The organism is Streptomyces sp. LUP30, assembly GCF_001746365.1.
In the GTDB taxonomy this organism is placed as follows: domain Bacteria; phylum Actinomycetota; class Actinomycetes; order Streptomycetales; family Streptomycetaceae; genus Streptomyces.
In genome coordinates, this window is the sequence record NZ_MJAJ01000053.1 from 1 (window position 1) to 57,671 (window position 57,671).

Below are 57,671 nucleotides of genomic sequence, written 5' to 3' on the forward strand. Positions count from 1 at the left end.
CGGCCCGTTCCCGCTCGCGCCGGGCAGGCCGAGCGCGGCGCCCGGGGCGCCGGACGGCGTCGCCGCGCCCGTCCCGCCGGCGAGAGCGGGAACGGGCCGGGCGGACCGGACGGATCCGTGACCCCCGAACAGGCGACGGGAGTTGGCCTCCACCCGAGCGCCCAGCCGCGAGACCTCTCCGTCCAGCTTGGGGAACAGCTCCGTGTCGGTGACCTTGAGCTCCGGCCCGAACAGCGTCGACAGAGCGGGCCGCGCCCGGCCGCTCTGCAGCGAGACGACCTCGCGCAGCACGCCGGTCAGCTGCTCGGCCATCTCCTGGGCGGAGGCGAACCTGCGCGCCGGGTCGGGGTCGGTGGCGCGGACGAGGAGCCGGTAGAACGACTCGTACTGGCGGAAGACCTCGATGTTGTCGGGGTCGGGCAGGGAGTCGACGAAGACGGTCGTGTAGCCCTGGAAGTCGAAGGTGAGGACGGCGAGCGTACGGCCCACCGTGTACAGGTCGGAGGCGACCGACGGCCCGACCTCCGCGACCTCCGGCCCCTGGTAGCCGATCGTGCCGTAGATGGCCGACGCGTCGTCGTCCATCCGTCTGACCGCGCCCATGTCGATCAGCTTGAGCTCGTCCTCGGTCTGGATCGCGTTGTCGACCTTGAAGTCGCAGTACAGCAGGTTGCGGCTGTGCAGGTGGCCGAGCGCCTCGAGCGCCTCGATGCCGTACGCGCAGGCCTGTTCGACGGGGAGCGGGTCCCGCTTCCCCTGCGGTGTGCGGCGGTCGTTGGCGATCTCCTTGAGGGACTTGCCGCCGACGTACTCCATGACGATGTAGCCGTCGAGGGAGCCGGTGCGCTGGTCGAGGTGCTCGACGAAGTTGTAGATCCGCACGATGTTGGCGTGCTCGATCTCGGAGAGGAAGCGCCGCTCGGAGATGGCCGCGGCCATCGCGTCCTGGTCACCCGTGTCCAGGAGGCCCTTCAGCACCACCCACCGGTCGTGCACCGGACGGTCGATGGCCAGGTAGACCCAGCCGAGCCCGCCGTGCGCCAGGGCGCCCACGACCTCGTACTGGCCGTGCACGATGTCCCCGGCCTTCAGCTTCGGCACGAAGGAGTACGGGTGGCCGCACTTGGTGCAGAAACCCTCCGTGCGCCCCTCCCGCTCCCCGCGCGAACGGCCCACCGGGGCACCGCAGTCGGAGCGCGAGCAGAACCGCTTGCGCTCCGGCACCTCCGGATTCTCCTGCACCATCGCGCGCGGGTCGGGCTTCGGCACCTGCGGCACCGAGACCAGGCCGACGCCGAGCCGGGTCCGGCCGGAGGAGCCGGCCGTCGAGCCGGAGCTGCGCACCGACACCGAACGCCCCGTCGACTTGCCCGACAGCGAGCGCGACAGCCGCCCGGACACCGAGCGGCGCGACTTCGACGACTGCGACGACGTACGGGTGCTGCGGGCGCTGCGCCCGCTGGAGCGTGAACTGGCGCTGCTTGCGCTGTCCTTGCCTCCCCGGGTCACGCCGGTCGGCAGCGAGCCGACCGGATCTCCCCCGGAGTGGCCGCCCCCGGACGAGACGACCGGGGCCAGACCGCAGTTGTCGCAGTACAGCTCGCCGTCGCCCACATCCTCGTACGACCCCTCGCAGCCCGGCCGTTGACATGACTGCCCTGCCTGACTCATGGCTACTGCTCCCCCCTACGGTCCTCAAGGCCGCCCTGCTCGGGCACGCGCGGCGCCGTGAGCATGTCGGCGGCCGCCTGCTGGTAGCGCAGGACGGCCTGTTCGGCGACGCGCAGATCACAGGGCGCGCTCCACAGCATGCGGCGCGCCGCGTCGTAGCGCTCGATGAGGAACGGGTCCTCGGCGAGCCCGTGCCGGGCGATCTTCGCCTTGTACGCGTCCAGACGGCCGCGCAGCTCCGCGCGGACCGCCAGCGGCTGAGTGACCGCGGTCAACGACTCGCGGGCGCGCAGCAGTTCGTCGTCCGCCTTCTGCTCGAGGGACTCCAGGAGCGGGGACAGGCGGTGCCACTGGGCGTGCCGGCGGTACTCGGCGGCCGTCGCGAGCTGCTCCTGCAGCACGGTCGGCGGGCCGCTGACCACCGGCACCTCCGTGGCGGCGATCTTCGCCAGCACCTCGCCGCGCGCGGCGCGCGCCTCGGCGAGGGTGCGGTCGGCGCGGCTGAGGACGTCCCGCAGCCGCATCAGCCGCTGTTCCGCGTCCTGGCGGACCGTCAGCACGGCGTCGATCTCCCGGCGCACGTCGTCCAGGGCGCGCGCCTCACGGTCGTACACCGTGGTGTCCGGACGGCCGCCGCCCGGCGCGGAACTGCCCTGCGCGCGCACCCAGAAGGCCAGCGGGTCCGACACCACCTGCTCGCGCAGGGACGTCAGCGTGCGGGTGATGCGCTCCAGGTCGTCGCCCGCCGGGTGCTCGCCGGGGCGGACGCCGACGGAGTGCGCCAGCCGGCGCGTGCGCTGGAGTTCGGCGGCCAGTAGATCTATCCGCGCGGGCAGCGCCGACCACACCGCGTCGGCGGTGACGACCATGTCGAGCGAGGACGCGTACAGCTCGTTCATACGGTCGACGAGGGTGGTGAGGGAGAAGCTCTGGCTGAGCTTGCCCATGCCCTGCAGCGTCGGGGCCTCGGCAGTGCCGACGGCGGAGCCGACGACCGATCCGGCGACCGTGACGGACTCGCCGCGCAGCAGCTCCGTCAGCTCCAGGAGGTCCTCGCGGCTGGACCAGCGACGGCGTGAGCGGATCTCGCGGGCCCCGCGCAGCGTGGCCGTGTAGGCGTCGAAGTACGCCCACAGCAACGTGATCGACGCCTCCGCGGACGCCCAGCGCTCCTCGGTGACGCCGGTGAGTTCGGCGCCTTCGAGGAGCCTGCGGCCCGCGTGGTCCTGCAGGGCGAGGAGCGAGGTCTCGATCGCCTCGTGCTCCGCGCCGAGCCGCGCCAGCGCACGGTCGACCTCGTCCCGGTCCATCACCGGCCCGGGGGGTCCCGTGACGCCCATCGATCACCTCTCGCTGCTGTGTCGGTTGCCCGCTCGGTAGTTGCCCGCTCGGTGGTTGTCCGCCGGCGGTCGTCCGCCTGCTCCGCCGTCCTGCCCCCCCCGGCGGCCTGTCAGCTCGTGCGCAGGTACTGCGGCGCGGGCGGCCTGGACGTCGCCGCGTCGGCGCCCAGTGTCGCCGACAGCCATCTGTCGTACGACGCCTGCCAGCCGCTCGCGCGGTACTGCACCAGGATCTGGTTGACCCGGCGTACCAGATCGTCGGCGTCCTTCTTCATCGCCACGCCGTAGTACTCGGTCGTGAAGGGGGAGCCCTTGAGTTCGACGGTCGGGTCCTGGGCGGCCTGGCTGGCCGCGAGCGCGCCGTCGGTGACCACCGCGTCGGCCTCGCCGAGTTGCAGGCGCACCAGGCAGTCGAGCTGGTTGGGGACGGTGGTGGCGATGTCGACGCCTGCCCCGAGCCTGCCGGCCTTCTGGTCTTCGGCCAGCTTGGTGTTGGCCGTCGAACCGGCCGCCGTGCAGACCTTGGACTTCGCCAGGGTGCCGTCGTAGCCGGTGATCTTCGAGGACTTGGGGGCGAGGACCTGCTGACCGGTCCTGAAGTAGGGCGCGGAGAACGCCACGTCGTTCAGCCGGGTGCAGGAGATCGTCATCGTGCGCACCACCATGTCGACCCGGCCCTCCTGGATGGCCGGGATGCGCTGGTTGGTCGGGATGGCCTTGAACTGCACCGCGTTCGGGTCGCCGAGGATGTCCTGGGCGATGCGGTGGACCAGGTCGATGTCGAAGCCCTCCAGCGCCGCCCCGGTGTTGTTGGGGTCGCGGTAGCCCCAGCGGTAGCTGTTCTGGTCGACGCCGACGATCAGCTTGCGCTTCTCGCCCTGCCGGGCCTTGATCGCGGCGATCGTCGGGCCGTCCGCGCTCGACGGCGCCAGCGTCTGCTTCTCGGGATCCCTGCAGTCGGCGTCCGCCGCCTGGCTCGCCCGGGCGACCTTGCCGCCGACCCGGCCGGGGCTCGCCGCGCCGTCGGAGCGGGCCCACGGCAGCATCAGCACGAACGCCAGCGCGAGGGCGCAGACGGCCGCCATCGCCCCTACTCCGCCCCAGCCCCGCAGCCGGGCCCGTACACGTCGCGCACGCATCGTCACGCCCCCCATCACCGGTACTCCGACAGTCTGCGGCCGATGCCGAGGACCGCGCCCGCGGCGCCCAGCACGGCGAGCACGGCGGCCCCGATCGACAGACCGGTCATCGCGTCCAGCCCGTCGCCGGCGGCCTGCCTGAACTCGGCCTGTTCGTGCGCCAACGCGATCGCCAGGTTCTTGTCGACGCCGTCGAAGCACGCGCCGGTCGCGTCCTTGCCGCCGATCACCAGGGCGAGCGCCTGCTCGTAGTTGCCGTTGTCGTCCTGGGCGCGGGCCGCGGTGTGGCGCTTCTTCCACTCCGCCATGTTGCTCTCGGCCGTCGCCACCGGCTTCTCGCCCGACCGGTCGTCGGCGAGCTTCGCCGCGAGGGCGAGGCCCTTGTCGAGGGCGCCCATGTCGGTGGTGAACTCGTGGTCGTACTTGTCGAGCGTGATCTCGTCGCCGTCGGCCGTGACCTTCACCGTCTCGGCGCCGCGCGACACCAGCGTCAGGTTCTCGTTGCCGCGTGCCTTGAGGGAGGCGATCCGGGCGTCGTGCAGAACGTTCAGCGAGCGCACGCCGCCGTCGTAGGAGGAGTTCAGGTCCGAGCGGGCCACCGTGTGGCCGATGACCAGCCACAGCAGGACGACCGCGGTGGCCGCCGACGCGGCGACCAGACCATGGTTCAGGACGCGGTTCGTGCGGCGGTAGTTGCGGTGCTGCGCCCAGGCGAGTGCGGCCAGCGCGACGACGCCCAGCGCGATCGCCGCCCACGGGTACGGGGTCGCGTCGCCGTAGTCGTCCTGCAGGCGCCGGTTCTCCAGCTGGTAGAGGTCCTCCGCGGCCGGGAGCATCTCGTCCTGCATCTTCTCGTTGGCGTAGCGCAGATAGGCGCCGCCGACCGGGAAACCCTGCCGGTTGTACGTCCGCGCGCGCTCCACCAGGCCCTTGTACTCGGGCAGCAGCTTGTTCAGCCGGGTGATGAACTCGGTCGAGGGAGAACCGGGATCGGCGTTGCTCGCCGCGGTGACGAGTTCGGCGGCCGCCTTGTCGATGTCGTCCTCGTAGCGCTGCCGGGACGCCGACGTCTCCTGGCCCCCCGCCAGGAAGCCGTTGGAGGCGGCCGTGTTGGCGTCGGCCAGCGAACGGTAGATGTCCGCCGCGGCCGAGCTGAGCGGCTGGCTCTTGTGCAGCACGTCGTCGGCGGCGGCCTCGCGGTCGGTCGTCTGCCAGGCCGTCACCGCACCGAAGGCGACGACGAGCAGCGCGAGCAGGGCGCCGATGATGCGGAGCCGCCCCGGTTCGGTCGTCGCCGCGGCGCGGACCGTGTCGACACCCTCGGCGAACGCCGTACGGCGTGTCGGCGGTGGTGTCGTGTTGGTCGGCGGGCTTGCCAGGTCTGCCACTGCTTGACCTCCCCCATGGTCATCTCCCGCCGGCAAGTATCGCTGGCGGGAGGTGTCGTGCGCACCGGCCTTCACTGGATCTTGATCAGATCGCAGTCACCCCTGTTCATGAATACGTCCGCAGAGGGTGTTCGGTTCCTTCCCGGGGCTCGCGGTGTGAGCGGCGGGCGGACGGGGCCGGCCGCACGCCGGTGGCGGAGCCGCCGCGCCGAAGCGGCTCCGCGCCCCGGGTGCCTGGCACCCGAGCTGCTCGGTCTTCGGGTTCCTGGGTTCCCGGGTTCCCGGGTTCCCGGGTTCCTGGGTTCCTGGGCGTTCTGCGCTCAGGCCTCGAAGAAGTCCCGGGTCGTGCGCTGCGCGTCCGCCGCCGCGCCCACGTGGTCCAGGCCCAGCAGCGCCGCCCCCAGCACCGGCCGCGCGCGCACCACCCGGGCCACCGCCTTGGGGGCCCTGGCCGCCAGCAGTTCGCGCACCCGGTCGTCCAGCTGTCCGTGGCCCGCCGTCAGGACTCCTCCGCCCAGCAGGACCGGCGTCTCCTCCGCCAGCAGTTCCAGGCGGGTCAGGGCCACCGTCGCCATCGTCACCACCTCCTCCGCGAGACGGTCGACGACCGCCCGCGCCACCGCGTCGCCCTGCGTCGCCGTGGCGAAGAGGACGGGGGTCAGTTCATGGCGGCGGGGCGGCGGGACGCGCTCCAGGTGCAGGGCCTCGATCAGCGCGTACATGGTCGGCAGACCGAAGTGGGCCGGGAGGGTGCGGGTGAGGGCCGTCGGCCCGCCTCTGCCGTCCGCCGCCCGTGCCGCGTGCCACAGAGCCTCCTCGGCCAGCCCCCAGCCGCCGCCCCAGTCGCCGGAGAGGCGGCCGAGGGCCGGGAAGCGGGCGGTACGGCCGTCGGGGCGCATGCCGACGCAGTTGATGCCGGCGCCGCAGACCACGGCCACGCCCCGGGGGTCGGCCACGCCCGCCCGCAGGATCGCGAAGGTGTCGTTGCGGACGTCCACGGACCCGCCCCACGCGCGTGCGTGCAGGGCCGCCGCCAACTGCTCCTCCTCCACCGGCAGGTCCGCGTTGGCCAGACAGGCCGAGACATGGGTCGCGGCCGTGACCCCGGCCGCCTCGTACGCGCGCGTGACGGTGTCCGCCAGCGCGTCCACGGCGGCCGCCACGCCCACCGCGGGCGGCCGGAAGCCGCCGCCGCGGGCCGTGGCGAGCACCTCCCCGTCGGCCGCCACTACCGCGACGTCCGTCTTGCTGTTGCCCGCGTCGATGGCGAGCACGCTTGCCGTCAGACCCACGCGAGATGCTCCCGGTTGTGTGCGACCAGTCGGTCGGTCAGCTCTTCGGCGTACTCGTACTGGCCGATCAGGGGGTGGGAGAGGAGCGCCTTGAACACCCGGTCGCGGCCGCCGCGCAGGGCCGCGTCCAGTGCCAGGTCCTCGTACGCGGTCACGTGCGCCATCAGGCCCGTGCAGAGCGGGTCGAGGGACGTGACCGGCAGCGGGGAGGCCCCCTTGGGGCCCACCGCCGCCTGGACCTCGATCACCGCGTCGTCCGGGAGGAAGGGCAGGGTGCCGGCGTTGCGGGTGTTCACCACCTGGTAGGGGCTGCCCGACCCGGTCAGCAGTGCCGCCGCCAGGTCCACCGCGGCCTCCGAGTAGAAGGCCCCGCCGCGCTTGGCCAGCAGCGCGGGCTTCTCGTCGAGCGCCGGGTCGGCGTACAGCGCCAGCAGCTCCTTCTCCATCGCCGCCACTTCCGCCGCCCGCGACGGCTTGGTACGCAGTTCCCGCACGACCTCGTCGTGCGCGTAGTAGTAGCGCAGGTAGTACGACGGGACCACGCCCAGACGGTTCAGCAGGGCACGGGGCAGCCGCAGGTCGGCGGCGATCGCGTCGGCGTGGCCGGCGAGCAGCCGAGGCAGGACGTCCTCGCCCTCGGGTCCGTGCAGCCGCACCCCGGTCTCCCAGGTGAGGTGGTTGAGGCCCACGTGGTCGAGGTGCAGCTCGGCCGGCGCCACGTCGAGCAGGGCAGCGAACTTGCGTTGCAGGCCGATCGCGACGTTGCACAGACCGACCGCCCGGTGACCCGCCTGGAGCAGCGCGCGGGTGACGATGCCGACCGGGTTGGTGAAGTCGATGATCCAGGCGCGCGGGTTGGCCCGGCGGACGCGTTCGGCGATGTCCAGGACCACCGGCACGGTGCGCAGCGCCTTCGCCAGGCCGCCCGCGCCGGTCGTCTCCTGTCCGACGCAGCCGCAGTCCAGGGGCCAGGTCTCGTCCTGCAGGCGTGCGGCCTGTCCGCCGACCCGCAGCTGCAGCAGCACGGCGTCGGCGCCGTCGACGGCCGCGTCCAGGTCGGACGTCGTGACGATCCGGCCCGGGTGGTCCTGCCGGGCGAAGATGCGCCGGGCGAGACCTCCGACGAGCTCCAGGCGGTCCGCCGCCGGGTCGACGAGGACCAGTTCCTCCACGGGAAGGGTGTCCCGCAGGCGCGCGAATCCGTCGACGAGTTCGGGTGTGTAGGTCGAGCCGCCGCCGACCACGGTGAGTTTCATGGCTTGTTAACCCTTTACTCCGGTGAGGGTGACACCTTCGACGAACGCCTTCTGGGCGAAGAAGAACACGAGGATCACGGGGGCCATGACCAGCACGGTGGCCGCCATGGTGAGGTTCCAGTCGGTGTGGTGCGCGCCCTTGAAGGACTCCAGGGCGTAGGAGAGCGTCCACGCGTCCGGGTTCTCCGAGGCGTAGATCTGCGGGCCGAAGTAGTCGTTCCAGGCGGCGAAGAACTGGAAGAGGGCGATGGCGGCGATGCCGGGCTTGGCCATCGGCAGGACGACCTTCAGCAGGGTGCGCAGATCACCGCAGCCGTCCACCTTCGCCGCGTCCACGTACTCGTTGGGGATCGTCATCAGGAACTGACGCAGCAGGAAGATCGAGAACGCGTCGCCGAACGCCAGCGGGATGATCATCGGCCACAGGGTGCCCGACAGGTCCAGCTGCTTGGCCCAGAACAGGTACATCGGGATGACGACCACCTGCGGCGGCAGCATCATCATCGAGATCACCAGCATCAGCGTCAGATTGCGGCCCCGGAAGCGGAACTTGGCCAGCGCGTACGCCACGGGCACCGAGGAGACGACGGTGAGGACGGTGCCCAGGCCCGCGTAGATCAGCGTGTTGCGCCACCAGACGAGGAAGCCGGGGGTGTCGAAGACCTTGCGGTAGTTGCCCCACTCCCAGGTGTGCGGGATCAGGTCCCGGCTGAGCGCCTGCGAGTCGCTCATCAGGGAGGTGAGGAACACGAACACGAAGGGGAGCGTGAAGAAGAGGGCGGCCGCCACGCCCAGGGAGTGGACGGCGATCCATTCCAGCAGCGCCCTGCGACGGGCGGTGCGCTCGGCGGGCGAGGACGGAGCCGTCAACTCGGCCGGACGTTCCAGTACTTGGGTCATTCGGGTCAGTCACCTGCCTGGATGAGACCGCCCCGGCGTCGCATCAGCAGCGCGGTGAACGCCATCGACAGGGCGAACAGGACCAGGGCGACGACACAGGCGGAGCCGTAGTCGAAGCGCTGGAAGCCGAGGTTGTAGACGAGCTGGGGGAGGGTGAGCGTGGAGTGCTCGGGGTAGCCGGGCTCGAACATGGTGCCCGCGCCCTGGATCACGCCCGAGGCGACCTTCCCGGCGACGAGCGGCTGGGTGTAGCACTGCATCGCCGCGATCACGCCGGTGACGACCGCGAACATGATGATCGGCGAGATGTTGGGCAGGGTGACGAACCGGAACCGCTGCCACGCCGACGCGCCGTCGAGTTCGGCCGCCTCGTACTGTTCCTTCGGCACGTCGAGCAGGGCGGCCATGAAGATGACCATCAGGTCGCCGACGCCCCACAGGAACATCAGCGTGAGGGCCGGCTTGGACCAGTCCGGGTCGTTGAACCAGCCCGGGGCGGGGATGCCGATCTTCTCCAGGATGGAGTTGACCGGGCCCGTGCCGGGGTTGAGCAGGAACGCGAACGCCATGGTCGCGGCCACCGGCGGCGCGAGGTAGGGCAGGTAGAAGAGGGTCCGGAAGATCCCCGTGCCCGTCTTGATCTTCGTGATCAGCATGCCGATCCCGAGCCCGAACAGGACCCGCAGCGTCACCATGATCACGACCAGCCAGAGGGTGTTGCGCAGGGCGGGCCAGAAGAACGGGTAGTGCTCGAAGACGTACGTCCAGTTCTTCGTCCCGCTCCAGGTCGGCGGCTTGAAGCCGTCGTAGTGCATGAACGAGAAGTAGACCGTCGAGATCATCGGGTACGCGAAGAAGACCGCGAACCCGATCAACCAGGGCGAGAGGAAGGCGAGCGTCCGCAGGGCCTGCCTGCGCTGCTTCGCGGCGAGGCCGGGCGAACGGCGCCGGGACGTCGACGTGAGGGCGCTCATCGCTACTTCGCCTGCGCGATGTCCGTGTCGATCTGCGAGGCGGCCTTCTGCAGGCCGGTCTGCAGGTCGGTGACCTTGCCGCTCTCGTAGTCGTAGCCGAGTTGCTGGATGGTCGTGAGGTACACGCCGCCGTTGACCGAGGCCGGGGAGGTGGTCGAGTTCGGGTTGGCCGCGATGTCCAGGAACGTCTTGAAGCGCGGGTCGTACTTCAGGTCCGGGGACTTCAGCGCGGCCAGCGTGGACGGCACGTTGTGGATGGCGTTGGAGAAGGCGACGACCGCGCCCGTGTCGGTGGTCATGTACTTCAGCAGTTCCCAGGCGGCGTTCTGCTTCTTGCTGGTGGCGGCGATGCCGGCGATGGTGCCGGTGATGTAGCCCTTGCCGTACTGGGCGGTCTGGTCGTCGGGGACGGGCAGCGGGGCGACGCCGATCTCGAAGTCCGGCTTGGCCTCCAACGCCATGCCCAGGCGCCACTCGCCGTCCAGCTGCATGGCCACCTGGCCCGTCTGGAAGGGGTGCTTGGGGCCCCACTCGTCGCCGAGGCCGGCCCGGAACTTCTCCAGCTTCCTGAAGCCGCCGAGGTCGTCGACGAGCTTCTTCTGCAGGCTGAAGGCGTCGGCGACGGCCGGGTCGGCGGCGATCGTGGACTTGCCGGACTTGTCGAAGTAGGTGGGCGAGAACTGGCCCATGTAGTGCTCGGTCGTCGTCTCCCAGCCGTGGTAGTCCGGCATGAACCCGAGCTGCTTGTACGTGTCGCCCTGGGCGATCGTCAGCTTCTTGGCGTCGGCCTCGAACTCGGACCAGGTCTTCGGCGGGGTCTGGATGCCCGCCTTCGCGAACGCCGTCTTGTTGTAGTAGAGCCCGTAGGCGTCGCCCAGCAGGGGTGCCGCGCAGCGGTTGAGGTCGTACTGGGTGTACTCGTTCATCGCCTTCGGGAAGGTGGCGCCGGGGTCGATGTGCGCCTTCTTGAACAAGGGGTTGAGGTCGACCAGGGCGCCGGAGGAGCAGAACTTGCCGACGTTGTTGGTGGTGAACGACGAGATCACGTCGGGCGCCTTGCTGCCGCCCGCGCGCAGCGCCTGGTTGATCTTGTCGTCGGTCATGTTGCCGACGACGTTCACATGGATGTTGGGATGCGCCTTCTCGAAGCCCGCGACCAGGGACTGCACGGCCTTCACCTCGTTCGGCGCGCTCCAGGCGTGCCAGAAGGTGATGGTCTGCTCCTTGGACGCGTCGTCGCTCGCCTCCGAGGCGGACTGACCGGTGCAGGCGGTGGTGCTCAGCAGAAGGGCCGTGGAGGCGGTGAGGGCGAAAGCCGCCTTTCGGACGACTTCGGGTATGCGTGTGGGCATGGCGGAGCCTTCCAGGGACAGGGCAGGGTGAGGTGAGGTGAAGGGAGTGGAGCGCGGTGGAGGTGAGGAGGGGCTGCTGCGGTGGGGACTAGCGCGAGGTGTCGAAGACCTCGTCGCGGACGGCCGCCAGCGCGCTCTCCAGCGCGCCGCGCAGCACGGGCCGTTCGGTGACGTCGCCCATCACCAGCTTGGGCCGCGAGGCGGCCAGCTCCTCCAGTTCGGCCTGGACGAGAGCGCGCAGCACTTCGCCGCCGGCCGTCAGGGAGGCGCCGCTGAGGACGACGAGTTCGGGGTCGAGCACGGAGACGAGCGAGGCGAGACCGGTCGCGAGCCGGGTCGCGTACGTCTGGAGCAGCAGCCGGTTCAGGACGGTGTCCTCGGCGGCCGCCCGTGCCACGAGTGTCGCGGCCGCCTCGGCGTACGGCCCGGACGGGACCGCGCTCATGCCGATCTCCCGGGCCAGCCGGGGCAGGGCCTGCGAGCCGGCCAGTTCCTGGTAGCCGCCGCTGTTGGCCTTGGTCACCTGCCGGACCAGGGGTGCGCCCGGAACCGGAAGGAAACCCACCTCTCCCGCGCCGCCGGTCCAGCCGCGGTGCAGCCGGCCGCCGAGGACGAGCGCGGCGCCGAGACCGCCCTCGTTCCACAGCAGGACGAAGTCCTCGTGGCCGCGGGCCGCGCCGAGCCGCTGTTCGGCGACGGCGGCGAGATTGACGTCGTTCTCGTACTCGACCGGCATCGGAAGGGCTGCGGCGAGGTCGTCGAGCAGCGTGGGGGAGTGCCAGCCGGGGAGGTGGGAGGCGTAGCGCAGCCGGCCGGTGGTCGGGTCGAAGGCGCCGGGGGTGGCGACGACGAGCCGGCGCACGTCGGCCCGGGTGAGGCCGGCCGCCTTCACCGCGCCGTCGAGGGCGTCGGTGACCTGCCGTACGACCGCCCCGGCGGTCTTCCTGCCGGGCGTGGGCACTTCGTACGTGCCCACGGTCCGGCCGGTGACGTCGGCGACGGCGGCGAGGACGCGCTCGGGGGTGACGTCGAGTCCGGCGGCGTAGGCGGCGGCCGGATTGACCTCGTACAGCTGGGCATTGGGGCCGGGTCGCCCCTCGGTGGTGCCGGTCGCCAGCACCAGCCCGGCCGCCTCCAGGCGGGCCAGGAGCTGAGAGGCGGTGGGCTTGGACAGGCCGGTGAGCTTGCCGATGCGGGTGCGGGACAGAGGGCCGTGCGCCAGCAGCAGGTCGAGGGCCGCCCGGTCGTTCATGGCGCGCAGGACGCGCGGGGTGCCCGGCGTACCGGCGGTTCCTGCCATGGATCGACACCTGCCTTTCTGAACTGCACAGCTTCTCAGTGCCGCCGGACGCACGTCCACATCCGGTCACTGTTAGGAAAGTTTCCTATCGGTGGAAGGGAACGTAAGCCCGGGGCGAAGGGGGCGTCAAGGCGCGAAACGGCAAAACGCCCCCGAGGCAACAGAGTCGTTACCAGGGGAGCGTGTCGGCTCGCGGAACGATGGGGCACCCCGGCGCCGTGTGGCGCCGAAATGCCCCGGCCGTTCACTCGAACGAGTGTGCCGGACCGTTCCGTTACTTCGCGGGGGTCGACGGTGCGGCGGCCACCCGCGGTGGTGCGATCGGCGTCGTCGCCTCCACCTGCGGCGAGTCCGCGTTCGAGAAGACGGACGGCGCCGCGACCGCGGCCGCAGCGTCGGCCGGGTCCGCCGTCACCGGTGCGGTCGCGCCGCCCACGATGCGGATGTCGGCCTCGTCGAAGGCGCGCTTGACGCGCCAGCGCAGCTCGCGCTCGACCGCCAGGGACTTGCCCGGCATCGTCTTGGCGGAGATCCGGACCACCATCGAGTCGAGCAGGACGCTGTCCAGGCCGAGCACCTCGATCGGGCTCCACAGGAGCTCGTTCCAGGGCTCTTCCTTGCTCATCTTCTCGGCGACCTCGTCCAGCGTCGACTTCACGCGGTCGAGGTCCTCGGACGCCTTGACGGTCACGTCGACGCCGGCCGTCGCCCAGCCCTGCGACAGGTTGCCGATCCGCTTGACCTCGCCGTTGCGGACGTACCAGATCTCCCCGTTGGCTCCGCGCAGCTTCGTCACGCGCAGCCCCACCTCTATGACCTCACCGGTGGCCACGCCCGCGTCGATCTGGTCGCCGACGCCGTACTGGTCCTCCAGGATCATGAAGACGCCGGAGAGGAAGTCCGTGACCAGGTTGCGCGCGCCGAAACCGATCGCCACGCCCGCGACGCCCGCGGAGGCCAGCAGCGGGGCCAGATTGATCTCGAAGGTGCCCAGCACCATCAGCGCGGCCGTGCCGAGGATCAGGAAGCTCGCCACCGAGCGCAGCACCGAGCCGATCGCCTGCGAGCGCTGACGCCGCCGTTCGTTGTTGACCAGCAGCCCGCCCAGCGCCGTGCCGTCGACCGAGGAGACGGTGCGGTTCATCCGGTCGATCAGCTTGGTGATCGACCGCTGCACCACCACTCTCAGCACCACCGCGATCACCAGGATCAGCAGCACGCGCAGACCGATCGCCAACCACGTCGACCAGTTCTGCTCGACCCAGCTGGCCGCGTTCGTCGCGCTCTCCTGGGCGTCCTGCAGGGACGGCACGGTCACCGCGCTCGGCGACTCCGAGGGGGTCGGCGTGGGCGACACGTCGGCGGCCGATAGGACGGCGGACAAGGACAAGGCAGGTACCTCCAGGTGCTGCTCTGCGTCCATCCGGTGCGGCGGTCGAGGTCGACGCGCGCTGCGAGGTCACGGGAAGGTCACCGGACAGGCAGAACCACCACACTAACGGGGCATTGTGTGTGGTTCGGCGAGATCCGAGAAGGAGAGACGGTCCTCACCTGTGCTTGAACAGGCCATGATCCCGGGGAGAAACAGGGTGTGGTCGAAAACACTCCCAGCCCGTTACCGGGACATGGTGGCGCGTCTACCAGGCAAGAGGGGAGACTGACTGCAGATCGTCCCGGCGCGAGCCACGCGCCGCCGACGCCCAAGGAGGCATCCGTGCCGCATGTCCTGGTCCTCAACGCGTCGTACGAGCCCCTCGGCGTCGTACCGCTCCGCCGCGCGCTCATCCTCGTCCTGGAGAACAAGGCAGTCTCCCTGGAGGAATCCGGCGCCTTCATGCACAGCGCGACCGTCACAGTCCCCGCACCCAGCGTGGTCCGGCTCAAGCGATTCGTCCGCGTTCCCTACCGTGGGCCCGTTCCCCTGACCCGTCGAGCGCTCTTCGCGCGGGACGGGGGCAGGTGCATGTACTGCGGTGGCGTCGCCACCAGCGTCGACCACGTCATCCCGCGCAGCCGCGGCGGCAAGCACGTGTGGGACAACGTCGTCGCGTCCTGCCGTCGCTGCAACCACGTCAAGGCCGACCGCCATCTCGTCGAGATCGGCTGGCGGCTGCGTCACAAACCCGCTCCTCCCTCCGGCCTGGCCTGGCGCATCATCGGCACGGGCCACAGGGACCCGCGCTGGCTGCCGTACCTGCAACCGTACGGCGCGGACGACGCCCTGGCCCGGATCGACGGCATCTCCGCGTAGCCGATGGATCCGGGCTTCTTCATGCCCCGTGGCACCGAGCCGCCCCCGGCCACGGGGCGCTTCGGGACGTCGGGCGCGCCGGGCGGTGCCGTGCGGGGCGCCCAGCCCCTGGGTCCCGCCCGGATACCGACCGGATGCCGTAACCGCGTGTCGAACCATGTCCGGGGCAGTGTCGCCGGCAGTTGGCCGGGAGCAGCCCGGCGGGTGGCAGGTGAAAGGGCGCGATAGGGGGCGCGCGGAGCCACGGCGACGACACCGCCGATGTCGCAGTCGGTGCCCACGCCGGACTCCGCAGGCTTCTCCCCTGTTCCGCACCGCCCCGGGGGCGGTGCCCTCGCGCGGATCCCTGAGGACGGAGCGTGCCGCCGTCCGTCCCGAACGCTCCACCGCTGTCACGGCCCCACCGCCGGGGTGATGCGGTCCCTCAGAGACGCGGGCCTTCCGGTCGGGAGCCCCGCGCCGCATACAGTGCCGTGCCCAGCACGAACACGGCGCCCGCCGCCAGCCATGCCCCCGCCTCCTGGCCCGGCTGCGCCAGCCACACCCCCACAGTGACCGTGCGGCCACGCATGCGTCCCGATGCCAGGAGGACCGCGCCGACGCAGCACAACGCGGGCAGCCAGCTCAGCCGGGCGCCGACCACCACGGCCGCGATCGCCGCGACGCCGACACAGCCCAGCAGATCGCGGATCACGGCTGCGGCTGCGGGACCGAGGCCGTCGCCGGGCAGGGCGAGCGGCAGCAGTGTGCAGGCGAGGGCGGACAGGGCGAGCAGGTGGACCAGTCTGCGGGGCCACCAGGGGCGTACCGCCGTGCGATCCAGCTCGTCGGACGGGGTGTGGAGGCTCGCGCCGATCAGCATGGCGGCCGGCAGGGGCGCCAGCGCGACGACGGGGGCTGACCAACCCGGATCCGGGTGGGCGTCGTCCGCCCGGTGCGCCGCCCACCCGGCGAACGCGCAGGCTCCGGCGAGCAGGGCGAGGGCGAGGGGAAGGGCGCGGGAGCGGGCGTAGAGGCCCACGCCGGTCAGGGGGAGGCGGCGGGGGATCACAGGGCGGGCACCCCGTTTCGGCGGCAGTCGCCGACCGTCGCGAAGTACGCCGTCAGCCAGGTCCGGCGCTCGTCGGCGCCCATCGAGGCCAGCCGCTCGCGGGCCGCCCGTGTCGCCCTCCCGATGGCCCCCCACGGGGCGGAACAGTCTCACACCTCCTCTATCGACCGGCCGGGGGCAACCGGTTCACGCACACGCACCGACGGCGCCCTCTCGGCCCTCGTCCTGAGCGGACCGCGGAGGGTTGTGGCAGGTTGGGATGCGAAGGAGACGTCTGTCCTCGCGTCGGCTGGGTAGGGCTGCGGTATCCGATGTCGTATCCGATGAGGAGGCCCCCGTGATCGCGCCGACCCGGTCCAAACGCCCGGCGGAGACATCCGCCCCCACCGCCGTGGACCTCGCCGATCCCCATCTGTGCGCCTTCAGCGCCGAGGGGAACCACGCGCAACCCCCGCTGACCAGCGAACCGCCGCTGCCCGACGCCGAGCCCCTGACCAGCGAACCGCCGCTCGCCGCGGACTCCGACTCCACGAGGCCGTAGATGAGCGCACCCCCCGGAGAGGAGCTCGCCCGGCTCGCCGCGCTGCACGGCGTCGCGACCTCCTACCAGCCCTCCCCGGACCGCACGGTCACGGCCTCGGCCGCCGCCGTCGTCCGCGTCCTGGCCGCCCTCGGGGTCGACGCCGGCTCCCCGCCGGCCGTGCGCGCCGCGCTCGCCGCCCGGGAACGGGAACTGCGCGAGCGGCTGCTGCCGCCGACCGTGGTCTGCTGGAGCGACGACCGGGCGGAAGCGCTCGCGGCCCTCCCCGAGGGCACTCGGCTGCGCGTGGAGACGGAGCAGGGCGAGAGCCGCGACTCGGTCGACTCCCTCGCCGGGCTGCCCCTCGGGGTGCACCGGCTGACGGCCGTCACACCCGACGGACGCACCGGCAGCGCCCACCTGGTCGTCGCGCCGCCCCGCCTGACCGCACCGGCGGGCCGGTCGTACGGACTCCTCGTCCAGCTGTACTCCCTGCTGTCCCGCCGCTCCTGGGGCATGGGCGACCTCGGTGACCTCGCCGAGCTGACCGCGTGGGCGGGACGGGTGCTGGGAGCCGGGTTCGTCCAGGTCAATCCGTTGCACGCGGCCGTGCCCGGGACCCCCACCGACCCCTCCCCGTACCGGCCCTCCTCCCGCCGCTTCCCCGACCCGGTGCATCTGCGCGTCGAGGACGTCCCCGAGTACGCCTACGTGCGGGACGACGCCCTGCGGGCCGCGCTCGCGGAGCGCGCGGGGCGCCTGCGCGAGGCCGTCCTGGAGAAGGGCGAGCTGATCGACCGGGACGCCGTGTGGGAGCTCAAGCGGGAGGCGCTGGAGCTCGTCGCCCGTGTGCCGCTCGGGCCCGGCAGGCGCGCCGCCTACTGCGACTTCCTCGCCGAGCAGGGCCAGGCCCTGGAGGACCACGCCACCTGGTGCGCGCTCGCCGAGGTGCACGGCTCCCGGTGGCAGCAGTGGCCTGCCGAACTGCGGGACCCCCGCTCGGCCGGGACCGCCCGCGCCCGGAGCGAGCTGATGGACCGCGTGGACTTCCACTCCCGCCTCGCCTGGCTCACCGACTCCCAGCTCACCGCCGCCCAGCGCGCCGCGCGGGAGGCGGGCATGCCTGTCGGGATCGTGCACGACCTGGCCGTCGGCGTGCACCCCGAGGGCGCCGACGCATGGGCGCAGCAGGAGCACTTCGCGGCCGGGATGTCGGTGGGGGCCCCGCCGGACGCCTTCAACGCCCGTGGTCAGGACTGGGGCCTGCCGCCCTGGCGTCCGGACCGGCTGGCCGCCTCCGGCTACGCGCCCTACCGACGGCTGCTGCGGGCGCTGTTCCGCTACGCGGGCGCCCTGCGCATCGACCACGTCATGGGCCTGTTCCGGCTCTGGTGGGTCCCGCAGGGGGAGCCGCCGACCGAGGGCGCGTACGTCCGCTACGACGCCGAGGCCATGCTCGCCGTGCTGGTGCTGGAGGCCTCCCGTGCCGGGTCGCTGGTGATCGGGGAGGACCTGGGCACCGTCGAGCCGGGTGTGCGGGAGGCGCTGCGCGAGCGTGGCGTGCTCGGTACGTCCGTCCTGTGGTTCGAGCGGGACTGGGAGGGCGACGGGCTCCCCCTGCTGCCCGACCGCTGGCGCGCCGACTGTCTGGCCACCGCCACCACCCACGACCTGCCGTCCACCGCCGCCCGCCTCACCGGCGAGCACGTCGAACTGCGTGACCGGCTCGGCCTGTTGACCCGGCCCCTGGAGGAGGAGCGCGCGGAGGCCGCCAACGACACGGCGGAGTGGCTGGGCCTGCTCAGCCGGCTCGGGCTGCTGGCCGGCGCCGGCGGGGGCGGCGACCGTTCCTCGGAGGAGGCCGAGGTGCAGGCGGTGCACCGCTTCCTGCGGAGCACCCCCGCCCGCATGGTCGGCGTCTGGCTCCCGGACGGCGTCGGCGACCGCCGCCCGCAGAACCTGCCCGGCACCTGGGACCAGTACCCGAACTGGCGGCTGCCGATCGCCGACGCGGAGGGCCGTCCGGTCACTCTGGAGCAGTTGGCCGCCTCGCCGAGGCTGCACGCCCTGATGGACGTCCTCCGGGAGCGGCACGACCCCTCCCCGGGCAGCGCCCTCGGGGACGCCCCCTCCCCGGACGGTCCCTCCGGAGCGGGTCCCGCCGAGGACGCTCCCGCCGAGGACCGCCCTCCCGGGGGCGCCTGACGGCGGGAGGTTCTGGCGGGAGGGTCCGGGCGCCCGGTCCGGGCGCCCGCGCCTCATACGGCACCCCGGACGCGCGCTCCCCGACGCCGTTCGCTAACTTTGCACCGTGGACAAGAAGAACGCCCTGCGCGCCGGCGCCCTGGCCGCCGGTACGACGCTGATGATGCTGCTCATGTCGTCCCCCGCCCTCGCGCTGACCCGCGACGACGGCGACGACCCCGGCGACGGACTGAGCGTCATCGAGACGCTGGGTCTGTATGTCCTGGCTCCGCTCGCGCTGTTCGCGCTGATCGCCGGTCTGGTCTGGGTCCTCGACCGGTCGAAGGACCGCGCCGACTCCACCAGCTCCAACATCGCGGTCAAGGGCAAGGCCCAGGCCTAGGCCTGGACCCGTCCCACGCCCACGCCGCGCCCTCGGGCGCGGCGTCGTCGGATGCCGCCCGGTGCGGGCGACGGCCACGCCACCGTCGCCTCCCCCGAACGCCGCTCCTCGCGACGGCCGGACCTCGGAACGCCGCTCCTCGCGACGGCGGTCCCTGACGCACCCGCGTGGAGCGGGGTGTGCTCGGCGCGCCGGTCCGGTCAGCCGCCCGGCGTCTCCGTGGCCAGCAGCAGTTCTCGCAGCAGGTCGGCCAGCCGGTCGGCCTGTTCGGCGTTCAGGGCCGCGTTCAGGGCCTGCGTCTGGACGGCCAGGCCCGCGCTCACCGCGCGGTCCACCAGCTCCAGCCCCTTCTCCGTCAGCGTCACCTGCAGTCCACGGCGGTCGTGCGGGTCGGGGGAGCGGCGCAGCAGCCCGGCCCGCTCCAGCTTGTCGAGGCGGCCGGTCATGCCGCCGGTGGTGAGCATGAGCGTCGCCGACAGCCCGCGCGGCGAGAGGGTGTAGGGCTCGCCGGAGCGGCGCAGTGTGGCCAGCACGTCGAACTCCCCGCGGGCGACTCCGAGAGCCGAGTACGCCCTGTCCATCCGGTCGCCCATCGCGCGCGTGAGCCGGGAGATCCGGCCGAAGACCTCCATGGCGGCGGTGTCGAGGTCGGGACGGACCGTCGCCCACTGCTCGACGATCGCGTCGACCGGGTCCTTGCGCGGGGGTTGCTGACTGCTCATACGCCGAGTATCCAAGGGCTTTCGATCACGCGCAAGAAAGTGGCTTGACGGTAAGTAGCTTGGCGCTAAGCTACTTACATGAAGAGGTCAGCGATCGTTCTGCTCACCGCCCTCGCCCCGGTCTCCTGGGGCACCACCTACGCCGTCACCACCGAGTTCCTGCCTGCGGACCGTCCTCTGTTCACCGGTCTGATGCGGGCCCTGCCCGCCGGGCTGCTGCTGCTCGCCCTCGGCCGGGTCCTCCCGCGAGGCGTCTGGTGGGGGAAGGCCGCGATACTCGGCGCGCTGAACATCGGCGCCTTCTTCCCGCTGCTCTTCCTCTCGGCCTACCGGCTGCCCGGTGGCATGGCGGCCGTCGTCGGCTCGGTCGGTCCGCTGTTCGTCGTCGGCCTCTCCGCGCTGCTGCTCGGGCAGCGGCCCACCGCTCGGAACCTGGTCACCGGGGTGGTGGCCGCGTTCGGCGTCAGCCTCGTCGTGCTGAAGGCGGCCGGGGCGCTCGACGGGCCGGGCGTGCTCGCGGCGCTCGCGTCCACCGCCTCGATGTCGGCCGGCACGGTCCTGACCAAGAAGTGGGGCCGTCCCGACGGCGTGGGCCCGCTCGCCCTGGCCGGCTGGCAGCTCACCGCGGGCGGCCTGCTGATCGCTCCGCTCGCCCTCCTCCTCGAAGGCCCCCCGCCCGCTCTGGACGGCCGGGCCGTCGGCGGCTACCTCTATCTCGCGCTGGCCAACACGGCCGTCTCGTACTGGCTCTGGTTCCGCGGCATCGGCCGCCTCAGCGCGACCCAGGTCACCTTCCTCGCCCCGCTCTCCCCGCTGACGGCCGCCGTCGTCGGCTGGGCCGCGCTGGGCCAGTCGCTGACGCCGGTGCAGCTGACGGGGATGGCGCTGGCGTTCGGCGCGACGCTCGCCGGACAACTCGGCGCGGACCGGAGCGGGGCGGGCCGGAGCGGGGCGGTTCGGGACCGGCGGCCGCCGGCGGGTCGGCTCGGGGCGGACGGTCCGCTCCAGACGGCTCCCGCCTCGACGATCGACCCTGCTGCCGAGCCCCGTCCGGCCGCCGTGCGGGCCTCGTGACCGATGCCTGTCCCGTCGGCGGTGCGATGGCCGACGGGACGGGTGGGATGACGGCCCCCGCCGAGGGAGGGGGAACGGATCGGCATACGCGAAGGGCGCCCGGTGGGACACCGGGCGCCCTGGTCGCCGTGCGAAGGATGCGAAGGAGCCGTACGAGGCAGTCGTACGGGCGGACTACCGCGCGTCGGCCGCCTGGGCCTTCAGCGCGCGCTCCACACCCGAGCGCGACTCGGAGACGAGGCGGCGCAGGGCCGCGTTCGGCTCGGCCGAGGCCAGCCAGGCGTCCGTCTTGGCCAGGGTCTCCCGGGAGACCTGGACCGCCGGGTAGAGCCCGACCGCGATCTGCTGGGCGATCTCGTGCGAACGGGAGTCCCAGATGTCCTTGACGACCTCGAAGTACTTGTCCGTGTACGGCGCGAGCAGCTCACGCTGGTCGGTCTGCACGAAGCCGCCGATGACGGCCTCCTGTACGGCGTTGGGCAGCTTGTCGGACTCCACGACCGCCGCCCACGCCTCCGCCTTGGCCTCCGGCGTCGGACGCGCCGCGCGCGCGGTCGCCGCGTGCCGCTCGCCCGCGGCCGTCTTGTCCCGCTCGTGCTCGGCGGCGATGTCGGACTCGTCGAACTGCCCCACGGCCACCAGACGCTGCACGAACGCCCAGCGCAGCTCGGTGTCGACGGCCAGGCCCTCGATGGTCTGCCCGCCGTCCAGCAGCGACTCCAGCAGGTCGATCTGGTCCGGCGTGCGGGCCGTCGCCGCGAACGCCCGCGCCCACGCGAGCTGGTGGTCGCTGCCCGCCTCGGCGGACCGCAGGTGCGCGAGCGTGGCGTCCGTCCAGCGGGTCAGCAGGGTCTCGCGGGCGGCCGGGTCGGCGTACAGGTCGATGGCGAGTTTGACCTGGCGCTGCAGCGACTGGACCACACCGATGTCGGACTCCTTGCCGATGCCGGACAGCACCAGGGACAGGTAGTCGCGGGTGGGCAGTTCGCCGTCGCGGGTCATGTCCCAGGCCGACGCCCAGCACAGGGCGCGCGGCAGCGACGACTCGAAGTCGCCGAGGTGCTCGGTCACGAACGCGAGCGACTGCTCGTCCAGGCGGACCTTGGCGTACGACAGGTCGTCGTCGTTGAGCAGGACGACGTCCGGACGGCGCTTGCCCACCAGCTGCGGGACGGCGGTCAGCTCGCCGTCGATGTCCAGCTCCACGCGCTCGTCGCGCAGCAGCTTGCCGCTGCCGCCGTCCAGTTCGTACAGACCGACCGCGATGCGGTGCGGGCGCAGGGTCGGCTCGCCCTTCGCGCCCGCCGGGAGCGCCGGGGCCTCCTGGCGGATGGCGAAGGACGTGATGACGCCCTCGGCGTCCGTCTCGATCTCGGGGCGCAGCACGTTGATGCCGGCGGTCTGCAGCCACTTCTGCGACCAGGTGCCCAGGTCGCGGCCGGAGGTCTCCTCCAGCGCGCCGAGCAGGTCCGACAGACGGGTGTTGCCGAACGCGTGGCGCTTGAAGTAGGCCTGCACGCCCGAGAAGAACTCGTTCATGCCGACGTACGCCACGAGCTGCTTCAGGACGGACGCGCCCTTGGCGTAGGTGATGCCGTCGAAGTTGACGAGGACGTCGTCCAGGTCGCCGATCTCGGCCATGATCGGGTGGGTCGAGGGCAGCTGGTCCTGCCGGTAGGCCCAGGTCTTCATGGAGTTGGCGAACGTGGTCCACGAGTGCGGCCAGCGCGAGTCCGGCGCGTACGCCTGGCAGGCGATCGAGGTGTAGGTGGCGAACGACTCGTTCAGCCAGAGGTCGTTCCACCACTCCATGGTGACCAGGTCGCCGAACCACATGTGGGCCAGCTCGTGCAGGATCGTCTCCGCACGCACCTCGTACGCCGCGTCGGTCACCTTGGACCGGAAGACGTACTGGTCGCGGATGGTGACCGCGCCCGCGTTCTCCATCGCGCCCGCGTTGAACTCGGGTACGAACAGCTGGTCGTACTTCTTGAAGGGGTACGCGTAGTCGAACTTCTCCTGGAACCAGTCGAAGCCCTGCCGCGTGACCTCGAAGATCGCGTCCGAGTCGAGGAACTCGGCGAGGGACGGCCGGCAGTAGATGCCGAGCGGCACCGACTGGCCGTCCTTCTCGTACACGCTGTGGACGCTGTGGTACGGCCCGACGACGAGTGCGGTGATGTAGCTGGAGATCCGCGGGGTCGGCTCGAAGACCCAGACGTCGTCCTTGGGCTCGGGCGTCGGGGAGTTGGAGACGACGGTCCAGCCGGTCGGCGCCTTCACGGTGAACTGGAAGGTGGCCTTCAGGTCCGGCTGCTCGAAGGACGCGAAGACGCGACGGGCGTCCGGGACCTCGAACTGCGTGTACAGGTAGGCCTGTTCGTCGACCGGGTCGACGAACCGGTGCAGGCCTTCACCGGTGTTGGTGTAGGCGCAGTCCGCCACGACCCGCAGGACGTTGCGGCCCTCCAGCAGCCCGGGCAGCGCGATCCGGGAGTCCTCGAACACCTCGGCCGGATCCAGCGCGTCCCCGTTGAGCGTCACCTCGTGGACGGTCGGGGCCACCAGGTCGATGAAGGACTCCGCGCCCGTCTCGGCGACGTCGAAGCGCACCGTGGTCACGGACCGGTAGGTACCGCCCTCCTGCGCCCCGGAGAGGTCGAGATCGATCTCGTACGAGTCAACGGTGAGCAGCTTCGCCCGCTGCCGCGCCTCTTCGCGAGTCAGGTTTGTGCCAGGCACGCGGTCATCTCCTCGATATGTGTCGGTTGCGTCATCCTTCCACGAGGGGACCGTCCGCGGCGACGACGTTCCGGGCGTCCCCCTGTGCGCCCCGCCGTGGCGGTCGGGGCCGGAGCGCGACGTCCGGAATCCGCCGGTGCGGTGGGACGGCGGGCGAGAGGCTGGGCGCATGACGAGTCCGGCACCAACCCGCCCCGGCGTCCGCATCGCACGGCCGATCCCGCCGGACGTCCTCGACGAGCTGCGCTCCACCGACGACGCGGGCCGGCCGACCGCCCCCGGGACCGACGAGGAGGGCGGCGCCCCGCTGCGCTGCTGCCTGCGCCGCAGCGAGCCGGGCGAGTCGATCGCGCTCGTGTCCTACGCGCCCCTGCGCCGCTGGGCGGCCGAGACCGGCGCCGACCCGGGGCCCTACGACGAGCAGGGCCCCGTCTTCATCCACGCGCGCGCGTGCCCGGGCCCGGCCGGGGACGCCCTGCCGTTCACGGACAGCCACCGCACGGTCCGCCGCTACTCCTTCGACGGTCGCATCCTGGGCGGCCGCCTCGTCGAGGACCCGGACGGGTTCGACGCGGCCTTCACCGAGGCGTTCGCGGACCCGGAGGTCGCGTTCGTCCACGTACGGGCCGTCGAGTACGGCTGCTTCCTCTACGAAGTGCGCCGGCGCTGACGCCCCCGCCCCCCTCGAAGACGCCGTGCGTCAGTCCTTCAGCTCGGCCGCCACCAGCTCCGCGATCTGCACCGCGTTCAGCGCCGCGCCCTTGCGCAGGTTGTCGTTGGAGACGAACAGGGCGAGGCCGTGCTCGACGGTCTCGTCCTGCCGGATGCGGCCCACGTACGACGGGTCCTGGCCGGCCGCCTGCAGCGGGGTGGGGATGTCGGAGNCATCCACGCGCGCGCGTGCCCGGGCCCGGCCGGGGACGCCCTGCCGTTCACGGACAGCCACCGCACGGTCCGCCGCTACTCCTTCGACGGTCGCATCCTGGGCGGCCGCCTCGTCGAGGACCCGGACGGGTTCGACGCGGCCTTCACCGAGGCGTTCGCGGACCCGGAGGTCGCGTTCGTCCACGTACGGGCCGTCGAGTACGGCTGCTTCCTCTACGAAGTGCGCCGGCGCTGACGCCCCCGCCCCCCGCCGCAGCTTCCGCCCCGCCGCAGGTTCGGCGGTACGCGGGACGACGAGGGGGGCGGGCGTCCGTACGGACGCCCGCCCCCCTCGAAGACGCCGTGCGTCAGTCCTTCAGCTCGGCCGCCACCAGCTCCGCGATCTGCACCGCGTTCAGCGCCGCGCCCTTGCGCAGGTTGTCGTTGGAGACGAACAGGGCGAGGCCGTGCTCGACGGTCTCGTCCTGCCGGATGCGGCCCACGTACGACGGGTCCTGGCCGGCCGCCTGCAGCGGGGTGGGGATGTCGGAGAGGGCGACGCCCGGGGCGCCGGCCAGCAGCTCCGTCGCGNCCCGCCCCCCTCGAAGACGCCGTGCGTCAGTCCTTCAGCTCGGCCGCCACCAGCTCCGCGATCTGCACCGCGTTCAGCGCCGCGCCCTTGCGCAGGTTGTCGTTGGAGACGAACAGGGCGAGGCCGTGCTCGACGGTCTCGTCCTGCCGGATGCGGCCCACGTACGACGGGTCCTGGCCGGCCGCCTGCAGCGGGGTGGGGATGTCGGAGAGGGCGACGCCCGGGGCGCCGGCCAGCAGCTCCGTCGCGCGCTCCACCGTCAGCGGACGCGCGAAACGGGCGTTGACCTGAAGGGAGTGGCCGGAGAAGACCGGCACGCGCACACAGGTGCCGGAGACCTTCAGCCCCGGGATCTCCAGGATCTTGCGGGACTCGTTGCGGAGCTTCTGCTCCTCGTCGGTCTCGTGCAGACCGTCGTCGACGATCGAGCCCGCGAGCGGGACCACGTTGAAGGCGATCGGGCGCTGGTAGACCTGGGGCTCCGGGAAGTCGACCGCCGCGCCGTCGTGGGTGAGCCGGTCCGCGTCCGCCACGACCTTCTGCGCCTGCCCGTGCAGCTCCGCCACGCCCGCGACGCCCGAGCCGGACACCGCCTGGTAGGTGGCGACGACCAGCGCCTCCAGCCCCGCCTCCTCGTGCAGCGGCTTAAGGACCGGCATCGCGGCCATCGTCGTGCAGTTCGGGTTGGCGATGATGCCCTTGGGGCGGTCCACGATCGCGTGCGGGTTCACCTCGGAGACCACCAGGGGCACCTCCGGGTCCTTGCGCCAGGCCGAGGAGTTGTCGATCACGACGGCGCCCTGCGAGGCCACCTTCTCGGCGAGCGCCTTCGAGGTCGCGCCGCCCGCGGAGAACAGCACGATGTCGAGACCGGTGTAGTCGGCCGTCGCCGCGTCCTCCACCGTCACGCCGTCCAGGACCGTCCCCGCCGAGCGGGCCGAGGCGAACAGACGCAGCTCGGTGACCGGGAAGTTCCGCTCCTTGAGGATGCTGCGCATGACCGTGCCGACCTGACCGGTGGCTCCGACGATTCCGACCCTCACGACGACTCCCTTTGTCTCGTTCTGTCTCGCTGCGTACGCATTGCCTGGCCGTGGCTTTTCCATCATGCGGCCGACACCGGCCTACCTGTCCAATTCTTTGCCCGCCATGCCCGAGGAGTGGGACGCCCCACAGTGATCGACGGTTGCGGAACTCGCTCCCGCACCCCGCTGAGCTGGAGGAATTCCCTTCGGCAGGGCTGCCGGCCGCAAGCTCTGCTGCCCCGCCCGCCGGTGTGACGTACGCCTCCGCGGCCGCGCCCGGAATTTCCTCGCGCCGGGGGCGAACGTTTCCGGGCGCGGCGGCGTCGTAGGAGAAACGCGGCGAGGGAGGGGTGTCTGTGCTGCGCAGAATCACCCGCCGGGTCCAGGGGGACGGGGCGGCCGGGCACGGCGACGACCCGCTGGACCCGGCGCAGGAACGCCGGGTGCGGGCGGTGCTCGCGCTGGGCGGGGTGCCGCAGGCGGACCTGCCGGACGGGGTACAGCAGGTCCGCCTGCGGCTGCTGGAGCGCGCGGCGAAGGGACACGAGGCGCCGCGCGACGTCTCCGCCTGGGCGGCGGTCGTGGCCTCCAACCTCGCCATGGACTGGCACCGGGCCAAACGCCGGCAGGAGCGGCTGGGGGAGCGGCTGGCCTCGCTGCGCCAGCACGAGCACCCCTCCGGCGAGGACACCAGCGTGCTCTCCCTGGCCGTCGCCCGGGGCCTGGACGACCTGCCCGACGCCCAGCGTCAGGTCGTCGTCCTGCGCTTCTACGCCGATCTGCCGGTGCGTTCCATCGCCCGGGAGCTGGGCGTCCCGGAGGGCACGGTCAAGAGCCGCCTGCACACGGCGGTCCGGGCCCTGCGCGCCCGCCTGCACGAGGACGAGGTGGTCTGACATGACCGCGGAACACGACGGCCGTGGCGGGCCGGACGCGCTGATGGCGGCCATCGCCGACGAACCGCTGCCGGACGAGGCCCGTGCGGACGGCGCCTTCATGGCGGAGCACCGCGCGGCGAGCGCCGACGTGGCGTTGCTGCGCGAACAGCTCGGCGTGCTCGCCGACGCCCTGACGGACCCGGTGCGCGAGAGCGCGGCGCAGCCGTCGCCCGCGCCCGTCCGGCGGGCACGCGCTCCGCGCCGGCTGCGTCCCCTGCTCCTGGGAGCCGTCGGGGCGGCGGCCGCGGGCGCGCTGGTCTTCGGGGCAGGCTGGGCGGTCGTGCGGGCCGGGCACGGGGTCTCGGACGACGCGGGGAGCAGGGCCGCGAGCGACGCCGGCCGCGGCGAGTCCGGAGCCAAGGCGTCCGAGGACGCCGGCGCTCTCCTCGGCGACCCCGGCTACCTCGCCTGCACCCGGCTCGTCGTCGAGGGCGACGTGACGGACGTCCGCCGGCTGCCCGGCACGACCCGCGAGCGCGTCAGCCTGCGCGTCACCCACGCCTACCGGCCCGTGAGGAGCGCGCCCGAGGTCGGCTTCGACAGGGAGCAGGGCGCGGGTGCGCCGCTGAACCCCGGCGACCATGTGCTGGTCGCCCTGGCGCAGGGGGCGGGCGTCCCCGACGTCTGGGTGGTCGGCGAGCCCGACATCGCGCCGGAGCGGCAGGAGCTCACAGGAGCCCTCTCCGGGGCGGGGACCGCCGCCTGCGAGTAACCGCGGCGGACCACGGAGGACGCGGCGCCGAGCGGCCTGGGGACGGGCGCCCCCGCCCGCCCGGGGCCGCCGGGGGCGTTGCCCGGAAGTCGTCGTGGCGGTGCGCGGACGGCGAAGGGCGGGCGCCCGTACGGACGCCCGCCCCTCTTGTTGCCCGAGGTGCTACGGAGTGACCTTCTCGATCGTCACGTTGCCGGCGCCCGCGACGGTGCCCCGCGCGTTCACCAGCTGGACCTGACCGAAGAGGACCCGGCCCGCCGGGGCGGTGGCCGCGGCGGTGACGGTGGCGGAGACCGCCGCCGAAGCGCCCGTGGCGAGCTTCACCGGCGCGGCCCCGTCGACCGTGACGGCGCCGAGCGCGGACGACAGGAACGCGTCCACGTAGTCGTACGCCGTCGTGCCGGCCGGGACCGAGTAGCCCGCGACCTGGATGGTGTACGTGCCGGCGGCGGGCGACGGAATGGAGACCGCCTCCTCCGAGTCGCCGTCGGCCTGCTGCGCGACCTGCTTGCCGGCCGCGTCGTAGACCGTCAGGTCCAGGTCGGCGGAGGCGTCGGAGACGTTGCCGATGGAGACGTCGAGCGACTTCGCGCCCGCCGGGACCTCGACCGTGGTGGTCTGGGTGGTGCCGTTGGCGATCGTCGGACGGTCCTTCTTGGACGAGCCGAGCGGGCCGCCGACCAGCTTGCCGTCGATGGCGGCGAACTTGTTCGCCACCGTCCAGGAGGCGGCGGCCGGGACGCCGACCTTCGCCTCGGGCACGGTCACGTTCCCCGGGGCGAAGTCCGCGCCGTAGACCGTGGCCTCCAGCTTGTACGGGTTGTCGAGCAGCGGCGAGGTGCGGCGCGACTCGACCTCGATCTCCCAGACCCCGGCCTGCGGGTTCTGGTACGAACGGGCGTCGGGGCGGCAGCCGTTGGTGTTGGGATAGTTGCTGTAGCAGTAGATCGTGGAGGTGTCCTCGACCGCGACGCCGTAGGGGTGGATCGAGATGAACCGGGTCTGGCTCTTGTCCTTCAGCCCGCCGATCGCGACCTCGAACGCCTTGGCACCCTCGGGCACGGTCAGGAAGTAGGACTGGAAGCTGTTGCGCTGCACGGTGTTCGACACGGAGAACGTGTGGCTCACCGGCGTCGAGACGACGACCGTGTTGAGGATCTGCTTGTCGACGCCCTCGGTCTTCGGGTCGTCGACCTCCAGGATGGCGCTCGCGATGCCGGCGGCCTTCGGCCTGGCCTGGATCTGGACCGTCACCGGCTTGTTCAGCGGGAGCCTGACGTCGCCCTTGCCGAGGATCCGGAAGGCGCCGGCCGCGTTGTTCTCCAGGCGGAGCTCGTGGCGGACCGCCTTGTCGGCGCCGGAGGTGCGGGTGATCGTGACGTCGTACGTCTTCTTCTGCCCGGCCTTCAGACCGCCCTCACGGTCGTAGATCCCGGTGCCGAAGCCCGGCGTCTTCAGGGCCTGGTCGAGCGCGGTGTCGACCGGGGCCTTGACGGTGTAGTCGTGGGCGGTGGCGCCGTGGCGGATGGACTTCCAGGCGTCCACGATGTTGATCGCGCCCGCGCCCTCCTCGTAGGCCTGCAGACCCTTGATGTGGTCCGCGGTCGAGGTCAGAGCCGTGCGCAGGACCGCCGGGGTGAGCGCGACCTTGGCCTGCTTGGCGGCCGAGATCAGCAGCGCCGAGGCGCCCGCGGCCTGCGGGGAGGCCATCGAGGTGCCCTGCAGCATGGAGTAGCCGGCCGGCAGCGGGTAGCCCGCGTCGGCGACCGGGGAGCCGGGCAGCCAGGTCTGGGTGGTGTTGATCGCGGCGCCGGGGGCGACCAGCGTCGGCGTGAAGCCGCCGTCCTCACGCGGGCCGCGCGAGGAGAAGGGCAGCAGCGCGTACTTCTTCGTCACCTGCGAGCCGTAGTTGGCGGCCCAGGTCTCCTTGGAGACGGCCGCGCCGACCGAGATCACCTTGTCGGCCAGACCGGGGTCGCCGATGGTGTTCGCGCCGGGACCCTCGTTGCCCGCGGAGATCACGAGCTGGACGCCGTAGGTGTCGATGAGGCGCGTGTACAGCGCGGCGCGCGCGTTGTTGCCGTCGTTGAGGCCCGGCAGACCGCCGATCGACATGTTGACGATGTCGACGCCTCGGTTGACGACCAGGTCGATCATGCCCTCGGTGAGGGCGACGTTGGTGCAGCCCGGGCCGAAGACGCAGGCACGGGAGGAGACGATCTTCGCGCCGGGGGCGGCGCCGTTCATCCGGCCGCCGAACAGGCCGTGCGCGGCGGTGATGCCGGCGACGTGCGTGCCGTGCTCGCTGGCGATGAGACCGATGTTGGCGAAGTCGGCCTTCTTGCCGACCCAGTCGCCGCCGAGCGGGTCCATCGGCACGTCCTTGCGGATCTGCACGACGAACGGCTGGCGTTCGGCGACGTCGGTCGACGGGTTGTCGGTGCCGAACCAGCCGATCTGGTAGCCGTCCTTGTACGGCTTCATCGCGGTGTCGTCGGTGAAGTCGCCGTTGCCGTTCACGTCGACGGTGACGGTGCCGGCGGCCGCGTCGTACAGGACGCCCCACGCGTCGGTGGTGTCGCCGTCGCGGTTGACGTCGCCCTTGGCGTCGCCGCCCGCGGTGGCGGACTCCCGGAAGAGGTTGATCTGGTACGAGCCGGGCTTCGCCGTCCAGGTGCGGCCGCCGTAGCTGAAGCTGGGCCCGGAGACGGAGGTCACCATCGGGCGCCAGGAAGCGTCGTTGTCGAGCAGCGGGTCGGTGGCGGTCACCCAGTCGACGATCTTGCGCTCGCCGGTGGTGGTCTTCTGCAGCGCGGGGTGCGCCAGGTCCACGCCGGAGTCGAGGATGCCGATGGTGACGCCGCGGCCGTCCGCCTTCGGGTTCTTCTTCACGAAGTCGACGGCGCCCGTCTCGAAGGACGGGTTGTACGGGTTCTCGGCGGGGGTGTTCTTGTCCGGCGCGGGGTAGGTCTTCGCCTTCCCGGCGGACCCGGCGTCCTTGACGGCGTCCGCGCTCGGCGCCGGGTCGTCGAGGACGATGTCGTGCCGCAGGTCGATGGCCTGCACCGAGGACAGCTTGGCGGCGGCGGCGATCGCCGAGTCGGCCTTGGCGGTCGGGACGGTGGCGCGGACGTAGCCGAGCTTGTCGTAGGACTGGCCGACCGAGCCGCCCTTGACCGCGTCCAGCTCCTGGGCGACCTGCTCGGTCTGGCCGGGGGCGGTGGCGACCATCAGCGTGACGTTCTTGTCGCCGGAGGCCTTGGCTTCGGCGAGGAGGGCGGCGTCGTCGGAGCCGAGCTTGCGGGGGGCGGACTTCGCGCCGGGGTCGGACGTCGCCGGGGCCGGTCCGGCGTCGGCGGAGAAGGCCAGGGGTATCGGCCCGGCCGCGGACAGTGCGGCCACCAGGCCGGCGGCCACGGCTATGCGGGCCACGCGTCTGGTGCCCGATATCGGTGCACGCTGGGGGGTGAGGGTCATCGGCATCCCTTGTAGGTAAAGGAACGAGCGGCACGTGATCGAGACCGTTCCTGCCTGATCACGGCCGTCCGGAACGCGATCCCGGATGACCGCAAAGCTTTACCTAAGGGGCGGCTGTTTGGGGAGAGTTGACCGAAACGATATGGATGTATGGGGAAAACCCTCTACGAGTCTCCTGTGCGCGGACTGTCCGGCTGCTGTGGGCTGCCGACCGCCTGCCGGGCGTGTCGTGCGTGGCGTCCGTGGCGTCGACCGGCGGCCTCGTACCGGCCCCCGTCCGTCAGGCCTCTTTGGAGCGGGCGTGGTGCCGGGAGGCCTTCGCGCGGTTGCCGCACGTCGCCATGGAGCACCAGCGGCGGGCGCCGTTGCGCGAGGTGTCGAAGAAGTGCAGCGCGCAGGCCTCGTGGGCGCAGCCGCGGATCCGGTCCGGCGCGGTGGCGAGCAGCTCCAGGTAGTTGCGGGCGGCCAGCCAGGCCGGCCCCCACGCCTCGTCCGCGAACTCGGCCCGCTCGCCGGGGCCCTCGGCGGTGAGGGTGGGCCGGATGCGCCCGTGTTCGAGCACGCGGTCCAGACGCTCCGTCCGCGCGCCGTCCACGGCGGCCCCGATCGCGTCGCGGGCGTCGAGAAGGTGCCGCAGGGTCGCCGCGTCGGCCGTGAACCGCCCGTCCAGCCCGTTCGCCGCGAGCCACACCGCCGGCCCGTCCGTGTCCCGCAGCAGGTCCCGCACGGCGCCGTCCCGCGTCCACCGGGTGTTGAGCAGGTCGAGCGCGAGGGGCTCGCCGGTGAGCGGGCGGGGGTCTCGGGGGTGGGGTGCGGGAGAGAGGGAAGCCGGGGCGCCGGGCATGGGGTCTCCTTCGGTCCGGCCTTCGCGCGGCCCTCGACCTGCCCCGTCAAGGTTATGTGACCGGTCGAGGTGTCCGGAAAATCCCCTGCCGGTGGCGCGCCGAGCGGTTAACGTCCCTGCATGCGCCAGAGGTTGAGGGTGGCGGCCTACGCCGTCTGCGTCCGTGACGACCGCGTTCTGCTCGCCCGCTCGCCGGCCCCCGGCGGCACGCACGAGTGGGTGCTGCCGGGCGGCGGCATGGAGCACGGGGAGGACCCGCTCGACACCGTCGTCCGGGAGCTGGACGAGGAGACCGGCTACCGCGTCGAGGTGACCGGCCTGCTCGGCATCGACTCCTCCCGCAGGTCCCTCCGTCGCGAGGGGCTGCGCGGTCCCGTGGACCACCACGGCGTCCGCATCGTCTACGAGGCCCGGATCGTCGGCGGCGAGCTGCGCAACGAGGTCAACGGCTCCACCGACCTCGCCGCGTGGCACGACCTGGACGCGGTCGAGGGGCTCACCCGGGTCCGCCTGGTCGACGTCGCGCTCGGGCTGTGGCGCGAACGGCCGCTGAACGGCCGGGTGCACGTGCCTGAGCGCTGAGGCCGCCCCGCCCCTCCACGGCTCCGCACACCACGGCGTCGCGGAGCGTCGGCGCGCGGCCGGCGCACGAGGAGGGCCGCCGGGTCTGCCCCGACGGCCCTCCTCTCCCCTCCTGACCCGCCCCCGTCCGTCATTACCGGGGCAGCACCACGACGTACGCGGCCGGGGCCCGGTCGCCCGAGGCCATCAGCGCCGTGCGGACCACGGCCGCCTGCTGTTCCATCGCGTCCCGCAGCTTCCTGGGCGTGAGGTGGACGACCGTGATGCCCAGCCGCTCCAGGTGCTCCCGCTTGCGGGCGTACTCGGACCACAGCGCGTCCTCGTCCTGGCGCGGAGCCCGGGTGTCCAGCTCGACGGCCACCGCGTGCTCCGGCCAGTAGGCGTCCAGGCCGCCGAGGTGCGGTCCGCCCGGCAGACGCAGGTCCACGTTCCACACCGGGTCGGGCAGGCCGTGCTCGCACACCATCGTGTACAGGCGCTCCTCCGCGATCGCGCGGCCCTCGGCGAGCAGCGAGTCCACGGCGTCCACCACATGCGGCCGGCTCAGCAGCCTGGCGTCGTTCAACTCCCGGACGACCGCCGACGGTTCGCAGTGGCCGCCGCGCACCGCGTCCGACAGCAGCCGCCGCACCACCTCCGGGTCCGTCAGCTGGGCCACCGCGTCGGCCAGCGCGCGCGGCACCGGCGCCACCGCGACCCCCGTGGCCTGCTCGGGCGTCGGCAGCGTGGACGTGCGCACGACGTGCGCGAAGCCCGTCGAGCGCAACCGGCGCAGCCGCGGCACCAGGACGTCGATGTGGTCCAGGGACGGCAGCGGCGGAGCGGACGACAGGCCGTGCAGGTTCAGCGCCGCGAGGCCCGTGATCATGGCCTCCTTGTACACCGGCCGGTGCGGCTCCCCGCAGCCCGGCTGGGCGGGCACCCCGGTCGGTGCCGAGGTGTCGCGGCCCGCGTAGGCCAGCACCGCGTGCAACCGCTCCTCGCTGGTCGGCGGGCCCGGGTGGAGCAGGTACACGCCCGGGAGGATCTGCTGCCAGGGTCCGCCGGGGCGGCACTGCTCGTTCGCCTCGGCGGGCGCCACGCCCTGGATGCGCAACTGGGCCGCCGTGGTGACTCGGCGCTGGACGTCCGACAGGTGACGGACGGAGCGGGGGGACGCCGGGGGAACCTGGGGGAGCGGGGTGTTGTGGTTCATGCAACGGGGATTCCGCGCCGGACGGGCCCCCTAACCGCTGTTACACGCTCGTCGACAAATCCGGACAAGTTCGCCCTAAAGGACGGGTGTTCGGATGCCGAGTAGGCACCGAAAACCCCTGGTCCCGATCGAGGGAGCCAGGGGTTACGGGTGCGATTGACTGAATTCCGTAACGGTGACCGCCCGCGGAATTCATGGCCAAAGGTCAGTCGGCCGGGAGGGCCGCCGCTTCCGCGCCGTACTCCTGCGCCCGCAGCGACCGCGCCAGGTCGTCCCGTGCCTCCAGCACCAGCCGCCGCAGCGCCGGGGCCGCCGACTCGTGCGCCGCCAGCCAGTCGTCGGTCGCCGCCAGCGTCTGCGGCGAGTCCTGGAGCGAGGGGAACAGGCCCTTGACGACGTTCATCGCGCTCTGGATGGACCGCTCGGCCCAGATCCGCTCGATCGCCGCGAAGTACTTCTGCGCGTACGGCGCGAGCAGTTCCCGCTGCGAGGGCTGGGCGAATCCGGCGATCGTCGCCTCCGCCAGCGCGTTGGACAGCGCGTCCGACTCCATCACCTGGGCCCACGCCTGCGCCTTGACGGCAGCCGACGGACGGGCGGCCAGGCAGCGCACCTGATGCCGCTTGCCGGACGCGGTGTCGTCGCGGGCCAGTTCGGCCGCCAGCACCGACTCGTCCGCCACGCCGTGCGCCGCCAGCGGCTCCAGGAACGCCCAGCGCAGCTCCTGGTCCACCTCCAGGCCGTCGATCTTCGCGGTGCCGTCCAGCAGACCCCGCAGCAGCTCCAGATCCGCCGCGGACGACGCGACCGACGCGAAGAAGCGCGCCCAGGCCAACTGGTGTCCACTGCCCGGCTCGGCCGCCCGCAGATCGCGCACGGCGACGCGTGCCAGCTCAGTCCCGCCCGTGGGTCGCCAGTCCTGCGGCGCGTAGTGCACCAGCGCCGAGTCCGCCCAGGCGTGCAGCATCTGCAGGACGCCGATGTCGGACTCGCGGTGCGCGAAACGGGTCACCAGGTCCACGAAGTCGGCCGCGGGCAGCAGGGCGTCCCGGGTCAGGTTCCACAGCGCCGACCAGCACAGCGCACGGGCCAGCGGATCGGTCAGGTCGCCCAGGTGCTCGCGCAGCGTGGCCAGCGAGGTCTCGTCGAAACGGATCTTGCAGTACGTGAGGTCGTCGTCGTTGACCAGCACCAGGTCGGGCGCCTGCGCCCCGGCCAGCTCCGTGACCACCGTGCGCGGGCCGTCGACGTCCGCCTCGGCACGGGCGTACCGCACGACCCGGTCGCCCTCCCGGCGGTACAGGCCGATCGCCACCCGGTGCGGCCGCAGCTCGGGATGCGTCTCGGCCGCTTCCTGGACCACCGCGAGCTCGTCGATCCTGCCCTGCGGGTCCAGCAGCACCTGCGGGGTCAGCGAGTTCACGCCCGCCGTCTGCAGCCAGGACCGCGACCAGCCGGCCATGTCCCGGCCGCTGGTCTCCCCGAGCACCGCCAGCAGATCGCCCAGGCGCGTGTTGCCGTACGCGTGCCGCTTGAAGTAGCGGCGGGCGCCCTCCAGGAACGCGTCCTGGCCGACGTAGGCCACCAGCTGCTTCAGCACGCTGGCGCCCTTGGCGTAGGTGATGCCGTCGAAGTTGAGCTTGGCGTCCTGCAGGTCGCGGATGTCGGCGGTGATCGGATGCGTGGAGGGGAGCTGGTCGGCGCGGTAGGCCCAGGCCTTGCGGCGGTTGGCGAAGGTGATCCAGGCGTCGGAGAAGCGGGTGGCGCCGACGTTCGCGAACGTCCCCATGAAGTCCGCGAAGGACTCCTTCAGCCACAGGTCGTCCCACCACACCATGGTGACCAGGTCGCCGAACCACATGTGCGCCATCTCGTGCAGGATGACGTTCGCCCGTGCCTCGTAGGACGCCCGCGTCACCTTTCCGCGGAAGACGTACTCCTCGCGGAAGGTCACCAGGCCCGGGTTCTCCATCGCGCCGAGGTTGTACTCGGGCACGAACGCCTGGTCGTACTTCCCGAAGGGGTACGGGTAGTCGAAGTGGTCGTGGAAGAAGTCCAGGCCCTGCTTGGTGATCAGGAAGACGTCGTCGGCGTCGAAGTGGGGGGCCAGACCCCTGCGGCACATCGCGCCGAGCGGGATCTCCAGGGTCGTGCCGTCGCCCAGGTCGCGTGTGTAGACGTCGCTCACGTGGTGGTACGGGCCGGCCACGACGCAGGTGATGTACGTGGAGATCGGCTTCGTCTCCGCGAACCGCCAGACCCCGTCCGTGCGCTCGCCGACGCCGTTGCTCCACACCGTCCACTCCTCGGGCGCGCGCACCTCGAAGCGGAACGGGGCCTTCAGGTCGGGCTGCTCGAAGTTCGCGAACACCCGGCGCGAGTCGGCCGGCTCGTACTGCGTGTAGAGGTAGACCTCGCCGTCCTCCGGGTCGACGAAGCGGTGCAGGCCCTCGCCGGTGCGGGAGTAGGCGCAGCGGGCGTCGACGATCAGCTCGTTCTCCGCGGCCAGGTCCTCCAGCAGGATCCGGGAGCCGTCGAAGACCTCACCCGGGTCGAGGTCGCGGCCGTTGAGGGACACCGAGGTGACACTCGGCGCCACGAGGTCGGCGAAGCTGGACGCGCCGGGCTCGTTGCAGCGGAAGCGCACGGTGGTGACCGACCGGAAGGTGCGCGGCTCCGCCTCCGCGGCCCGCTCGCCCACCGCCGAGCGGACGTCGAGGGACACGTCGTACCCGTCGACGGACAGCAGGGCCGCCCGCTCGCGGGCCTCGTCGCGGGACAGGTTCTCACCGGGCACGGGCGGTACTCCCTCACTGCGTTGCGCATGGGCGCTGCGGACAGGGGTGATCCTGTCATGCGCCCCTGACACGTGGCAGCAGGGAATGCGCGGTGCGGACGGCGGTGTTCAGTGGGGAAAGCCCTGTCTGCTGAGGATTTCTGAGGAGAGACATGCCGGAGAAGACCCCCGTCGACTTCTGGTTCGACCCGTCGTGCCCCTGGGCCTGGATGACGTCGCGGTGGATGCTGGAAGTGGAGAAAGTCCGTGACATCGAGGTGCACTGGCATCTGATGAGCCTCTCCGTCCTCAACGAGGACCGGCTCGCGGAGCTGCCGGAGGACTACCGGGACTTCCTGGAGAACAAGGCGTGGAAGCCGGTCCGTGTGGTGGCGGCCGCCGCGCAGAAGCACGGTGCGGACATCCTCGGCCCGCTCTACACCGCGCTCGGCACCCGCATCCACAACAACGGCGAGGGCCCCACCCTGGAGGCCATCGCCGGCGCGCTCGCCGACCTCGGTCTGCCCGCCGACCTGATCGACTACGCCGACCAGGAGAACTTCGAGTTCGACGCCGAGCTGCGGGCCTCGCACAAGGAGGGCATCGAGAAGGTCGGCCAGGACGTCGGCACCCCCGTCATCGCCGTGCCCGGCCCGGACGGCGAGCAGATCGCGTTCTTCGGTCCGGTCGTCACCCCGGCGCCCAGGGGCGAGGAGGCCGCCCGTCTGTGGGACGGCACCGTCGCCGTCGCCTCGGTCCCGGGCTTCTACGAGCTCAAGCGCAGCCGCTCCAAGGGCCCGGACTTCAGCAACCTGTGACGGCCGCGCCGTCGCCGGCGCTGTCGGAGGACCTGTTCGTCGCCGTGGGGCCGGTCGTCCCGAGGGGTCCGGTCGTCCACCGGAGAGCCCCCGTGAGTCACGTCCTCACGGGGGGCTTCCTTCTTTCCCGCCTGCCGGTGCGAAGGTGAGAAGACGGTCGCGAGGCAGGACGTCGGCGCAGGCCCTCGCGGGCGTGCGGCTTATTGCAAGTTACTTGCAAGTGCGTGCCGGCGACAAGCAGGCCCCCGCGTGGCGTCCACGCGAGGGCCCGGGAGAAGCAGGTCAGGCAGTGGTGCGCCGCCGCTGCCGGACGAGGCCGACGAGCGCCAGAAACGCCGTCATCCCGCCCGACCAGTACAGCTGGACCCGCGTCCCCGGCTCCCGCGCCATCAGCACGAGGATCGCGGCCATACCCGCCAGCGCCACCCAGGTCAGCACCGGGAACGCCCACATCCGCACGACCAGCCGCTCCGGCGCCTCGCGCTCCAGCCGGCCGCGCAGCCGCAGCTGCGAGAGCGCGACGAAGATCCAGACCACCAGGATCACCGCGCCGATCATGTTCAGCAGCCAGGGGAAGACGTCGTCCGGACGCCAGTGGCTCAGCGCCACGCACCCGAACCCGAAGACGCACGAGGCCAGCACCGCGATCCGCGGCGCGCCCCCCGACACCCGGCCCAGCGCCTTCGGCCCCTGCCCCCGTGTCACCAGGGAGTACGCGATCCGCGAGGCTCCGTAGACGTTCGCGTTCATCGCGCTGAGCAGCGCGGCCAGCACGACCACGTTCATGATCTGTCCGGCGCCGGGGATGCCGAGGCGGTCGAGGGCGGCCACGTACGGGCCCTTCTCGACGACCGCCGCGGAGTCCCAGGGGACGAGGGTGACGATGACCGCCATCGAGCCCACGTAGAACACCGCGATGCGCCACATCGCCGTACGGACCGCCCTCGCCACACCCCTGACCGGGTCCTCCGACTCGGCGGCCGCGATGGTGACCGTCTCCAGACCGCCGTACGCGAAGACCGAGGCGAGCAGCCCGACGACCAGGCCCTCGCCGCCGTGCGGGAACACCTCGCCCAGGTTCGACGCCCCCGGGGAGCGGGCGCCCGGCAGCGCCCCGGCGACGGCGAGCACGCCCAGCGTCAGGAAGAGGGTGATGGCGCCGACCTTCAGCGCCGCGAACCAGAACTCGAACTCGCCGAAGTTCTTCACCGCCGCCAGGTTCGCCCCGCAGAACACGAGCACGAACAGCCCCGTCCACGCCCACTCCGGCGTCCCCGGCAGCCAGCCCGTGACGATCTTCGCGGCGCCGATGCCCTCCAGGCCGACGGCCGTGCACAGCAGCACCCAGAAAGCCCAGCCTACGGTGAAGCCCGCCCAGGGTCCGAACGCCCGCTCGGCGTGCGCCGAGAACGAGCCCGACGAGGGATGCGCGGCGGACATCTCGCCCAGCATCCGCATCACCAGCATCACGAGAAGCCCGGAGAGCGCATAGGCCAGGACGATCGACGGCCCGGCGGCGGCGATGCCCGCCCCCGAACCCACGAAGAGACCCGCGCCGATGACGCCGCCCAGCGCGATCATCGACAGATGACGCTGCTTGAGGCCGTGGGACAGGGCGGCGTCCGACTCCTGCGGAGTGCTGACGGTGGTGCTGGGCATGGGTGCGGCTCGTCCAGTGGGTGAGATGGGCAAAACGCCCACAGTGTGGGCAGCCCCTCCGCGCCCACGGAGAGGCTGCCCACCATCCGGACGGCCCGGACGCTCAGCGTGGTTACGCCGCTACGGAGGTGTAGTGCGCCGCGTCCCCCTCGATCGAGTAGCTCTCCTTGCCCTCGACGCCGACCGGGACGTCGCCGGCGACGGTCACCCGGTGCAGTCGGCGCGGCAGCTTGTCGTAGTTGTCGACGGCGTAGTGCTGGGTGATGCGGTTGTCGAACAGCACCAGCTGGTTCTCCGACCAGCGGTGGCGCAGGACGTTCTCCGGCCGGGTGACGTAGGACTGCAGCAGGTCGAGGATCCTGCGGGACTCGCCCACCGACAGACCCACGATCCGCTGCGCGAACCCGCCGATGAACAGGCCGCGTTCGCCGGTCAGCGGATGGACGCGGACGACGGGGTGGACGGTGCGGAACTTGATGGACGTGAACCGGGCGCGCTGGGCGGCCCGCTTCTCGTCGATCTCCTCCGCGGGCACCGCGTAGTCGTAGTCGTTGGTGTGCTCGGCCCACAGGTTGTCGGCCAATGCCCGCAGGGGCTCGGGCAGTTGACGGTAGGCAGCTGCGGAGCTGGCGATCAGCGTCTCGCCGCCGTACGGCGGGACCGTGATGCTGCGCAGGGTGCTGGCCTGCGGCGGGTTGAGGACGAACGTCACGTCGGTGTGCCAGTGGTTGGCGCTGCCCTGCTCGCTGTCGACGGGCAGCACGTTCGGAGCCCCGTCGACGGCCGCCACGGTCGGGTGGGCGGTGGTGACGTCGCCGAAGTGGCGGACGAAGGCCTGCTGGCCCTCGTCGTCCAGGTGCACGTCGTCGAAGACCAGGGCCTTGTGGGCGTTGAGCGCCTCGCGCAGCGCGGCGTAGGTCTCCTCGTCGAGGGGCCGGGCGAGGTCGACGCCGCTGACGTGGGCGCCGATGTTCGCGGTGACCTTGCGGATGTGGAGGGACATGACGGAGGTCCTTTCAGACGGTGGCGAGCGCGGGGCGGACGTACTGGTTGGCGGGGCGCGGGAGGCCGTACCGCTCGCGCAGGGTGGTGCGCGGGCCGTGGTCGGCGCGCACCAGGCCGCGGGCGCGCAGGAGCGGCACGACGTGGTCGACGAAGGCGTCGAGACCGGACGGCAGAACCGCGGGCATGATGTTGAAACCGTCGGCGGCGCCCCGGGTGAACCAGGTCTCGATCGCGTCGGCGACCTGCTCGGGCGTGCCCGCGAAGGTGAGATGCCCGCGCCCGCCGCCGAGCCGCCCGACCAGCTGCCGCACCGTGAGACGCTCCCGCCGGGCCAGCTCCACGATCAGGGTGTAGCGGCTCTTGGCGCCCTCGATGGCGTCCTCGGGCGGCAGATCGTCGGGCAGGCCCGCGTCCAGCTCCAGCGTGCCCGGATCCAGCTGGAGCAGCTGCTCCAGACGCCGCACCCCGTGCGTGTACACGATGTGCTCCTCCAGGACGCGCTCTTCGGCCCGCGCCTCCGCCTCCGTCGAGCCGATCACCGGCACGATGCCGGGCAGCACCTTGAGGTGATCGGGGTCGCGGCCGGCGGCCCCGGTGCGCGCCTTGAGATCCGCATAGAACGCCTGCGCGTCGGCGAGCGTCTGCTGCGCGGTGAACACCGCCTCCGCGTACCGGGCCGCGAAGGCCTTGCCGTCCTCGCTCGACCCCGCCTGCACCAGCAGCGGGTATCCCTGCGGCGACCGGGGGACGTTGAGGGCGCCCTCGACGCTGAAGTACGTTCCCCGGTGCCGGGGCGGATGGATCTTGTCGTCGTCGCCCCAGACGCCGGTCGCCTTGTCGGCGACGATCGCGTCGTCCTCCCAGCTGTCCCAGAGCTTGAGGGCCACGTCGAGGAACTCGGCGGCACGGGCGTAGCGCTCGGCGTGCGCGGGCTCGGCGTCGAGACCGAAGTTGCGCGCGGCCTCCGCACCCGCCGTCGTGACGATGTTCCAGCCCGCCCGTCCGCCGCTGATGATGTCCAGCGAGGCGAACTTGCGGGCCAGGTTGTAGGGGGAGTTGTAGGAGGTGGAGGCGGTGGCGATCAGGCCGATGCGCTCCGTCGCCGTCGCCAGCGCGGTGAGCAGGGTGAGCGGCTCCAGCGCGCCGGCCGGCCGCTGGGCGATGTCGCCCCACAGCTGCGGGCCGTCGGCGAGGAACAGCGAGTCGAAGGAGCCGCGCTCGGCGGTCCGGGCCAGACGGACGTAGTGGTCCAGCTCCACATGGGCGTGGGGGTCGCTCTCGGGCAGCCGCCACGAGGCCTCGTGGTGACCGGTGTTCATGAGGAAGGCGTTGAGATGAAGGCGGCGGGGCATGGAGAGTCCTTCGCTTCGGACAGGTACAGGAAGAAGGGGAGAAGAGGGGAAAGGGTGGAGAAGGGTGGAGAAGGGTGGCGGAGGGAGGGGAGGCGCGGACGCCGGAGTTCAGGCGACGTCCGACGTCACGCCCAGCGCCGTCAGCAACCGCTCCCGGTACTCACCGAGCAACGGATCCCGGTACGAGCGCGGATGCGGCCGCTCGACGGTCAGATCGAGCCCGATGCGCCCGTGATCGAGGACGAGAACACGGTCGGCGAGCACGATCGCCTCGTCCACGTCGTGCGTGACGAGCAGCACGGAGGGCCTGTGGGCCTCCCACAGCACTCGCAGCAGGGCGTGCATCTTGATGCGGGTGAGCGCGTCCAGGGCCCCGAACGGCTCGTCGGCCAGCAGCAGTTCGGGCTCGCGGACCAGCGAGCGGGCCAGCGCGGCGCGCTGCGCCTCACCGCCGGACAGCTCGTTGGGCCAGGCCCGCTCGCGCCCCTTCAGCCCGACCTCGGCGAGCGCCTCCCGCCCCTTGCGCACGGCCTCCCTGCCGTCGAGGCCGAGCAGCACGTTGTCCAGCACCCGCCGCCACGGCAGCAGCCGGGAGTCCTGGAAGACGACGGACACCCGCTCCGGCGCCGTCAACTCCCCTTCTCCGGTGACCTCGTGGTCCAGACCCGCGACCGCCCGGAGAAGGGTGCTCTTGCCGGACCCGCTGTGTCCGAGCAGGGCCACGAACTGTCCGGCGGGGATGTCCAGGTCGACGCCGTCGAGGACCGTGCGTCCGTCGAAGGACCGGGTCAGGCCGCGCAGCCGGACGGCGGCGGACCGGGTCAGTTGCTCAGTGTGCGGCGCCACGACAGCACCCTCCGTTCGATGAGACGGACCGCGCTGTCGGAGATCAGACCGAAGACGCCGTAGATGAGGAGGCCGACCAGGATGACGTCCGACTGGCCGTAGTTCTGGGCCTGGAACATCATGTAGCCGAGCCCGCTGGTGGCGTTGATCTGCTCCAGGACGACCAGGCCGAGCCAGGATCCGGTGACGCCGAGCCGGAGACCCACGAAGAATCCGGGCAGAGCTCCGGGGATCACGACCTGCCGGACGAAGCGGACCTTCGACAGGCCCTGCACCTCGGCGAGTTCGACGAACCGGTGGTCGATGCCGGACAGCGCGGCATGCGTGTTGAGGTAGATCGGAATGTAGACGACGATGGCGATGATCGCGATCTTGAAGGCCTCGCCGATGCCCAGCCAGAGGATGAACAACGGGATCAGTCCCAGGGTCGGGATGGCCCGGTTGAGCTGCACCGTCCCGTCGATCAGCGCCTCGCCGGTCCGGGTCAGCCCCGAGACCAGCGCGAGCGTCACCCCGGCGATGAGGCCGATCGCGAAGCCGTATCCGGCGCGCTCCAGCGAGGTGAGGACGTCGGTGGTCAGCGTCCCGTCCGTCCACAGGTGGACGCCGGTCTCCAGCACCGTCCAGGGCGCGGGAATCGCCCCGGTGTCCAGTCGCCCGGCCGCCGAGGCGACGGCCCACAGGGCGATCAGGAGCAGCGGTCCGGCGAGCCGGGAAGCCGGCCACGGTTTGCCGGGAGCGAGCCCACGGCGTCGGCGGCGACGGCCCCGGGACCCGCCGCCGGCCCCCGAGGCCGCCACAGCCGCCACGGCGGCGACGGCGGGAGCAGCGGTCACGGCCGTGTCGGTGTCGGCGCCCGGGTCGATGTTCGGGTCGGTCTTCGGGCCGGTCTTCGTGTGTGCGGCCGGGCTCGTGCCCGTGGCCGTGCTGGCGCTGGTGGTCATGGCGGTCAACTCCGGTACTCGGCTGCCACGGACTTGGCGGCGATGCCCTCGAAGCGGTGGTCGAAGAGCGAGGCGACGTCGAACTCCTTCACGAAGCCGCCCTTCGCGAGGAGGTCCGCGGTCTCCTGCTCCCACTTGATGGCCTCGTCCCAACTCGGCGGGAACAACGGCTTGTTGGCGAGTGCGGTGATCGACTTGGCCTGGTCGAGGGTCAGGTTCTGCGTCTTGACGAAGAACTCCTCGTTCCAGACGTCCGGGTTCTCGTAGCTCCACACCAGGCCCTGCGCCCACTGCGGGATGAACGCGGCGACGGCGGCCGCCTTCGCCTCGTCGTTCAGCACGGACGTCGGCGCCCACAGCAGGCTGAGCAGGTCCACGACGTCCGTGGTGATGACGCGGGCGCCTTTCGGCCCGTACTGCTTGAGATAGGCGGGCGACTGGGTGTTGCCGAGCGGGGCGATGTCCACCTGGCCCGACTGGAGGGCGGTGAGGAACTGGTTGCTGGTCAGCGGGACCAGCTTCACGTCGTCGTACTTCAGGCCGGCCTTCTTCAGCGCCCGCAGCAGGACGACGCCCTGCGCCTGGCCCTGGGAGAACGCCAGCTTCTTTCCGCGGAAGCCGTCGACGCTCCTGATCTCGCTGCCCGGCTTGGTGGCGAAGACGTAGTTCGGCTTACGTGTGATGTTGATCGCGACGATCTTCGCGTCGAAGCCCTGGTAATGCGCCTGGATCGGCGGGATGCCCGCATTGTTGGCGACGTCCAGGGACTTCGCGCGGAATGCGTTGATGACATCCGGACCGGCTCCGATGTTCAGCCAGTTCGACACCTTGAACGGCAGCTCGGGCAGATGCGCCAGCTTGAGCTGCAGCTCCTGCTGGCCCTGGAACGAGGCGATCTTCAGACTCGTGCCGGCGGGCACCTTGTCGGCGAGCGGGGCGGTCGAGACGCCCTTGCCGCCGGTGGCGGCACTGCTCTCCGCGCAACCGCTGAGCCCGGCGACCCCGGCGGCGGCGCCGAGCAGGGAGGTGAGGAAGAGGCGCCGGTCGACACCGGACGTACGGGAAACAGGCATGGGAGAACCCCCAGGGAAACGGAGAGAGCGTGATTAGCGGCAGCGGCAGCGGCAGCGGCAGACGCAGACGCAGACGCAGACGCAGACGCAGACGAAAGGCACGGCATGGCGGTGCTGGGCGCGACAAGGCACGACAGGATGTGGCAGGGCCCGGCAGAGGAAAATCACCGGGGGAGGGAATTCACCCGGTCGAAGGCGGGGAGAAGGGCGCGCTCCCGGCGCGCCGGGGCGTCAGCAACAGAAAGTGCGACAGCTCATGAGAAAGATGTTCCTGTCCGGGTACGAGGCCTGTCAACATTCGGAGTTTCTGAATTAACTCCGCTGAGGTGGGACGTCCGCGGACGAGGTCAGCGGGTCGCGGTAGAGCACGTCCAGTGCCACCGCCCCGCCCGCCACGGCCAGCACCGAGTCGGGAAAGCTGCTCGGTGAGACGGTGGCCCCGCGCCCCCCTCCCACCTCGTCCCGCAGCGCCGCGAGGCAGTCCTCCCGGAACAGCACCCCCACCTCCGTGACCACGACACGCTCCGGGTTGAGCACGTCCAGCAGCAGACCGGCCGCCCGCCCCACCATCCGTGCCCGCTCCCGCAACAGCCGTGCCGCCACCGGATCACCGGCGTCCGCTGCGGCGACCACCTGCATCGGGTTCGCCCCGTCGCTCACCCCAGCCTCCCGGGCCCTCCGGCACAACGTCCGCTCGCTCAGCTCCACTTGCAGGCAGCCGACCCGGCCGCAGTCGCACGGCTGCGTGCCCCCGGCCAACGGCAGATGTGCGATCGAGCCCGCCTGGGAACGCGGCCCGTGGTGCACCTCGTCGTGGGTGGCGAACGCCGCGTCGACCATGTTCCCGACGAACAGATGCAGCACACTGCGGCTGCCGCGGGCCCGCCCGAACAACCGCTCCGCGTTGACCAACGCCCGCGCGTGCCCGTCCACATGGACCGCAAGCCCGGTGCGGGCGCTCACCGCCTCGCGCACCGGCACGTCCCGCCAGCCCAGCAGCGGATGCTCGACGACGGTGCCCGAATCCCGGTCCACCCAGCCGCCCACGGCGACCCCCAGCGACAGGGGACGGCAGCCGGGGGTCTCGCCCAGCAGCGCGCCCAGCCCGTCGGCGGCCCGCGCCAGCACCTCGGACGGTTCGAGACCGCGATGGCTCAACTCCCGCCGCGCCACCACCCGTCCGCGCAGATCCAGCAGGGAGACGGTCGTGTACGGCACCGCCACGTGCACGCCGCCCACCACGAACCGCGAGTCGTCCAGGTCCACGGGAACGTGCGGGCGGCCCACCCCGTTGTTGCGCCGGGGCGCGGCCGCCTCCCGGAGCAGTCCGATCCGGGCGAGCCGGGCGCAGTGGTCGGTGACGGAGGCGGGGGACAGGCCGGTCAGCCGGGCGATGGTGGAGCGCGCCACCGGTCCGTGCTCCAGCACGGACCGCAGGATCACACTGGCGTTGGTGCGCCGGCGGTCGCTGTCGGCGACCCGGGTGAGAGGGGAGACCAGAGCGGGGGGAGCCGCGGTACGGGGCATGGGGAAGTTCCTCGGGAGTCAGGAGCCGGTCCGACACTGCGCCGTCTGTGGAGCGCGGCGCGCCGGATGATCGGCTCCGCCCGCCTCACACCGGAGGGCGACAGGCGGCAGTGCCCACTCGTCGCAGGTCGACATGGCGACGCGACGAGAAGTTCAGAGCCTGGGCCTGGGCAACCATGGCTCGAAGCTAGCAGCGAGGGCCCGTCCTGCCCAGACGTCGACCGACGGGCGAGACGGCGACTGCGTGTTTGGCGGGACCCTACAGAGGCCGCACGAGGCGCCCGCGTAGCCCGCACCACCTCACCTCAGTGACCGGCGTCACCCCGTACCGGGTGTAACGCCCATGCTTTGTCCGAAGCCCACCAAGTCCCCGATCGCCCGTTTGTCGATCGCTGACGGTGATCGCGTGCACGCCCCTGGGATAGCGTCGCCGTGTCCCCGATCCGTACGACCTCCGCGGAGTCCCCATGAGCACGGCCGCCGTCACCCCCGCCCGTCCCGGACAGGTCCTCGCCGACCTGCTTCCGTTCCCCACGCTCCGCGCGGGCGGGGCCACGACCCGGGTCCGGGACGTCGCGCTCGTGCTCGGCGGCGCCGCGCTGACCGGCCTCGCGGCCCAGATCGCGGTCCCCGTCCCCGGCACCCCGGTCCCGGTGACCGGTCAGACCTTCGCCGCGCTGCTCGTCGGCACGACCCTCGGCGCCCGCCGCGGGGCCTCCTCGCTCGCCGTGTACGCGCTGGCCGGACTCGCGGGCGTGCCGTGGTTCGCCGACGGCACCTCGGGCGTCGGCGTCTCCTTCGGATACATCCTCGGCATGATCCTCGCGACCGCCGTCGTGGGCGCGCTGGCCCGGCGCGGCGCCGACCGCTCCGTGCTGCGCATGGCGGGCACGATGCTGCTGGGCGAGGCGATCATCTACGCCGTCGGCGTCCCGTACCTGGCCTACGCGGCCGGCATCTCCGCCTCCGCCGCCGTCGCGGCCGGCCTCACCCCGTTCCTGATCGGTGACGCCCTCAAGGCGGCTCTGGCGATGGGCCTGCTGCCCACCGCGTGGAAGCTCGTCCGGCGATGACCTGCCGACGCCGCTGACGGTCCGGCTGTGACACCGGCGCCGACCGGGAGGAGGCGTGATCCGACGGCGTCCGTCGGATCACGCCTCCGTCATGTCCGTGTGTCGCGCTCCTCCGCCTCGCGGGCCGTCGGTGATCTGTCGTCGGTAATTTGTGATCGGTGATCGGTGATCGGTGATCGGTGATCGGTGATCGGTGATCGGTGATCGGTCATCGGCCGGCGGCTGTCCGCCGTCGGCCGTCGGCCGTGTGGGGCTCAGCTCGGCCGGACCGTCGGCCGCCGGTGGGACCACCACAGTCCGGCCGCGCCCGCCATGAGCAGCGAGATCCCGGCCCCGCCCAGCGGGAGCACGTCCCGCCCGACGCCGGTCCTGGGCAGCTCGTCGCCGCCGGGAGCCGCGGGCGTGTTGTCGGTGCCGAGGAGCAGCGGGGTGGCGGGTGCGTTCGGCGACGGGTTCGTCGTGCCGAACGGCACCGGTCCCTGCTGCCAGAACGTCTTCTTGCCGTCACTCGTCTGGACCGGCAGACAGATCTTCCCGGACTTTCCCAGATCGAAGGTCGCGCCGACGTCATACGACTTCGACGCGCCGGCCGCGAGATTGTCGACGGGGCAGGAGAAACCGCTGTTGGAACCCGCCGGAAGATCTTTCTTCGCGATCGCGTCGCATCCCTGAACGCTTTTGACCGTGAGCCCGTCGAAGCCGACGATCAGAAGCCGTATGTGTCCGCTGTCCTTCGTCCCCTCATTCTTCACCGTGGCGGTGATCGCCGTCTTCCCGGACTTGTTGTCGACCGAGATCCTCTCCGGCAGCAGCGTCGTCGTCCTCACGCCCGCAGGCGCCTGGTCGACGGACTTTCCCCCCTTGCCGCTGCCGGGCCCCTGATCGTCCGCCCCGGCAGGGAAGGAAAGGATCAACACTGCCGAGAACGATGCCGCGACCAGCGATCCGGCAATGGTCGTCGCACGACGAGAACTCATGTTCGGCCCCCTTGGCTGCGCCTGAATTCGCAGTACTTGAAGAGGTACCACAAGATTTCTCCGCACTATGCTGGTACGGCACTAAGTGTGACTATTGTGTTTCTGAGTCCGGACAATATGGGGGGTGCAGCGGATTGCCGGGTAATTCGGGAAACGTGGGGAATCCGGGGAGTCCGGGGAATCGGGAAGGTTCGGGGGGCGGCGGGAATTCAGAGAGCGGCGGTTTTCCCGGGTTGCTGGTGACGGGGCGTTATCGGCTGGTCGAGAGCATCGGCCAGGGGGGAATGGGGCGGGTGTGGCGAGCGGCCGACGAGGTGCTCGACCGGCCGGTCGCGGTGAAGGAGATGCGTATCGACGGCCTGGGCTCGGAGGACACCCGCACCCGCCGCGAACGCACCCTGCGCGAGGCCCGGGCGACCGCCCGCATCGACCATCCCAACGTGGTGCGCGTCTACGACGTCGTGGACGAGGGCGAACGGCTCTGGATCGTCATGGAGTTGGTGGCCGGCCGCTCCCTCGAGCAGATCATGGCCGAGGACGGTCCGCTGGGTCCCCGGGAGACCGCCCGCATCGGCCTCGGGCTGGTCACGGCGTTGCGCCAGGTCCATGCGAGGGGGGTGTTGCACCGTGACATCAAACCCGGCAACGTCCTGGTGGAGCACGGAGGTTGGAGAACGGACGACGGGCCGGGAGGTGGCGGCGGCCGGGGCGCGCAGGGGGACGGCGGCCACGGAGAGGGACGTGCGGGCGGCGACCGGCGGGTGGTCCTCACCGACTTCGGCATCGCCGCGATCCAGGACGCGAAGGCGCTGACCATGGTCGGCATGCTGGTCGGCTCCCCCGACTACATGGCACCCGAACGCATCTCCGGCCGGCTGCAGGGCCCGCCCTCCGACGTCTGGTCCCTGGGCGCGACGCTGTGCGCCGCACTGGCCGGTCACTCCCCTTTCTCCCGGGACACCACGCTGGCCACCCTGCACGCCGTCCTCTACGAGGAGCCCCGACTCCCGCCCGGCGCGGGGCCGTTGCACACCGTTCTCGCCGCTCTGCTGCTCAAGGAACCCGCCGCCCGCCCCACCCTCACCGCCCTGGAAGCCGTCCTCGCCCCCATAGCCTTCCCGACCCCGACCCCGGCCCCGACCCCGGCCCCGGCCTCGACGGTGACGCAGGAAGCCGCGCCGCCGTCGACATCGGTGCCGACACCCCCGCCGGAAGGCGCCCACCGTTTCGACCGCCCCGCGAGGCCCGCCGGTCCCATCGTCCCCGACGGTCCCGGGGCGGCCGAGGAAGCCGGGGACGCGGTACGGGATCGCGGTCCGGCTGCGGTGGGTCCGCCGAGCGCCGGACGGCCGCCGCTGGGGGAACCGCCGGTCCGCACGCTTCTCGACGCCCGGAGCGGGCCGGTCCCGCAGGACCCCCGGCGTCCCGCCCCGCCCCGTCCCGAACCCCGGGACTCCGTGCCCGGGCACGTCCGAACCCCGGGCCGGCCCGAGCGGTCCGCCCTTTCCGCCGCTCCCGAAGCCCTCGACGTCCCGGCCGCCGGCGCAGGCCTGGCGGCCGCACCCGCTGGGGCCTCCGAGTCGCGTTCGGAGTCGGGCGCCGAGCCCCCGTCCCTCGGGCCCGTCGGCACGCCGCACCCGAGCCCCGGCGTCTCCCTGACCCGCTCCCGGGCGGTCACGGAACGAAGGGCCGCCCCGAGCGGGCCGACCCGGCGGCCGGAGGGAGCGCCCCCGGACCGTGAACTGCCCGACGGTGAACTGCCCGACGGTGAACTGCCCGGCGGTGAGCTGCCAGGTCCCGCCGTGCCGGCTGCTTCCGGCGACGGCGGCCGACGCCCGCGCACCACCCTCCCGGGGCGAGGGGGCCCGCGGCGGGGACGGCGCGCGGGCGCGCTCGCCGCCGTCGTCGGGGCCGTCGTCATCCTCGTCGTCGCCGTCGGCACGGTCGTCGCGATCATGCTGGCGAAGGCTCCCGGTGCGCACGACGGCAACGGGCGGTCGGCAGGGTCCTCGCCCCGGGCGTCCACGGTCACCGGCCCCGCGACCACCGCCGCCGGCCCCTCCGCGTCCCCCACGGTCGAGGGGACCTTCAGGCCGCCGAGCCTGCCGCCGGGCGCGCACCAGGAGGCCGGCGGCTTCGCCTGGACGACGCCCAGGGGCTGGCGACGCGATGTGAAGACGGGCGCGGAGGTCCACTACACGTCCCCGGACGGCGTCCAGGAACTCGTCGCCAGATCCTCCCTGGCGCGAGGCGATCTGATGGACACCTGGCAGACCTCCGAGCGGAACGCCCGGCAGGGCCGGGACTACCGCAAGATCCGCCTGGAGGAGACGACGTTCCGAGGGCTGCGGGCGGTCGTCTGGGAGTACACCTTCACCCTGAAGGGCACCCCCTGGCACGCCCGGCTCCTCGGCTTCGACGAGAACGGGAAGTCGTACCAGGTCAACACCTGGTACCAGCCCGGGACCGAGGCGGCGGCCCTGAGGACGTACGAGAAGGTCAAAGCGAGCTTCACGGTGACGTGATCCGTCGCCGAAGGCGGCAGTAACGGGCCGAAGGCGGCAGAACAGGCGAGAGAAGAGAGGGGAAGAGGCCCGCCGCAGCGGACCTCTTCCCCTCTGTTCACCCGAGCCCCGGACCCCGAGCCCGAGCCCGGACCCGGACGGGAACTCAGACCTTGGTCTCGGCCTGCGCCTCGGGCCCGGCTTCCGCCTCGGCCGCCGTGACGGTGGAGCCCGGCCTGCCCGGGCGGCGGGAGTCCCACTGCCTCACGAAGGCGACGGCGACCACGACGGCCGCGACGAGGAGCGACAGCAGAACGGTCGTCCGACCGCTGCTCTCGCCCTCGGTGTCGGTCAGCATGTAACCGAGGACGAAGACGATCAGCGCGGCGGTCGCCCACGTCAGATACGGGTACAGCCACATCTTGACGACCAGCTTCTCGGGCGCCTCGGCCTGGATGATCTTCCGCATCCGCAGCTGCGAGAAGCAGATCACCAGCCAGACGAACAGGGCCACGGCCCCGCTGGAGTTCACCAGGAACAGGAAGACGGAGTCGGGGAACCGGTAGTTGAAGAAGACGGCGACGAACCCGAAGACCACGGAGGACACGATCGCCGCGAGCGGAACGCCCCGGCCCGTCGTCCGGGCGAACGCCTTCGGCGCGTCACCCCGCTCACCGAGCGAGAAGGCCATACGGGAAGCCGTGTAGAGGCCGGAGTTGAGACAGGACAGCACCGACGTCAGGACGATGAAGTTCATGATCTGACCGGCGTGCGCGATGCCCAGGGAGTCCAGGGCGGCGACGTACGAGCCCTGGTCCTTGATGGACGGGTCGTTCCAGGGCAGCAGCGTGACGACGATGAAGATCGAGCCGAGGTAGAAGACGCCGATCCGCCAGATGATGCTGTTGGTCGACTTGGTCACGGCCCGCTGCGGGTTCTCGGACTCGCCGGCCGCCAGGGTCGCGATCTCGCTGCCCATGAAGGAGAAGACGACGAGCAGCACACCGGTGAGGATGGCGCCGGGCCCGTGAGGCAGGAAGCCGCCGTGGGCGGTGAGGTTGCTCAGGCCCGCCTTGTCGCTGTCGACGCCGGGCAGCACGCCGAAGACGGCGAGTCCGCCCACGATGATGAACGCCCCGATGGCGACGACCTTGATGCCCGCGAACCAGAACTCGAACTCGCCGTAGGAGCCGACGGAGACGAGGTTGGTGGCCGTCAGCACCACCATCACGATGAGGGCCCACCCCCACTGCGGTACGGCGGGGATCCACCCTTCGAGGATCTTGGCCCCGGCGGTGGCCTCCACCGCGAGCACGACCACCCAGAAGAACCAGTACAGCCAGCCGATGGAGAACCCGGCCCAGCGTCCGAGCGCCCGGTCGGCGTGCGCGGAGAACGAGCCGGAGGTCGGATTGGCCGCGGACATCTCCCCGAGCATGCGCATCACCAGCACCACGAGCGTGCCGACGAGAGCGTAGGACAGCAGAATGCCCGGTCCGGCGGTGGCGATGCCGGAGCTGGATCCGACGAACAGTCCCGCGCCGATGACACCGCCGATGGCGATCATCGACAGATGCCGGTTCTTGAGACCTGCCTGAAGCCCGGAACCGTTTTCTCCGGGAGCTCCAGGGCCGTGTTCGGCCTTGGAGAGGGTCGGCTGCGAAGTCATGGAGAGGGTCTTCCTTTGCGCCGCGTGGGGAATCTGGTGCGTCGTGCGTGGGGGGCTACGAGCCGGTCCAGTGAATCCGAGGTAAATGAATTCGGGAACCTCTGATTCGGAATCGTTACTTGAGGTTTTCCTGAGGTTCCATGGAGTTGTGCAGGCTTTGCGGACGCGGCACCCGGCGCTGCTACCCCGCGCCGCGCGTGTCACACTCATCCCATGCGCGTGTATCTCGGCTCGGACCATGCCGGCTTCGAACTCAAGAATCACCTCGTCGAATGGCTCAGGGCGGCGGGCCACGACCCGGTCGACTGCGGACCGCACATCTACGACGCCCAGGACGACTACCCGCCGTTCTGCCTCCGCGCCGCGGAGCGGACGGCCGCGGACCCCGGGGCCCTCGGCATCGTCATCGGCGGCTCCGGCAACGGCGAGCAGATCGCGGCGAACAAGGTGAAGGGCGTGCGTGCGGCCCTGGCCTGGAGCGAGGAGACCGCGTCCCTCGGCCGCCAGCACAACAACGCCAACGTCGTCGCGGTCGGCTCCCGCATGCACACCCAGGACGAGGCGACCAAGTTCGTCGAGACCTTCCTGGCCACCCCGTTCTCCGAGGACGAGCGGCACATCCGCCGCATCGACATGCTCTCGGCGTACGAGACCACGGGCGACCTCCCGGAGATCCCCGCCCACCACCCCCAGCAGTAACCCGGAATCGGAGCACCGGCCGCCCCGCGCGGCGGCCGGAGCCCGGACGCGGGACCGCCCCGCCCGATACGGTCGGGCGAAACGGGCGGTGAGGAAAGGAACGCGCCGGTGCCAGAAGGGCACACCATCCACCGGCTGGCACAGGACTACGCCCGATTCGCCGGCCGCCCCCTCCAGGTGACCAGCCCCCAGGGCAAGTTCGCCGACGCCGCCGCCCTCCTCACCGGCGGTCCGCTCATCCGCACCGAGGCGCACGGCAAGCACCTCTTCCTCGGCTTCGACGGCGAACGGTGGATCCACATCCACCTCGGCCTCTTCGGCAAGGTCGTCTTCGGCGACGCACCCGCGCCGGCGCCCACCGACACGGTCCGCCTCCGCCTGGCCGGCCCCACCTCCTACGTGGACCTCCGGGGCCCCACCACCTGCGCCCTGATCACGGACGTCGAGAAGCGGGCCGTGCACGCCCGCCTCGGCCCGGACCCGCTGCGCGCCGACGCCGACCCGCGGCTCGCCTACGCCCGCGTCTCCCGCAGCCGTACGACGATCGCCGCGCTCCTCATGGACCAGAAGGTCATCGCGGGCGTGGGGAACGTCTACCGCGCCGAGGTCCTCTTCCGGCACGGCATCGACCCCTACCGGGCGGGCCGGACCGTCACGCCCGCCGAGTGGGACGCGATCTGGACCGACCTCGTCGCCCTCATGCGCGACGGCGTCCGCCACAACCGCATCGACACGGTCCGCCCCCAGCACACCCCGGAGGCGATGGGCCGCGCGCCCCGCGTCGACGACCACGGCGGCGAGGTGTACGTCTACCGCCGCACCCACCAGCCGTGCCATCTCTGCGGCGACGCCGTCCGCACCGCCGACCTGGCCGCCCGCAACCTCTTCTGGTGCCCCACCTGCCAGAAGAGCTGAACCGGCCGGAGAAGACCGCCTAGAACCCGTGCGGCAGCCAGGGTGCCGACGCCGACCCGAACGCCACCGCCGCCTCCGCCAGCGCGCCCTGCCGCAGCTCGCGCACCAGGCCGGCCTCCGCCAGCGAGGCGAGGCTCACCCCGCCGAGGTACGCCGCCCCCAACTCCCGCACCGAGAGCGCGAGATCGGGGGAGTCCGTGGTGGGCGCGCAGACCGCGCCCTTGGCGTCCCCGCTCAGCCGCCAACGGCCCGCGTTCCAGGGGCAGAAGGCGTCCTCCACGTCCAGCACGACGTCCACCGGCGCCTGATACGTGCGCGCCCCCAGCGCCGCGCCGACGTCCACCAGCCGGACGTACAACGAGTCCCGCACCCGCAGTTCGCACCGCCGGACGTCGGAGACGAGATGCAGCCACGCCTCGTCCACGGGCCGCCCCCGCAGCCTCAGCGAGGCGGTGAGGTCGATCCCGAACAGGAACCGCCACAGCGCCGCCTGGGAGAGGGCGTCCACCCCGGCCAGGTCCTGCAGCTGCACCTGCCCGTCGGGCCCGCTGTCCGTCCACCGCGGCAGCACCCGGAAACGGGCGTACCCGGTGACCTCGCCGTCGCGCTCGGCGAGCACGCACTGCAGCGGCGACGCCCCGGCCCGCTCGCTCTCCGGGTCGAGCAGCCCCAGCCGCTCCCAGCCGGGCCGCCGCGCCAGCATCCCGGGCCGGCCGGGCACCGTCCGCGCGTACACCCCCTCGCACGCCGCGAGTTCGGCGCCGGGGTCGGCGTACCGCATCCGTACGTCGTCCGTGCCGGCCGGGACGGACAGCCGCACCCGGCCGGTGTCGATCTCGGCGTTCAGCCCGAAGCTCGCCGTGGCGTACCCGAACCGGCCGTAGATCGCCGGCTCGGACGCGGTGAGCGCCGCCAGCGGCTCACCCCACGCGCGCACGTCGTCCAGCAGCCGGCGCATCATCGACGTCAGCATCCCGCGCCGCCGGTGCGTCGCGCTCACGGAGACCATCGTCACACCCGCCGTCGGCACCGAGGCCCCGCCCGGCACGGTCAGCCGGAAGTCGTACGCCCCCGCCGTCCCCACGCAACGGTCGCCGTCCCACACGCCCAGAGACCGTTCGTACGGGGTGAGCTCCCTGAAAAGCTCCCGCTCCTCGGCCGCTTCCCCGACCCCGCCGAAGGCCCGAAGGAGAGCGTCGTACCACTCGTCCCATTCATCCCGTCGCAGGCCCCGCATCCGCCCAGCCGCCTCGCTCGTCATGGGCTCATGCCTAGCAGCCCGATGCGGGACGAGCCAGGGAATTTCGCCCACCTGGCGGCGCGAGCGCTTTCCGTGAAGTTCACTGTGAAGTTGAGCCTCGGAGGGGGGACAAGTGGGACCTCCCGTGCCAAGCGACGGGTTCGATGGATAGGGTCCCGAACTAATGGCAGCAGGACGACAGCGGCGCGCGGAAGCCGAGACGTTGACGGCCCGGATGAAGCACTTGTTGCACCGGGTCCGCACCGGCCTGCGCAGAAGCGCCGTGGACTACTTCCGCGGCGACGGCTCGGACTGGATCGCGCTGGCCTTCCTGCTGCTCACCGTGCCGCTGATCGCCCTCACGACGCTCGCCAACTCGGTGTGGTGCTCCCCGGCCGCCCTCGTCCTGCCGATCGTCGCCGGCGGCCTTCTGCTGCGTCCGTCGAGCCTGCTCGGCCTGTACGCGGCGGCGGCCAGCGCGCTCATCGTGGAGTCGGTGCGACTGGGCCCCTACACCGAAGGTCCGTCCCGGGTCACGCCCGGAGTGGTGCTCGTGGTGGCCGCATGCGGTTTCTTCGGCCTCCTCATCGCCCAGTTCCGCAGCCGGGTCGGCGTGCCCTGGCGGCGCGGCGGCACCATGCTCTTCGACCTGCGCGAACGCATCCGCGTGCAGAGCAAGCTGCCGGGCCTGCCGACCGGCTGGCACCGCGAGATGGCGCTCAGGCCCGCGGGCGGCCAGTCCTTCTCCGGGGACTTCGTCGTCGCGGCCCGCACCAACGGCGGCCGCACCCTGGAAGTCGTCCTCACGGACGTCTCCGGCAAGGGCATGGACGCCGGCTCACGCGCGCTCCTGCTGTCCGGCGCCTTCGGCGGCCTGCTCGGCTCGCTGCCCCCGCACGCCTTCCTCCCCGCCGCCAACGGCTATCTGCTCCGGCAGGACTGGGACGAGGGCTTCGCGACCTCCATCCACCTCGTCCTCGACCTCGACTCCGGCGACTACGAGCTCTACTCGGCCGGCCACCCGCCGGGCCTCCAGCTCAGCGCGGGCAGCGGCCGCTGGGAGGAGAAGGCCGCCGAAGGCCCCCTGCTCGGGGTGTACGACGGCGCCCAGTTCGACCCGGTGAAGGGCTCGCTGCGCCCCGGAGACGTGCTGATGCTCTTCACCGACGGCCTGGTGGAGACGTCCGACCGGGACATCGTCGAGGGCATCGACCGTCTCACCGGCGAGGCCGACCGCTACGTCGCCGGCGGCTTCCAGGGCGCCGCCTGGCACCTGATCGAGGCCGTGGCGAAGGACGTCAACGACGACCGGGCCCTGCTGCTGATCTGCCGCGAGGGCCCGACAGCCGCGTCGGCGCCGCTGTCCTGAGCCCGGCCGATCCGGCCCGAGCCCTGTCCGAGGGGGACCCCGCCATGCTCACCCTGCCCGAGATCGAGACCCTGGCCCGCACCGCCCACGCGGGGCAGACCGACAAGGCGGGCCGGCCCTACGCCGAACACCTCCGGGCGGTCGCGGAGGGCGTCCGCGCGCGGGGCGGCGACGCCGACCAGATCGCGGCCGCCTGGCTGCACGACGCCGTCGAGGACGACGCCCTGTCCGAGGCCTGGCTGACGGCAGCCGACCTGAGCGACCGCACGAAGGCGGTCGTCCTGGCGGTCACCAAGCGGGCGGGGGAGACGCCCGAGGCGTACGCGGCCCGCATTCTGGCCACGCCGGGCGCACTGCTGGTGAAGGAGGCGGATCTGGCGCACAACGCGGACCCGGCGCGCCTGGCAGCCCTGGATGCGCCCACCCGCACGCGGCTGACCGAGAAGTACGCACGGATGCGCGCACTGCTCGGCCTCACGGATCAGCGTTCCTGAACCCCGACCCGCTCGCGCCGCTCCGCCTCCGCCTCCCGCGTCCGCCCCTGCCACTGCTCCTGCTGGTCCTGACCCGACTGTCGCCGGGCTCGTTCGCGGGCGAGTTCGGCGGCGTCGGGCTTGAAGGCCCACGCCATCTTCGGCTCCATCACGAACCGGAAGACACGCCGTACGGGCGGGGTGCACAGCAGGGTGACGGCCACGGCCACAGCGATGCTGACGGCGACCACACCCAGCGGCCGGTGCAGCGCGGGCTGGTCGAACACGCCCCGGTAGTCGGCGCCCTTGATCAGGAAGCCGTGCAGCAGATAGCCGTAGAGCGTTCCCGCGCCGAGCGCGGTGAACCACATCGTGCGGCCCGGCACCCAGGAGAAGAAGCAGACCGTCAGCAGCAGCGAGCAGCCGAACAGCGCGAGCTGCATGACGGGTCCGGCCCACCAGGGAGCGCCCAACTCCTGCGCGGAGTCGCGGTGGTAGAGCCAGCCGCCGTTCATCCGGGGCACCGCCCACCAGGTGAAGGCCAGCGCCAGCGCGAACACGGGCACGGCCGCGATCCGCACCGAGCGGCGGCGCACCAGCCGGAAGTGGCGGGGTTCGAGGCACAGCCCCAGCACGAAGAACGGCAGGAACTGCAGAACCCGCTGCAGGTCGAGGTCGTCGCCGATGGCCGGGGTGACGGAGGCCAGCATGGCGACGCCCAGCGCGAGGGGCAGTGGATGGCGGACGAGCTTCCAGACGGGGGTGGTGAGCCGCCAGATGAACAGCGCGCACAGGAACCAGGTCAGGTACCAGGGGTCGAGAAGGCTGATGTCCTGGGTCGGGAGGTGATCGACGTAACGGCGGAAGACCGGATAGGCGGTCTCGAAGACGACGTACGGCACCGCGACGCCCGTGATCAGCCGCTTCAGCCGCTCGGGGCTCCCGTCGAAGCTCCGCGAGAAGA

49 protein-coding genes and 1 pseudogene (1 of these 50 running past the window's edge) are annotated in these 57,671 nt (G+C 72.0%); 17 read left to right on the forward strand and 33 right to left on the reverse strand.

What is annotated here, in order from left to right:
* The 11 genes from BG482_RS32305 to BG482_RS32355 form a co-directional block, all read right to left on the reverse strand.
* The coding region (locus tag BG482_RS32305) for a serine/threonine protein kinase (RefSeq protein ID WP_176741527.1) at positions 1-1,671 on the reverse strand (1,671 nt) is incomplete at its 3' end.
* Positions 1,672-1,673: 2 nt separating this feature from the next.
* Entirely contained in the window at positions 1,674-3,011 is a 1,338-nt protein-coding gene (locus BG482_RS32310) for a hypothetical protein (protein ID WP_069772751.1), read from the reverse strand.
* Positions 3,012-3,121: 110 nt separating this feature from the next.
* Positions 3,122-4,150 (reverse strand): glutamate ABC transporter substrate-binding protein, encoded by a 1,029-nt coding sequence (locus BG482_RS32315; protein WP_069772806.1) that lies wholly within the window; start codon positions 4,148-4,150, stop codon positions 3,122-3,124.
* Between the two features lie 14 nt (positions 4,151-4,164).
* Complete coding sequence (locus BG482_RS32320; protein WP_107450831.1) at positions 4,165-5,538, reverse strand: hypothetical protein; 1,374 nt, start codon at positions 5,536-5,538, stop codon at positions 4,165-4,167.
* Positions 5,539-5,858: 320 nt separating this feature from the next.
* Positions 5,859-6,830, reverse strand: coding sequence for an N-acetylglucosamine kinase (locus BG482_RS32325; protein WP_069772752.1), 972 nt, complete (start codon positions 6,828-6,830; stop codon positions 5,859-5,861).
* A complete protein-coding gene (locus tag BG482_RS32330) occupies positions 6,821-8,086 on the reverse strand; it encodes a 6-phospho-beta-glucosidase (RefSeq protein WP_069772753.1) in 1,266 nt (421 codons plus the stop codon). Before BG482_RS32330 ends, BG482_RS32325 begins: the two co-directional genes overlap by 10 nt.
* Before the next feature lie 6 nt (positions 8,087-8,092).
* Positions 8,093-8,986: a carbohydrate ABC transporter permease gene (locus BG482_RS32335; RefSeq protein ID WP_069772754.1), complete on the reverse strand. Its 894-nt coding sequence runs from the start codon at positions 8,984-8,986 to the stop codon at positions 8,093-8,095.
* 5 nt (positions 8,987-8,991) lie between these two features.
* Positions 8,992-9,960, reverse strand: a complete 969-nt coding sequence (locus BG482_RS32340) for a carbohydrate ABC transporter permease (RefSeq protein WP_069772755.1) — start codon at positions 9,958-9,960, stop codon at positions 8,992-8,994.
* A gap of 2 nt (positions 9,961-9,962) precedes the next feature.
* A complete protein-coding gene (locus tag BG482_RS32345) occupies positions 9,963-11,312 on the reverse strand; it encodes an ABC transporter substrate-binding protein (RefSeq protein ID WP_079142410.1) in 1,350 nt (449 codons plus the stop codon).
* A gap of 88 nt (positions 11,313-11,400) precedes the next feature.
* A complete protein-coding gene (locus BG482_RS32350; RefSeq protein ID WP_069772756.1) occupies positions 11,401-12,612 on the reverse strand; it encodes an ROK family transcriptional regulator in 1,212 nt (403 codons plus the stop codon).
* Positions 12,613-12,886: 274 nt separating this feature from the next.
* Entirely contained in the window at positions 12,887-14,002 is a 1,116-nt protein-coding gene (locus BG482_RS32355; RefSeq protein WP_176741528.1) for a mechanosensitive ion channel family protein, read from the reverse strand.
* 324 nt (positions 14,003-14,326) lie between these two features.
* Between BG482_RS32355 and BG482_RS32360 the strand changes: the two genes are divergently transcribed.
* A complete protein-coding gene (locus BG482_RS32360; protein WP_069772758.1) occupies positions 14,327-14,863 on the forward strand; it encodes an HNH endonuclease in 537 nt (178 codons plus the stop codon).
* Positions 14,864-15,287: 424 nt separating this feature from the next.
* On the opposite strand, the gene BG482_RS32365 is transcribed toward BG482_RS32360, so the two are convergent.
* A complete protein-coding gene (locus BG482_RS32365) occupies positions 15,288-15,914 on the reverse strand; it encodes a hypothetical protein (protein ID WP_256096547.1) in 627 nt (208 codons plus the stop codon).
* 337 nt (positions 15,915-16,251) lie between these two features.
* Here BG482_RS32365 and BG482_RS32370 point away from each other — a divergent pair, with 337 nt between their 5' ends.
* From BG482_RS32370 to BG482_RS32380, 3 genes are all read left to right on the forward strand, one after another.
* Entirely contained in the window at positions 16,252-16,455 is a 204-nt protein-coding gene (locus tag BG482_RS32370; RefSeq protein ID WP_069772759.1) for a hypothetical protein, read from the forward strand.
* A complete protein-coding gene (gene malQ / locus BG482_RS32375; RefSeq protein ID WP_079142412.1) occupies positions 16,456-18,639 on the forward strand; it encodes a 4-alpha-glucanotransferase in 2,184 nt (727 codons plus the stop codon).
* Positions 18,640-18,745: 106 nt separating this feature from the next.
* Positions 18,746-19,021: a hypothetical protein gene (locus tag BG482_RS32380; RefSeq protein WP_069772760.1), complete on the forward strand. Its 276-nt coding sequence runs from the start codon at positions 18,746-18,748 to the stop codon at positions 19,019-19,021.
* A gap of 200 nt (positions 19,022-19,221) precedes the next feature.
* On the opposite strand, the gene BG482_RS32385 is transcribed toward BG482_RS32380, so the two are convergent.
* Positions 19,222-19,743: a MarR family winged helix-turn-helix transcriptional regulator gene (locus BG482_RS32385; RefSeq protein WP_069772761.1), complete on the reverse strand. Its 522-nt coding sequence runs from the start codon at positions 19,741-19,743 to the stop codon at positions 19,222-19,224.
* Positions 19,744-19,821: 78 nt separating this feature from the next.
* On the opposite strand from BG482_RS32385, the gene BG482_RS32390 reads away from it, so the two are divergent.
* On the forward strand, positions 19,822-20,817 hold the full coding sequence (locus tag BG482_RS32390) for an EamA family transporter (RefSeq protein ID WP_256096548.1): 996 nt from the start codon (positions 19,822-19,824) through the stop codon (positions 20,815-20,817).
* A gap of 174 nt (positions 20,818-20,991) precedes the next feature.
* On the opposite strand, the gene pepN (BG482_RS32395) is transcribed toward BG482_RS32390, so the two are convergent.
* On the reverse strand, positions 20,992-23,559 hold the full coding sequence (gene pepN / locus BG482_RS32395) for an aminopeptidase N (RefSeq protein WP_069772762.1): 2,568 nt from the start codon (positions 23,557-23,559) through the stop codon (positions 20,992-20,994).
* Positions 23,560-23,728: 169 nt separating this feature from the next.
* Here pepN (BG482_RS32395) and BG482_RS32400 point away from each other — a divergent pair, with 169 nt between their 5' ends.
* Positions 23,729-24,229: a DUF1203 domain-containing protein gene (locus BG482_RS32400; protein WP_069772763.1), complete on the forward strand. Its 501-nt coding sequence runs from the start codon at positions 23,729-23,731 to the stop codon at positions 24,227-24,229.
* Between the two features lie 30 nt (positions 24,230-24,259).
* Here BG482_RS32400 and BG482_RS42980 read toward each other — a convergent pair.
* On the reverse strand, positions 24,260-24,443 hold a 184-nt coding region (locus tag BG482_RS42980; RefSeq protein WP_256096549.1), incomplete at its 5' end, for an Asd/ArgC dimerization domain-containing protein.
* A 1-nt stretch (position 24,444) separates the two neighbouring features.
* On the opposite strand from BG482_RS42980, the pseudogene BG482_RS32405 reads away from it, so the two are divergent.
* A pseudogene (locus BG482_RS32405) lies at positions 24,445-24,679 on the forward strand (DUF1203 domain-containing protein); the annotation flags it as partial.
* Positions 24,680-24,791: 112 nt separating this feature from the next.
* Here BG482_RS32405 and BG482_RS41725 read toward each other — a convergent pair.
* Together BG482_RS41725 and BG482_RS32410 are read right to left on the reverse strand one after the other, a co-directional pair.
* On the reverse strand, positions 24,792-25,014 hold a 223-nt coding region (locus tag BG482_RS41725), incomplete at its 5' end, for an Asd/ArgC dimerization domain-containing protein (protein WP_256096550.1).
* Between the two features lie 27 nt (positions 25,015-25,041).
* The gene (locus BG482_RS32410) at positions 25,042-26,058 is read right to left on the reverse strand and encodes an aspartate-semialdehyde dehydrogenase (RefSeq protein ID WP_079142416.1); all 1,017 of its coding nucleotides are present in this window, start codon (positions 26,056-26,058) and stop codon (positions 25,042-25,044) included.
* Between the two features lie 332 nt (positions 26,059-26,390).
* On the opposite strand from BG482_RS32410, the gene BG482_RS32415 reads away from it, so the two are divergent.
* Both BG482_RS32415 and BG482_RS32420 read left to right on the forward strand, forming a co-directional pair.
* Positions 26,391-26,936 carry an RNA polymerase sigma factor gene (locus BG482_RS32415; RefSeq protein WP_107450832.1) on the forward strand — a complete coding sequence of 182 codons (546 nt, stop codon included), beginning with the start codon at positions 26,391-26,393 and terminating at the stop codon, positions 26,934-26,936.
* Between the two features lies 1 nt (position 26,937).
* Complete coding sequence (locus BG482_RS32420) at positions 26,938-27,690, forward strand: hypothetical protein (RefSeq protein ID WP_069772765.1); 753 nt, start codon at positions 26,938-26,940, stop codon at positions 27,688-27,690.
* A 162-nt stretch (positions 27,691-27,852) separates the two neighbouring features.
* Here the strand turns inward: BG482_RS32420 and BG482_RS32425 are convergent, their stop codons facing one another.
* Both BG482_RS32425 and BG482_RS32430 read right to left on the reverse strand, forming a co-directional pair.
* Positions 27,853-31,167 (reverse strand): S8 family serine peptidase, encoded by a 3,315-nt coding sequence (locus BG482_RS32425; RefSeq protein WP_069772766.1) that lies wholly within the window; start codon positions 31,165-31,167, stop codon positions 27,853-27,855.
* 280 nt (positions 31,168-31,447) lie between these two features.
* On the reverse strand, positions 31,448-32,011 hold the full coding sequence (locus BG482_RS32430; protein WP_069772767.1) for a CGNR zinc finger domain-containing protein: 564 nt from the start codon (positions 32,009-32,011) through the stop codon (positions 31,448-31,450).
* 120 nt (positions 32,012-32,131) lie between these two features.
* Between BG482_RS32430 and BG482_RS32435 the strand changes: the two genes are divergently transcribed.
* Positions 32,132-32,593, forward strand: coding sequence for an NUDIX hydrolase (locus tag BG482_RS32435; RefSeq protein ID WP_176741529.1), 462 nt, complete (start codon positions 32,132-32,134; stop codon positions 32,591-32,593).
* A gap of 133 nt (positions 32,594-32,726) precedes the next feature.
* Here the strand turns inward: BG482_RS32435 and BG482_RS32440 are convergent, their stop codons facing one another.
* Together BG482_RS32440 and pepN (BG482_RS32445) are read right to left on the reverse strand one after the other, a co-directional pair.
* On the reverse strand, positions 32,727-33,788 hold the full coding sequence (locus BG482_RS32440; RefSeq protein WP_069772769.1) for a hypothetical protein: 1,062 nt from the start codon (positions 33,786-33,788) through the stop codon (positions 32,727-32,729).
* Positions 33,789-33,993: 205 nt separating this feature from the next.
* Positions 33,994-36,585, reverse strand: a complete 2,592-nt coding sequence (pepN, locus tag BG482_RS32445; protein WP_069772770.1) for an aminopeptidase N — start codon at positions 36,583-36,585, stop codon at positions 33,994-33,996.
* Between the two features lie 152 nt (positions 36,586-36,737).
* Here pepN (BG482_RS32445) and BG482_RS32450 point away from each other — a divergent pair, with 152 nt between their 5' ends.
* Positions 36,738-37,382, forward strand: a complete 645-nt coding sequence (locus tag BG482_RS32450; RefSeq protein WP_069772771.1) for a DsbA family protein — start codon at positions 36,738-36,740, stop codon at positions 37,380-37,382.
* 282 nt (positions 37,383-37,664) lie between these two features.
* On the opposite strand, the gene BG482_RS32455 is transcribed toward BG482_RS32450, so the two are convergent.
* The 8 genes from BG482_RS32455 to BG482_RS46275 all read right to left on the reverse strand — a co-directional run bounded on the left by BG482_RS32455 (position 37,665) and on the right by BG482_RS46275 (position 45,966).
* Complete coding sequence (locus BG482_RS32455) at positions 37,665-39,041, reverse strand: amino acid permease (protein ID WP_069772772.1); 1,377 nt, start codon at positions 39,039-39,041, stop codon at positions 37,665-37,667.
* 112 nt (positions 39,042-39,153) lie between these two features.
* Entirely contained in the window at positions 39,154-40,044 is an 891-nt protein-coding gene (locus tag BG482_RS32460) for a TauD/TfdA family dioxygenase (protein ID WP_069772773.1), read from the reverse strand.
* Positions 40,045-40,057: 13 nt separating this feature from the next.
* On the reverse strand, positions 40,058-41,398 hold the full coding sequence (locus BG482_RS32465) for an LLM class flavin-dependent oxidoreductase (RefSeq protein ID WP_069772774.1): 1,341 nt from the start codon (positions 41,396-41,398) through the stop codon (positions 40,058-40,060).
* A 108-nt stretch (positions 41,399-41,506) separates the two neighbouring features.
* Complete coding sequence (locus BG482_RS32470) at positions 41,507-42,244, reverse strand: ABC transporter ATP-binding protein (RefSeq protein ID WP_069772775.1); 738 nt, start codon at positions 42,242-42,244, stop codon at positions 41,507-41,509.
* Positions 42,220-43,197, reverse strand: coding sequence for an ABC transporter permease (locus BG482_RS32475; protein WP_256096551.1), 978 nt, complete (start codon positions 43,195-43,197; stop codon positions 42,220-42,222). The genes BG482_RS32470 and BG482_RS32475 overlap by 25 nt, the downstream gene beginning before the upstream one ends.
* A complete protein-coding gene (locus BG482_RS32480) occupies positions 43,194-44,261 on the reverse strand; it encodes an ABC transporter substrate-binding protein (protein WP_069772776.1) in 1,068 nt (355 codons plus the stop codon). The genes BG482_RS32475 and BG482_RS32480 overlap by 4 nt, the downstream gene beginning before the upstream one ends.
* A gap of 312 nt (positions 44,262-44,573) precedes the next feature.
* The gene (locus tag BG482_RS32485) at positions 44,574-45,788 is read right to left on the reverse strand and encodes an ROK family protein (protein ID WP_069772777.1); all 1,215 of its coding nucleotides are present in this window, start codon (positions 45,786-45,788) and stop codon (positions 44,574-44,576) included.
* A gap of 85 nt (positions 45,789-45,873) precedes the next feature.
* Complete coding sequence (locus tag BG482_RS46275) at positions 45,874-45,966, reverse strand: putative leader peptide (protein WP_370745933.1); 93 nt, start codon at positions 45,964-45,966, stop codon at positions 45,874-45,876.
* Between the two features lie 289 nt (positions 45,967-46,255).
* Between BG482_RS46275 and BG482_RS32490 the strand changes: the two genes are divergently transcribed.
* On the forward strand, positions 46,256-46,861 hold the full coding sequence (locus BG482_RS32490) for a biotin transporter BioY (protein WP_069772778.1): 606 nt from the start codon (positions 46,256-46,258) through the stop codon (positions 46,859-46,861).
* A 254-nt stretch (positions 46,862-47,115) separates the two neighbouring features.
* Here the strand turns inward: BG482_RS32490 and BG482_RS32495 are convergent, their stop codons facing one another.
* A complete protein-coding gene (locus tag BG482_RS32495; RefSeq protein ID WP_069772779.1) occupies positions 47,116-47,838 on the reverse strand; it encodes a hypothetical protein in 723 nt (240 codons plus the stop codon).
* A gap of 239 nt (positions 47,839-48,077) precedes the next feature.
* Here BG482_RS32495 and BG482_RS32500 point away from each other — a divergent pair, with 239 nt between their 5' ends.
* Complete coding sequence (locus tag BG482_RS32500; RefSeq protein ID WP_107450836.1) at positions 48,078-50,363, forward strand: serine/threonine-protein kinase; 2,286 nt, start codon at positions 48,078-48,080, stop codon at positions 50,361-50,363.
* A 145-nt stretch (positions 50,364-50,508) separates the two neighbouring features.
* On the opposite strand, the gene BG482_RS32505 is transcribed toward BG482_RS32500, so the two are convergent.
* Positions 50,509-52,011, reverse strand: a complete 1,503-nt coding sequence (locus BG482_RS32505; RefSeq protein WP_079142421.1) for an amino acid permease — start codon at positions 52,009-52,011, stop codon at positions 50,509-50,511.
* Between the two features lie 213 nt (positions 52,012-52,224).
* On the opposite strand from BG482_RS32505, the gene BG482_RS32510 reads away from it, so the two are divergent.
* Both BG482_RS32510 and BG482_RS32515 read left to right on the forward strand, forming a co-directional pair.
* On the forward strand, positions 52,225-52,710 hold the full coding sequence (locus BG482_RS32510; protein ID WP_069772781.1) for a ribose-5-phosphate isomerase: 486 nt from the start codon (positions 52,225-52,227) through the stop codon (positions 52,708-52,710).
* Positions 52,711-52,818: 108 nt separating this feature from the next.
* Entirely contained in the window at positions 52,819-53,625 is an 807-nt protein-coding gene (locus BG482_RS32515; protein ID WP_069772782.1) for an Fpg/Nei family DNA glycosylase, read from the forward strand.
* A 19-nt stretch (positions 53,626-53,644) separates the two neighbouring features.
* On the opposite strand, the gene BG482_RS32520 is transcribed toward BG482_RS32515, so the two are convergent.
* A complete protein-coding gene (locus BG482_RS32520) occupies positions 53,645-54,886 on the reverse strand; it encodes a GNAT family N-acetyltransferase (protein ID WP_069772783.1) in 1,242 nt (413 codons plus the stop codon).
* A 163-nt stretch (positions 54,887-55,049) separates the two neighbouring features.
* Here BG482_RS32520 and BG482_RS32525 point away from each other — a divergent pair, with 163 nt between their 5' ends.
* On the forward strand, positions 55,050-56,234 hold the full coding sequence (locus BG482_RS32525; RefSeq protein WP_069772784.1) for a PP2C family protein-serine/threonine phosphatase: 1,185 nt from the start codon (positions 55,050-55,052) through the stop codon (positions 56,232-56,234).
* A gap of 44 nt (positions 56,235-56,278) precedes the next feature.
* Positions 56,279-56,728 (forward strand): HD domain-containing protein, encoded by a 450-nt coding sequence (locus BG482_RS32530; protein WP_069772785.1) that lies wholly within the window; start codon positions 56,279-56,281, stop codon positions 56,726-56,728.
* On the opposite strand, the gene BG482_RS32535 is transcribed toward BG482_RS32530, so the two are convergent.
* Positions 56,716-57,671, reverse strand: partial view of an acyltransferase family protein gene (locus tag BG482_RS32535; RefSeq protein ID WP_079142423.1) — the 3' portion only. 337 nt of this gene lie beyond the right edge of the window; only the last 956 of its 1,293 coding nucleotides appear in the window; the start codon falls outside the window, past its right edge; the stop codon is at positions 56,716-56,718. The two genes, BG482_RS32530 and BG482_RS32535, sit on opposite strands and share 13 nt — an antisense overlap.

Excerpts from the sequence above, each read along its gene's own strand:
- BG482_RS32315 (WP_069772806.1), bottom strand. The coding sequence starts at position 4,150 with ATGCGTGCGCGACGTGTACGGGCCCGGCTGCGGGGCTGGGGCGGAGTA.
- BG482_RS32495 (WP_069772779.1), bottom strand. The coding sequence starts at position 47,838 with ATGAGTTCTCGTCGTGCGACGACCATTGCCGGATCGCTGGTCGCGGCA.
- BG482_RS32530 (WP_069772785.1), top strand. The coding sequence starts at position 56,279 with ATGCTCACCCTGCCCGAGATCGAGACCCTGGCCCGCACCGCCCACGCG.
- BG482_RS32455 (WP_069772772.1), bottom strand. The coding sequence starts at position 39,041 with ATGCCCAGCACCACCGTCAGCACTCCGCAGGAGTCGGACGCCGCCCTG.
- BG482_RS32345 (WP_079142410.1), bottom strand. The coding sequence starts at position 11,312 with ATGCCCACACGCATACCCGAAGTCGTCCGAAAGGCGGCTTTCGCCCTC.
- BG482_RS32435 (WP_176741529.1), top strand. The coding sequence starts at position 32,132 with ATGCGCCAGAGGTTGAGGGTGGCGGCCTACGCCGTCTGCGTCCGTGAC.
- BG482_RS32340 (WP_069772755.1), bottom strand. The coding sequence starts at position 9,960 with ATGAGCGCCCTCACGTCGACGTCCCGGCGCCGTTCGCCCGGCCTCGCC.
- BG482_RS32425 (WP_069772766.1), bottom strand. The coding sequence starts at position 31,167 with ATGACCCTCACCCCCCAGCGTGCACCGATATCGGGCACCAGACGCGTG.
- BG482_RS32390 (WP_256096548.1), top strand. The coding sequence starts at position 19,822 with ATGAAGAGGTCAGCGATCGTTCTGCTCACCGCCCTCGCCCCGGTCTCC.
- BG482_RS32505 (WP_079142421.1), bottom strand. The coding sequence starts at position 52,011 with ATGACTTCGCAGCCGACCCTCTCCAAGGCCGAACACGGCCCTGGAGCT.
- BG482_RS32520 (WP_069772783.1), bottom strand. The coding sequence starts at position 54,886 with ATGACGAGCGAGGCGGCTGGGCGGATGCGGGGCCTGCGACGGGATGAA.
- malQ (WP_079142412.1), top strand. The coding sequence starts at position 16,456 with ATGAGCGCACCCCCCGGAGAGGAGCTCGCCCGGCTCGCCGCGCTGCAC.
- BG482_RS46275 (WP_370745933.1), bottom strand. The coding sequence starts at position 45,966 with ATGGTTGCCCAGGCCCAGGCTCTGAACTTCTCGTCGCGTCGCCATGTC.
- BG482_RS32310 (WP_069772751.1), bottom strand. The coding sequence starts at position 3,011 with ATGGGCGTCACGGGACCCCCCGGGCCGGTGATGGACCGGGACGAGGTC.
- BG482_RS32420 (WP_069772765.1), top strand. The coding sequence starts at position 26,938 with ATGACCGCGGAACACGACGGCCGTGGCGGGCCGGACGCGCTGATGGCG.
- BG482_RS32490 (WP_069772778.1), top strand. The coding sequence starts at position 46,256 with ATGAGCACGGCCGCCGTCACCCCCGCCCGTCCCGGACAGGTCCTCGCC.
- BG482_RS32330 (WP_069772753.1), bottom strand. The coding sequence starts at position 8,086 with ATGAAACTCACCGTGGTCGGCGGCGGCTCGACCTACACACCCGAACTC.
- BG482_RS32480 (WP_069772776.1), bottom strand. The coding sequence starts at position 44,261 with ATGCCTGTTTCCCGTACGTCCGGTGTCGACCGGCGCCTCTTCCTCACC.
- BG482_RS32460 (WP_069772773.1), bottom strand. The coding sequence starts at position 40,044 with ATGTCCCTCCACATCCGCAAGGTCACCGCGAACATCGGCGCCCACGTC.
- BG482_RS32510 (WP_069772781.1), top strand. The coding sequence starts at position 52,225 with ATGCGCGTGTATCTCGGCTCGGACCATGCCGGCTTCGAACTCAAGAAT.
- BG482_RS32485 (WP_069772777.1), bottom strand. The coding sequence starts at position 45,788 with ATGCCCCGTACCGCGGCTCCCCCCGCTCTGGTCTCCCCTCTCACCCGG.
- BG482_RS32450 (WP_069772771.1), top strand. The coding sequence starts at position 36,738 with ATGCCGGAGAAGACCCCCGTCGACTTCTGGTTCGACCCGTCGTGCCCC.
- BG482_RS32350 (WP_069772756.1), bottom strand. The coding sequence starts at position 12,612 with ATGGCAGGAACCGCCGGTACGCCGGGCACCCCGCGCGTCCTGCGCGCC.
- BG482_RS32525 (WP_069772784.1), top strand. The coding sequence starts at position 55,050 with ATGGCAGCAGGACGACAGCGGCGCGCGGAAGCCGAGACGTTGACGGCC.
- BG482_RS32335 (WP_069772754.1), bottom strand. The coding sequence starts at position 8,986 with ATGACCCAAGTACTGGAACGTCCGGCCGAGTTGACGGCTCCGTCCTCG.
- BG482_RS32400 (WP_069772763.1), top strand. The coding sequence starts at position 23,729 with ATGACGAGTCCGGCACCAACCCGCCCCGGCGTCCGCATCGCACGGCCG.
- BG482_RS32465 (WP_069772774.1), bottom strand. The coding sequence starts at position 41,398 with ATGCCCCGCCGCCTTCATCTCAACGCCTTCCTCATGAACACCGGTCAC.
- BG482_RS32430 (WP_069772767.1), bottom strand. The coding sequence starts at position 32,011 with ATGCCCGGCGCCCCGGCTTCCCTCTCTCCCGCACCCCACCCCCGAGAC.
- BG482_RS32385 (WP_069772761.1), bottom strand. The coding sequence starts at position 19,743 with ATGAGCAGTCAGCAACCCCCGCGCAAGGACCCGGTCGACGCGATCGTC.
- BG482_RS32440 (WP_069772769.1), bottom strand. The coding sequence starts at position 33,788 with ATGAACCACAACACCCCGCTCCCCCAGGTTCCCCCGGCGTCCCCCCGC.